The sequence below is a fragment of the Bacteroides sp. D20 genome (assembly GCF_003436255.1).
GTDB lineage: Bacteria > Bacteroidota > Bacteroidia > Bacteroidales > Bacteroidaceae > Bacteroides > Bacteroides uniformis.
In genome coordinates this window covers 57,672-115,342 of the sequence record NZ_QSOO01000010.1, presented here as the reverse complement: position 1 = coordinate 115,342, position 57,671 = coordinate 57,672, and the positions used below count along the sequence as shown (strand labels likewise).

At 47.0% G+C, this 57,671-nt stretch carries 41 protein-coding genes (2 of these 41 cut by a window edge); 16 read left to right on the top strand and 25 right to left on the bottom strand.

The window, feature by feature from the left end; genetic code table 11:
• From DXD78_RS12045 to DXD78_RS12035, 3 genes are all read left to right on the top strand, one after another.
• On the top strand, window positions 1-478 hold the 3' portion of the coding sequence (locus DXD78_RS12045; RefSeq protein ID WP_005828855.1) for a C40 family peptidase. 35 nt of this gene lie to the left of the window's left edge; only the last 478 of its 513 coding nucleotides appear in the window; its start codon lies off the left edge, out of view; it ends in the stop codon at window positions 476-478.
• 77 nt (window positions 479-555) lie between these two features.
• Window positions 556-1,440 carry a TraB/GumN family protein gene (locus DXD78_RS12040; RefSeq protein ID WP_009037042.1) on the top strand — a complete coding sequence of 295 codons (885 nt, stop codon included), beginning with the start codon at window positions 556-558 and terminating at the stop codon, window positions 1,438-1,440.
• A gap of 440 nt (window positions 1,441-1,880) precedes the next feature.
• Window positions 1,881-3,407, top strand: a complete 1,527-nt coding sequence (locus DXD78_RS12035; RefSeq protein ID WP_009037043.1) for an ATP-binding protein — start codon at window positions 1,881-1,883, stop codon at window positions 3,405-3,407.
• A 78-nt stretch (window positions 3,408-3,485) separates the two neighbouring features.
• Here the strand turns inward: DXD78_RS12035 and DXD78_RS12030 are convergent, their stop codons facing one another.
• The 13 genes from DXD78_RS12030 to DXD78_RS11970 all read right to left on the bottom strand — a co-directional run bounded on the left by DXD78_RS12030 (window position 3,486) and on the right by DXD78_RS11970 (window position 26,480).
• Window positions 3,486-5,729, bottom strand: coding sequence for a GH92 family glycosyl hydrolase (locus tag DXD78_RS12030; protein ID WP_009037044.1), 2,244 nt, complete (start codon window positions 5,727-5,729; stop codon window positions 3,486-3,488).
• Between the two features lie 295 nt (window positions 5,730-6,024).
• Window positions 6,025-6,996 (bottom strand): glycoside hydrolase family 130 protein, encoded by a 972-nt coding sequence (locus DXD78_RS12025; RefSeq protein WP_009037046.1) that lies wholly within the window; start codon window positions 6,994-6,996, stop codon window positions 6,025-6,027.
• Window positions 6,997-7,019: 23 nt separating this feature from the next.
• Window positions 7,020-8,330 carry an MFS transporter gene (locus tag DXD78_RS12020; RefSeq protein ID WP_005835491.1) on the bottom strand — a complete coding sequence of 437 codons (1,311 nt, stop codon included), beginning with the start codon at window positions 8,328-8,330 and terminating at the stop codon, window positions 7,020-7,022.
• A 21-nt stretch (window positions 8,331-8,351) separates the two neighbouring features.
• Entirely contained in the window at window positions 8,352-10,622 is a 2,271-nt protein-coding gene (locus DXD78_RS12015) for a GH92 family glycosyl hydrolase (protein WP_005828868.1), read from the bottom strand.
• 166 nt (window positions 10,623-10,788) lie between these two features.
• Window positions 10,789-12,771: a BT_3987 domain-containing protein gene (locus DXD78_RS12010; RefSeq protein WP_009037048.1), complete on the bottom strand. Its 1,983-nt coding sequence runs from the start codon at window positions 12,769-12,771 to the stop codon at window positions 10,789-10,791.
• A 38-nt stretch (window positions 12,772-12,809) separates the two neighbouring features.
• Entirely contained in the window at window positions 12,810-13,964 is a 1,155-nt protein-coding gene (locus tag DXD78_RS12005; RefSeq protein ID WP_005828870.1) for a DUF1735 and LamG domain-containing protein, read from the bottom strand.
• 9 nt (window positions 13,965-13,973) lie between these two features.
• Window positions 13,974-14,987, bottom strand: a complete 1,014-nt coding sequence (locus DXD78_RS12000) for a glycoside hydrolase family 18 (RefSeq protein ID WP_005835485.1) — start codon at window positions 14,985-14,987, stop codon at window positions 13,974-13,976.
• A gap of 22 nt (window positions 14,988-15,009) precedes the next feature.
• The gene (locus DXD78_RS11995; protein ID WP_005828876.1) at window positions 15,010-16,599 is read right to left on the bottom strand and encodes a RagB/SusD family nutrient uptake outer membrane protein; all 1,590 of its coding nucleotides are present in this window, start codon (window positions 16,597-16,599) and stop codon (window positions 15,010-15,012) included.
• Between the two features lie 11 nt (window positions 16,600-16,610).
• Window positions 16,611-19,997 carry a TonB-dependent receptor gene (locus DXD78_RS11990; RefSeq protein ID WP_009037049.1) on the bottom strand — a complete coding sequence of 1,129 codons (3,387 nt, stop codon included), beginning with the start codon at window positions 19,995-19,997 and terminating at the stop codon, window positions 16,611-16,613.
• A 303-nt stretch (window positions 19,998-20,300) separates the two neighbouring features.
• Window positions 20,301-22,577: a GH92 family glycosyl hydrolase gene (locus DXD78_RS11985; protein WP_009037050.1), complete on the bottom strand. Its 2,277-nt coding sequence runs from the start codon at window positions 22,575-22,577 to the stop codon at window positions 20,301-20,303.
• Between the two features lie 65 nt (window positions 22,578-22,642).
• On the bottom strand, window positions 22,643-23,632 hold the full coding sequence (locus DXD78_RS11980; RefSeq protein ID WP_034528992.1) for a FecR family protein: 990 nt from the start codon (window positions 23,630-23,632) through the stop codon (window positions 22,643-22,645).
• 11 nt (window positions 23,633-23,643) lie between these two features.
• Window positions 23,644-24,237, bottom strand: coding sequence for an RNA polymerase sigma-70 factor (locus DXD78_RS11975; RefSeq protein WP_005828885.1), 594 nt, complete (start codon window positions 24,235-24,237; stop codon window positions 23,644-23,646).
• 11 nt (window positions 24,238-24,248) lie between these two features.
• Complete coding sequence (locus DXD78_RS11970; protein WP_034528791.1) at window positions 24,249-26,480, bottom strand: GH92 family glycosyl hydrolase; 2,232 nt, start codon at window positions 26,478-26,480, stop codon at window positions 24,249-24,251.
• Window positions 26,481-26,653: 173 nt separating this feature from the next.
• Between DXD78_RS11970 and DXD78_RS11965 the strand changes: the two genes are divergently transcribed.
• From DXD78_RS11965 to serS, 4 genes are all read left to right on the top strand, one after another.
• Window positions 26,654-28,666: an HAD-IA family hydrolase gene (locus DXD78_RS11965; protein WP_009037053.1), complete on the top strand. Its 2,013-nt coding sequence runs from the start codon at window positions 26,654-26,656 to the stop codon at window positions 28,664-28,666.
• Between the two features lie 226 nt (window positions 28,667-28,892).
• Window positions 28,893-29,210, top strand: coding sequence for a 50S ribosomal protein L21 (gene rplU / locus DXD78_RS11955; RefSeq protein WP_005828892.1), 318 nt, complete (start codon window positions 28,893-28,895; stop codon window positions 29,208-29,210).
• Window positions 29,211-29,232: 22 nt separating this feature from the next.
• Window positions 29,233-29,502: a 50S ribosomal protein L27 gene (gene rpmA, locus DXD78_RS11950; RefSeq protein WP_005828893.1), complete on the top strand. Its 270-nt coding sequence runs from the start codon at window positions 29,233-29,235 to the stop codon at window positions 29,500-29,502.
• Window positions 29,503-29,643: 141 nt separating this feature from the next.
• On the top strand, window positions 29,644-30,918 hold the full coding sequence (gene serS / locus DXD78_RS11945) for a serine--tRNA ligase (RefSeq protein WP_005828896.1): 1,275 nt from the start codon (window positions 29,644-29,646) through the stop codon (window positions 30,916-30,918).
• Window positions 30,919-31,065: 147 nt separating this feature from the next.
• On the opposite strand, the gene DXD78_RS11940 is transcribed toward serS, so the two are convergent.
• Genes DXD78_RS11940 through DXD78_RS11930 form a run of 3 tightly spaced genes read right to left on the bottom strand, consistent with a single transcriptional unit; the run spans window position 31,066 to window position 34,923 of the window.
• Window positions 31,066-31,767 (bottom strand): LytTR family DNA-binding domain-containing protein, encoded by a 702-nt coding sequence (locus tag DXD78_RS11940; RefSeq protein WP_005828898.1) that lies wholly within the window; start codon window positions 31,765-31,767, stop codon window positions 31,066-31,068.
• 1 nt (window position 31,768) lies between these two features.
• A complete protein-coding gene (locus tag DXD78_RS11935; RefSeq protein WP_009037054.1) occupies window positions 31,769-32,782 on the bottom strand; it encodes a sensor histidine kinase in 1,014 nt (337 codons plus the stop codon).
• A gap of 5 nt (window positions 32,783-32,787) precedes the next feature.
• Window positions 32,788-34,923 carry a TonB-dependent receptor domain-containing protein gene (locus DXD78_RS11930; RefSeq protein WP_034528795.1) on the bottom strand — a complete coding sequence of 712 codons (2,136 nt, stop codon included), beginning with the start codon at window positions 34,921-34,923 and terminating at the stop codon, window positions 32,788-32,790.
• A gap of 196 nt (window positions 34,924-35,119) precedes the next feature.
• Here DXD78_RS11930 and DXD78_RS11925 point away from each other — a divergent pair, with 196 nt between their 5' ends.
• Window positions 35,120-37,420 (top strand): bifunctional dihydroorotate dehydrogenase B NAD binding subunit/NADPH-dependent glutamate synthase, encoded by a 2,301-nt coding sequence (locus DXD78_RS11925; RefSeq protein ID WP_009037056.1) that lies wholly within the window; start codon window positions 35,120-35,122, stop codon window positions 37,418-37,420.
• 107 nt (window positions 37,421-37,527) lie between these two features.
• Window positions 37,528-39,174: a S41 family peptidase gene (locus DXD78_RS11920; protein ID WP_009037057.1), complete on the top strand. Its 1,647-nt coding sequence runs from the start codon at window positions 37,528-37,530 to the stop codon at window positions 39,172-39,174.
• 63 nt (window positions 39,175-39,237) lie between these two features.
• Here the strand turns inward: DXD78_RS11920 and panD are convergent, their stop codons facing one another.
• Together panD and panC are read right to left on the bottom strand one after the other, a co-directional pair.
• On the bottom strand, window positions 39,238-39,591 hold the full coding sequence (gene panD, locus DXD78_RS11915) for an aspartate 1-decarboxylase (RefSeq protein ID WP_005823568.1): 354 nt from the start codon (window positions 39,589-39,591) through the stop codon (window positions 39,238-39,240).
• Between the two features lie 32 nt (window positions 39,592-39,623).
• Window positions 39,624-40,481, bottom strand: a complete 858-nt coding sequence (gene panC / locus DXD78_RS11910; RefSeq protein ID WP_009037058.1) for a pantoate--beta-alanine ligase — start codon at window positions 40,479-40,481, stop codon at window positions 39,624-39,626.
• A 246-nt stretch (window positions 40,482-40,727) separates the two neighbouring features.
• Here panC and DXD78_RS11905 point away from each other — a divergent pair, with 246 nt between their 5' ends.
• Window positions 40,728-41,552 carry a glycogen/starch synthase gene (locus DXD78_RS11905; RefSeq protein WP_009037059.1) on the top strand — a complete coding sequence of 275 codons (825 nt, stop codon included), beginning with the start codon at window positions 40,728-40,730 and terminating at the stop codon, window positions 41,550-41,552.
• Window positions 41,553-41,575: 23 nt separating this feature from the next.
• A complete protein-coding gene (locus DXD78_RS11900; protein ID WP_005835469.1) occupies window positions 41,576-43,159 on the top strand; it encodes a DUF4270 domain-containing protein in 1,584 nt (527 codons plus the stop codon).
• A gap of 80 nt (window positions 43,160-43,239) precedes the next feature.
• Here the strand turns inward: DXD78_RS11900 and DXD78_RS11895 are convergent, their stop codons facing one another.
• From DXD78_RS11895 to DXD78_RS11885, 3 genes are read right to left on the bottom strand one after another with little or no spacing between them, the layout of a single operon-like run.
• On the bottom strand, window positions 43,240-44,655 hold the full coding sequence (locus DXD78_RS11895) for a glycoside hydrolase family 57 protein (RefSeq protein ID WP_005823576.1): 1,416 nt from the start codon (window positions 44,653-44,655) through the stop codon (window positions 43,240-43,242).
• 17 nt (window positions 44,656-44,672) lie between these two features.
• Window positions 44,673-45,941 carry a glycosyltransferase family 4 protein gene (locus DXD78_RS11890; RefSeq protein WP_005823578.1) on the bottom strand — a complete coding sequence of 423 codons (1,269 nt, stop codon included), beginning with the start codon at window positions 45,939-45,941 and terminating at the stop codon, window positions 44,673-44,675.
• Window positions 45,942-45,955: 14 nt separating this feature from the next.
• Window positions 45,956-47,896 carry a glycogen debranching enzyme N-terminal domain-containing protein gene (locus DXD78_RS11885; RefSeq protein WP_005823580.1) on the bottom strand — a complete coding sequence of 647 codons (1,941 nt, stop codon included), beginning with the start codon at window positions 47,894-47,896 and terminating at the stop codon, window positions 45,956-45,958.
• A gap of 170 nt (window positions 47,897-48,066) precedes the next feature.
• On the opposite strand from DXD78_RS11885, the gene DXD78_RS11880 reads away from it, so the two are divergent.
• Together DXD78_RS11880 and DXD78_RS11875 are read left to right on the top strand one after the other, a co-directional pair.
• Window positions 48,067-48,768, top strand: a complete 702-nt coding sequence (locus DXD78_RS11880; protein ID WP_009037060.1) for a rhomboid family intramembrane serine protease — start codon at window positions 48,067-48,069, stop codon at window positions 48,766-48,768.
• Between the two features lie 101 nt (window positions 48,769-48,869).
• A complete protein-coding gene (locus tag DXD78_RS11875; RefSeq protein ID WP_005823588.1) occupies window positions 48,870-49,532 on the top strand; it encodes a Crp/Fnr family transcriptional regulator in 663 nt (220 codons plus the stop codon).
• A gap of 20 nt (window positions 49,533-49,552) precedes the next feature.
• Here the strand turns inward: DXD78_RS11875 and DXD78_RS11870 are convergent, their stop codons facing one another.
• The 4 genes from DXD78_RS11870 to mscL all read right to left on the bottom strand — a co-directional run bounded on the left by DXD78_RS11870 (window position 49,553) and on the right by mscL (window position 54,118).
• The gene (locus DXD78_RS11870; protein WP_005823589.1) at window positions 49,553-50,239 is read right to left on the bottom strand and encodes an SGNH/GDSL hydrolase family protein; all 687 of its coding nucleotides are present in this window, start codon (window positions 50,237-50,239) and stop codon (window positions 49,553-49,555) included.
• 81 nt (window positions 50,240-50,320) lie between these two features.
• A complete protein-coding gene (guaA, locus tag DXD78_RS11865) occupies window positions 50,321-51,628 on the bottom strand; it encodes a glutamine-hydrolyzing GMP synthase (protein WP_005823591.1) in 1,308 nt (435 codons plus the stop codon).
• A 39-nt stretch (window positions 51,629-51,667) separates the two neighbouring features.
• Window positions 51,668-53,221 carry a glutamine-hydrolyzing GMP synthase gene (gene guaA / locus DXD78_RS11860; protein ID WP_005823593.1) on the bottom strand — a complete coding sequence of 518 codons (1,554 nt, stop codon included), beginning with the start codon at window positions 53,219-53,221 and terminating at the stop codon, window positions 51,668-51,670.
• A 462-nt stretch (window positions 53,222-53,683) separates the two neighbouring features.
• On the bottom strand, window positions 53,684-54,118 hold the full coding sequence (mscL, locus tag DXD78_RS11850; protein ID WP_005835461.1) for a large-conductance mechanosensitive channel protein MscL: 435 nt from the start codon (window positions 54,116-54,118) through the stop codon (window positions 53,684-53,686).
• Between the two features lie 140 nt (window positions 54,119-54,258).
• Between mscL and gap the strand changes: the two genes are divergently transcribed.
• The 3 genes from gap to DXD78_RS11835 all read left to right on the top strand — a co-directional run.
• Entirely contained in the window at window positions 54,259-55,269 is a 1,011-nt protein-coding gene (gene gap / locus DXD78_RS11845; protein WP_005835458.1) for a type I glyceraldehyde-3-phosphate dehydrogenase, read from the top strand.
• Window positions 55,270-55,409: 140 nt separating this feature from the next.
• A complete protein-coding gene (locus tag DXD78_RS11840; protein WP_034528799.1) occupies window positions 55,410-57,467 on the top strand; it encodes a M3 family metallopeptidase in 2,058 nt (685 codons plus the stop codon).
• Window positions 57,464-57,671: the 5' portion of a DUF4847 family protein gene (locus tag DXD78_RS11835; RefSeq protein ID WP_009037063.1), read on the top strand. The gene runs 317 nt beyond the window's last position; only the first 208 of its 525 coding nucleotides appear in the window; its start codon is at window positions 57,464-57,466; its stop codon lies off the right edge, out of view. The genes DXD78_RS11840 and DXD78_RS11835 overlap by 4 nt, the downstream gene beginning before the upstream one ends.

Genomic DNA, 57,671 nt, shown 5'->3' with positions numbered 1-57,671 from the left:
CATCATATTGATAGGCTTAAGTTCCTGCCATACTTCCGCGCCACGCCTGGACTACAAAGCCCTGGCGCAGGCATCCGTCCGTTTGGGAGTGGATATTGAACTGCAGGACAACCACAAGCTATACATCCATGCCTCCGAATGGATAGGCACCCCCTATCGCGCAGGTGGCGACAGCAAACGTGGAACGGACTGCTCCGGACTGGTATCGCAACTGTATAAGAAAGTTTACCACACCCGTCTGTCGAGAAGCACAGACGGGCAACTGAAAGAGAGCAGTAAAATCTCCCGCCGCAACTTGCGTGAGGGAGATTTGGTGTTCTTCACCAGCCGTGCTTCCCGCAAAAAAGTGGCACACGTAGGCATCTACCTCAAGGACGGCAAGTTTATACATGCCAGCACCAGCCAGGGAGTCATAGTCAGCAACCTCCGGGAAAAATATTACACCCAACACTGGCTCTGCGGAGGAAGAATAAAATAATACTAATTTTTCCCTTCTTGTGATTTTCTTTACTCTGTCCCGACTGATAGTCCAGAAACTATTAAAAGAAGAAAACAATGAAGAAACTTTTAGGCATCCTCTTATTCATCAGCATTGCGCTGAGCGCCAATGCACAACTTTTATGGAAAGTATCCGGTAAAGGATTAGAGAAACCATCCTATATTTTCGGTACTTATCACCTCTCTCCACTCAGTATAAAGGACAGCATTGCCGCCATGCCGCAGGCCATGAGCGAAACCGCCCAAGTCTACGGGGAAGTTGTGATGAGCGAAATGGCGACTCCCGCCTTCATGCAAAGCATGCAACAGCAGATGATGATGCCCAAAGACACCACGCTGCAAAGCCTCTTTACTCCCGAACAATACGAAGAAGTAGGCAAAGCCATCAAGGAAAACATGATGGTGGACATTGCCATGCTGGCACAACTGAAACCGGCTGCCATCAACCAGCAGCTTGTCGTCCTGCTCTACATGAAACACACTCCGGGCTTCAACCCGCAAGAACAGCTTGACACTTACTTCCAGCAGCAGGCCGCACAGCAAGGCAAGAAAATTGGCGGTCTGGAAACAGCCCAGTCACAAATAGACATTCTGTTCAACAGCCAGACGCTGCAACGCCAGGCAAGCCTCCTCTACTGCGCCATCAGCGACATTGAGAAAGGTATCGACCAAAGCAAACGCCTGATTACCGCTTATGAAAAGCAAGACCTGGACGCCATGTTGCAACTGATGGAAGAGCGCGACGGCAATTCATGCGACCCGCTGCCCGGTGAGATGGAAGCCATGCTGGATAACCGCAACAAGGCATGGGTTGAAAAGATGCCTGCCATCATGACGGAAGCCCCCACCCTTTTCGTAGTCGGTGCCGGACACCTGCCCGGAGACAATGGAGTGTTGAACCTTCTGAAACAACAAGGATATACCATAGAAGCCATGAAATAAATCCTCTAACAATTCTCTCTAACAACAACTTTTAATGGCAGACTATACAAAGCGTGACGGTCAAATACCATCACGCTTTGTTTGCATATACACTTTATTGTCCTCATCATACCGTACATCCCGAAAAATATACTACTTTTGCACCAAAGTCTTGGCTGTTATAGTGATAACGTCACTTTTGACTCGATTCGATAAGAACGCAAGAAGCGAAAGTTATTATCCCTGCTATTCGGAATCTGGAAAATTCTCTTAAACACCGCAGGATAATAGCAACAGTTTCTTCACGTCTATGTTATTATATACTTAGGCGTGGGGGCTGTTGTCTATTAACGGTGTGGGCATTTTCCAGAGCCTCGAATGCAGATAGACAATAACAGTCCTCGCGCTTTTTATATAATAACCTTCGTCAATGGGGACAGACGAAATGAAAGACACCGCGTATGCATCTTACATTATTTGGAGAAGTACAGTTATTTCTGTTAATTGCCGTTACATCTGCAAGCTTTCTATACTGGATAAATCATAAATACAAAAGTCTGAACAGACAGATTATCCGGGCAATAGACATTCCAGTATATCTGCTGAACAGACAAGGTATTGTCGTAAAACTACTTAATACACCTACCGAAAAGGCAAACAGACTTCCGTTCCTGAATCCGGGAGTTCTAAATATCAATAATTTAGTGACAGACGCCGATGAATGCCGGAAATACATGACGTCGCTGTTACGCGTACTGAATACCCGCACTTCGGACAGCCTGACCCTAAAGATAAGAATAGAAAGTGGTGAGAAACTATATATCGCAGTGCGCATGGTCTACCTCAACAGAAATTATGTCATAGCCTTCATACGCGACATTACGGAAGATGAAGTCCAACGCCGGGAAAACGAAAAATACCGTTTCTTCCTTGAAAGTATTCTGGAGAACCTCCCCATCGCCACTACAGTAAAAGATAAAAACGATGAAGGACGTTACCTGATATGGAACAAAAAAGCGGCAGAGATGATGGAAGTCCCCGCTGAGGATATTGTGGGACACTATGAAGAGGAGTTCAAACCCCTAATGCAAGATAATTTCATCCAAGAGACAGACAAAGAAGTTGAAGAGTCGGAAATTCCCCAGTCCTACATCAAACACTTTGTCAATCCCAAAGGCAGAGAGTATATTCTGTCGTTTCACAAAACGCTGGTGTCCTACAACAAAGGAAAAGAGAGGTGGATTGTCAGTTCTGCACTGGACATCACCGAACTGCTGGCAGCCAAAGAGAAAGCAGAAGAAGCCAACCGCCTGAAATCGGCTTTTCTCGCCAACATGAGCCACGAGATACGTACTCCGCTAAACGCCATCGTCGGATTCTCCTCCATACTTTCCGATTATATACAAGACGAAGATACAAAGGAATACATACATATCATCGAAGAAAACACCCAACTGCTGCTGCAACTGATTAATGATATTCTCGACCTGTCACGCATCGAAGCTGGCATTCTCGAATTCACAGAAGGAGATATGGATGTAAACAAGACGCTTGATGAAATGCAGACGATGGCAAAACTGAAACTTCCGTCCGAAGTCAGTATACGTCTCCTGCCCGGTGCGGATTACTGTATTATTCACACAGTCCCCAAACGGGTAAGACAAGTACTGAACAACTATCTGTCAAACGCCCTCAAGCATACGGAAGAAGGTTTCATCGACATTGGTTATCACCTGCCGCAAGAAGACAGGATTCGCTTCTTTGTCCGTGATACCGGTTGCGGCATTCCTCCTGAAAAGCAAAAGGATGTATTCGAACGCTTTGTCAAGCTAAACAGTTTTAAACAAGGCACGGGTCTCGGACTCTCCATCTGCACCATGATTGCCGAGAAAATGAACGGAAAAGTGGGCGTCAGCTCTATTCCGGGGAAAGGTTCCGAATTCTGGTTCGAAATACCCTATCAACCTGCCGGAAGCCAACCTGCATAGAAAAGCCCGCCACTGACATGAACTCTGTCAACGACGGGCAACCTAAACCATCACCGATGCTATCCTGACTCACAATACCTATCGAAGACTAAATCGCAGTTTTCCACTCTGCACCAGTTCTTCATGAGTGATACGATATCGGGACAGTTTTTTTCCTCCTAGTTCCATTTCACGGATATAAAGCGACTCTGCCGACGGGCGTTCCGTCTCTATCACCAGTTGGTCGCGTCCCCAATACTTAGGGTCGAGCTTTATGGTCACCTTATCAAATACCGGAGTAGACAGCGTATAAGCCGGTTCTCCGGGACAATCCGGATAAAAGCCCATCATATTGAAGATAGCCCAAGCAGACATCGTTCCGGTATCATCATTGCCGGGAATTCCGTCGGGGGCATTCTTGAAATACTTCTGCAAAAGGCGGTGCAGCTCTTTCTGCGTGCGCCACTCCTCACCCTTGAAATAAGAAAAAAGATGGGCGTATGCAATGTCCGGTTCGTTGGCAGGGTCGTACAGTCCTTCGTCGAACACACGCTGAAGCTTGTCTACGAACGGCTTCTTTCCACCCATGAGCCGGGCAAGCCCTTTCACATCGTGGGGAACATAGAAAGTATAGTTCCAGGCACAACCTTCGTGAAATCCGGGGTTCGGCTCAAAGTTCTCTCCCTGCCTCGGGTCGAAAGGAGCATAGAATTCACCGTTAGGCAGGATAGGACGGAAAGTACCGTACTCCTTACAGTAATAATGCTTGTAGCCCAGCGAACGTTCGTGGAACAGACGGGCATCCTCCTTCTTGCCAAGCGCAGCGGCTATGCGCGACAAGGCATTGTCGGCAATATAGTATTCCAGGGCATGTGAAACGGAATTGTCATACTGCTCCCGCAGGGGCACATATCCCAATGACACGTAGTCGTCATTGTCCGGTCGGAGCAGATTCTCCGCTCCCGGCAGGGTGGCTCCCTTGCGCATGGCTTCGTAGGCCAGTTCTATATCAAAGTCGCGCAGACCTTTCAGCCAGGTGTCGACGATGACGGGAATGGAAGGGTCACCTTCCATGGTCAGCGTCTCACGTCCGTAGAGTTCCCATTTGGGAAGCCAGCCGTGTTCGCGGTACATGTCGAGCATGGAGCGCACCATCTGCAATTGCCGTTCGGGATATACCAGCGTAAGAAGCTGGTGCACATTGCGGTAAGTGTCCCACAAAGAAAAGACGGTATAACGGTCGCCTTGGGTAGTCAAAATCTTATCACTCTCCATAGCGGGGTATTCCCCGTTCACATCTTGCAGGATATTGGGATGTATCAGCGTATGATAGAGTGCCGTATAAAAAACGGTTTTCTGCTCTTCCGTACCTCCTTCCACAAGGATGCGCGAGAGGTCATCGTTCCAGCGGCGACGGGCTTCTTCCAGCACTTGACCGAAGTTCTTTCCCTGCTGCTCGGTATCCAGATTGAGGCGGGCATTCTCCATGCTCACAAAAGAGACTCCCATCTGTACTTCCACCTGCTCGCCTTCTTCGGTATCGAATGTAAGATAGGCGCCGATATCATCTCCCGCCAGTTCCTTCTGGTAGCGGGTGTAAAGTTTGTAGCGTCCGTTATCGGGGTCCCATTCGGCCTCTACACCGGTCATGGGGCGCTGCTTCTTCCAGTAGCCCGAAGCGGCGGGCTGCTTGTTGACACGCATCACAAAGTAGATGGGAAAAACGGCTTGTGGGTTGTAGCAGAAAGTACCCAGCAGCTTCATACCTTCAAACTCGCATTTACCCGTCTGGCGCAGAAAAGCTCCCGATTCATTGGTCAGGCCTTCGCCCAGGTTCAGCAGCACATGGCTCTGCCCGGCAGGAAAGGTGAAACGCGCCACACCCGTGCGAGGAGTTGCCGTCACTTCCGTCTTCACATTGTAGCGGGTCAGGAAGTTGCTGTAATATCCGGGGGATGCCTGCTCGTCCTTATAGCGGCTTCCATATTCCTTATAATCTACGGACAGCTCTCCCGTAGTGGGCATCAGCAGCAGAGAACCCAATTCCGGACAGCCCACACCGCTCAAATTGACATGCGAGTATCCGGTAAAGAAACAATTGTGATACTCATAGGGAGTAGACCACCAGCGGGCATCTTTATCGTATTTGTTGTCCTCCGAACCCATCACGTTGAAGGGCACTACGGACATCATTCCATTGGGACAGACGGCTCCCGGATTCGTGGTACCGAAGTTGGTGGTACCGACAAAAGGATTCACATAGTCCGCAGGATGCTTCTCCGCAGCCATAGATGCCGTGAGCATTCCAAAGGAGATGATACAGAAAGTAATCAGTCGTTTCATAATATAGTAAGGATTTGTTCTTTATTAGTTAGTGAGCACGCTACCCATGCCGGTGTCATTGCATGCACTCTGCAAAGTTATTGCAAACGGTCTGCAGTGACACTGCAAACTACTTTGCAGTAGCGCTGCAACAGTTTTGCAGTGACGCTGCATCAGCTTTGCAGTGGCGCTGCAACGGCTTTGCAGTAGCACTGCAAAAAGCATGCAGTATCTTTGCAGTGACATTACACTAAGTATAAGACAGTTACGGCAGACGCTTTTCAGCAATACCAAGCACCCGCCAACTGCTTGGTGCTTACAAAATACTTGTGCGCTTCGTGAACTCCAGAATCTCGCGGATATAGCCAAAAGCAAGCCCCACTACCGTATCGGCTGCACCGTAGTATACAGCTACACGTTCTCCATCCTGCAATGCTGCGCAAGGGAACACCACATTGGGTACATCGCCTGCCAGTTCGTATGGAGCAGCCGGCGCAAGCAGATACTCACGGGTGCGGTAGAGCAACTTGGCAGGATTGTCCTTATCCAGAATAGCTGCTCCCATGGAGTAACGGAAACCGTTACAAGTGGTTATCACGCCATGATAGAACATCAGCCAACCCTCGTCCGTGAGGAACGGTACCGAACCTGCCCCTATCTTGGTACACTGCCAGGCACTTTCGGGGAAAGGCGTAGGAGCCATCACATGGCGGTGTTCGCCCCAGAATTTCATGTCAGGGCTGAAGCTAATGTAGATGTCGCCAAAAGGAGTATGTCCGCTATCGCTGGGACGGCTCAAGAGCGCATATTTGCCATCGAACTTCTGAGGCAACAACACACCGTTGCGGTTGAAAGGCAAGAAAGCATTCTCGCACTGGAAGAACTCCTTGAAATCGAAAGTATAGCCGATGCCGATGGTGGGGCCGTAGTAGCCGTTGCACCACGTAATCCAGTAGCGGTCCTCAATCCATGTCACGCGCGGATCGTATTTATATTCGGACTCTATCATGTCCGTATTCCCGGCCTTGAACTTGATTGGCTCATGCTCTATTTCCCAGTGGATGCCGTCCTTGCTGAAACCGGCAAAGATATTCATCTGCACCGCCCGGTTGTCACAACGGAACACACCGGCATAACCATCCTTAAACGGAACCACCGCACTGTTGAAAATGCTGTTCGACGACGGAATATGGTAGCGGTCTATTACGGGATTCTCCGAATAACGCCACATTACATCCTTACAGCCTGCCGGCCGTTCTTCCCAAGGCATTGTGATTTTGTTGCTCATAATTGCTCTATATTATTAATTGGTTATTGTTGTTTCTTCTCATCGGCATACGTAAATGGTATGAAGTACGTAATGAGGAACGCCGGAATGGTGGCAAACAGCGTGAAGGTAAAGAACGCCTCGTACCCCAACCAGTCGCTGACAAAACCGCTGATTGTGCCCGGCAACATCACACCCAGATTCATGATGCCCGAAGCAAAGGCATAATGTGCCATCTGGTGCTTTCCCGGCGCCACCTGCTGCATCATGAACAAAGTCAGTCCCACAAAACCAAAACCATAACCGAAGTACTCGAGCACGATGGCACTACCTATCAGCAACCCGCTTTCCGGCTGGTACATGGCAAGCAGGGTATACGCTACAAAAGGCAGATTGAAGATGCAGCACAGAGAGAACAGCGTCCGCCGCAATCCCCGGTGCGAAATGTAATAGCCTGCCAACAGTGACCCCAGCACAAAGGCTGCCGCCCCATAAGTGCCGTAGTACAAACCTATCTGCTGCTCATTCAGTCCCAAGCCACCTGCCGAACGCTCCGCCTTCAAGAAAAGAGGGACAATCTTCATGACAAAACCCTCGGCAAGGCGATAAAGGATAATGAACGCTATATAGTACCAGATGTGCTTCTTCAAGAAGAAATCCTTGATTACCGCCACCAACTGCTCCCACGTCTCTCTTGCCGACTTGGCGCCGGATGCGGCCGCACCGCCCGATGGCAGCATGCGCATGTGGTAGAAGCCAAGCAGCAGCATCACCGCCGCCAATATCAGCATCACCGTCATCCATGCATGCCGGGTAGCCTCGTGGCGGACTGCCTCTGTGGCACCCTCCACCCCACCGAAACCTACCAGCAAGGCACCTGCCAGCCAGACCAACCCGCCGGACGCCACAATCTTCGCTATATTGTAGAAGGCTCCCTGCCAACCGATATACTTGGCCTGGTCCTGCTTGTTCAGTTCCGACATGTAGACACCATCCGTAGCCACATCGTGCGTGGCTCCGCTGAAAGCAATCACTGCCAGCAGCGCAATGCATATCGCAAAAAAGAACGGTAACTGCAACGCCAAAGCCACCAGAGCAAAACCTGCTCCGGTAACCATCTGCGTCAGTACCACGAAAAACTTCTTCGTCTTGAACATTTCAAGGAACGGACTCCAAAGGAACTTCAGCGTCCAGGGCATCATGATGAGCGACGTCCACAGAGCAATCTGCGCGTCACCGATACCCATCCCCTTGAACATCAGCACAGAAACCATGTTCAGCACCACGAACGGCAATCCCATGGCGAAATATACGGTGGGGACCCACGATATAGGATTATGATTTTTTCGGCTCATCCCTTCTGTATATTATCTGTGTCACTTCAACGGTTCACTGCCCATAGTCAGCTCCAGCGTACCGCCGTCCACTATATCCTGATGCGTGAAGAATGGAGTCTCCAACTTATTGCCGTTCAGCACAATGCTCCGCACATACTTGTTGTCGCGGCTGTTGTTGTGGGCTATCACCTTGAACGACTTGCCGTCTTTCAGATGAACGGTCGCCTCGTTGAACAGCGGGCGTCCGATGGAATATACCGGCTTGCCGGGGCATACCTGATAGAAGCCCATCGCATTCAGAATGTACCATGCAGACATCTGTCCGCAGTCTTCATTGCCCGAAAGTCCGTCGGGGTTGTTGAAGTAAAGCGTATGCAGCACCTCATCCACAATCTCCTGCGTACGCCAGGGCTGGCCTACGTAGTTGTAGAGATGGGCAATGTGATGGCTTGGCTCATTGCCGTGGGCATACTGACCTATCAGACCGGAAATATCCACCGAGGTCGATTCACCTTCCAGCTTGGAATCGGCCGTGAACAGAGAATCCAACTTGCCGATGAAGGCGTCGCGTCCTCCCATCAGTTCTACCAATCCGTCCACATCGTGGGGAACGAACCAAGTCCACTGCCATGCCGTACCTTCGCAATAGTCATCGTTACGGTGATTGGAAGCGCGGGGGTTGAAAGGCGTACGCCAGTTGCCCTCACTGTCCAGTCCGCGCATGAAGCGGGTACTCGGATCGAAATAAACTTTATATCCCTCGGCAAAGGCCGCATACTTATCGCGGTTGGCTTCGTCGTCCAAGGCACCTGCCAGTACGGAGATGCACCAGTCATCGTAAGCATATTCCAGTGCTTTTGCCACGGACTCATTGTCCTTATCGCAAGGCACGTAGCCAATCTTGTTCTTCCAGTACTTGGCCTGCGGCATCAGATGCGGCACAACCAAAGGATGGGTGATAATACCCGTCGTATCGTATTCTGCCGTACGGAGGCAAGCCTTGTAAGCCTCCTGCACGTCGAAGTTACGGTATCCCTTTACATAAGAATCCGCTATGAGGGAGGCTGCATGATAACCAATCATGGTACCCGTATAGTTTCCGGCCAGTTCCCACATAGGCAGGACGCCGCCCTCGCGGGACTTCTGGATGAGCGAACGGATGAAAGCCTCGTTCAGTTCAGGATCAATAATCGTCATCAGCGGATGATAGGCACGGAAAGTGTCCCATAAAGAGAAAATGGTGTAGATAGGCTCGTCCACCCTGCCTTGATGGGGCTTCAAGTCCATACCAAAGTAACGTCCGTCAGCATCGGTAAACAAGTTGGGCTGCATACCCGTGTGGTAAAGTGCCGTGTAGAACATGGTACGCTGGTCGTTGTCCTTCGTATCGATGTCAATCTTGGAAAGATAAGTGTTCCACTGCTGGCGGGCAGCACGGCGCACACCGTCAAAATCCCATCCGGAGATTTCGGCTTCCACATTCTTGCGGGCACCGTCCATATCCACGGCAGACACACCTACCTTTACCAATACCTCCTCATTGGGCTCCGTCTGGAATTGCAGTAAAGCTTTAGCTGTAGGCAGAAGCGGACCGCCTTCGTCCAATGCCATGGAGTCCGTGACCAGCGTATAGGTAAATGGTTTGGAGAATTTAGCGTAGAAGTTGATATACTGGTCGAAAGCCCAATATACAGTCTTCTTGCGTCCACGGATTTCAGTATCGCTGATTACTTCCAGCTCCATCTGTTCATTCTTCTGGCGCTGGATACTGTAATCCAGGTCGAGGATAAAACCTGCATCTTCCGCTTTCGGGAAGGTATAGCGATGAATCGCCGCACGTTTGGTAGAGGTCAGTTCGGCTTTCACCCCGTAGCGGTCCAAAAATACGGAATAATATCCCGGTTCGGCTGTTTCATTCTCGTGGGAAAAGGCAGAGGCGTACGCCATCTGCTGGCTCTTCGAGCCCATGGAGTGGTAATCCTGCCGACCTACAGTGGGCATCAGCAGCACATCCCCGTAATCGGCACAACCCGTACCGCTGACGTGGGTATGTGAAAATCCGTTGATAGTAGTATCTGCATAGTAATATCCGGAGCAGGCATCCCACTCGTAGATACGCGTGTCGGGGCTGGGCTGAATCATCCCGTTGGGAACTACCGCTCCGGGATAGGTATGCCCATGTCCACCCGTACCGATGAACGGATTGACGTAAGACGCATAGTCCGGTGCCGTCTGGGTACAGCTGCAAACCGCCCCCAGCAGAAAAAGTCCACCCAACAGTATGGAACTAGATTTCATGTTTTTCTTCATATTGTTTATTGTATAAGTAGGTGTATAGCTTCATAATAGAATCTTGTTATATGAGAATGCTTGAGGAGGGCCGCCCTATTACTTTGAGCAAAGCCCTCCTTTGTTTCATGTATGAAAAGGTTCAAGCATCCGTTTTCCGAAACCTCAGTTTACGGAAAACACGGCATCAGCGTACCTTCTTCATCGTATAGTTCTCACTCACGAAGTAAGGAACATCGGGGAAGATGTCGGTCTCAATCTCACCGCCTACATACTTATAGGGATTGATAGCCCATCTGTTGCCCAAGCCATAGATATGCATATCACCGTTAGGAGCAATAGCACCATCCATATAGTAATCATCATAGTTAGGATATGCTTTCCACTGGAAATTCTTGCTGTAAGTACCGAAATGCATCTTGTAGGTAGCAGGGTCTTCAGCATCGCCCTCATGAATGGTTTGCGGATAGATGAGCAGTGCACCGTTATAGTAATCGCAATGCATCGGATACTTACCGGTGATTTCGGGGAAAGTACCCCAGTTGTAAACCACATATCCGGTACCTTCTTCATCCTTCTCTATAATTACATTCTTCTCAAACTCCTGACTGCCTTTCCAATCCCACCAGCGAGGATTGCCTTCTTCATCCACATAGGTAAAGAGAGAGTTACTGGAAGTTACTTTCCACTCGCCGACCAAATCTTCATAACCCAACATTTTGCCCTGATAAGCTTCACCGATACGGCTCCAGTACTTGCCGCTCCACTCCACTTCATCATCAAAAAGTACTTTACTTATTTCCGAAAGCAACGTATAATACTGATACACCAGCGGTTTGGGATTGTAGAACATCTGAATGCCATAACCTTCATCTTTCACTTTCTGGAATTTGCTCTTGTCAAATCCACTCCAACCTCCGTTCAACTCATCATTAATCTTCCAAGGCAGCGGAGCATACTTGGATTTGGGCAGGTTCTCAAAATGAGACTCTTCACGGCCAAAGGCTCCCTCGGGATTCTGATTCTGGTAGTAACCGTAGGTCATATAGTCCACAATGTCACCTACCTTCATACCCTCTACCTCACCGTCTGGAGAGTCGAGCGAACCATATTCATACACACCAATCAACTTGTTGCCAAATACCTGGCGGCACTCATAAACCAAACGCGCGAAGTTGGCACGTGAGCGTGTTTCGAAGCCGGGACCGGGATTGGAGTTGTTGTAGTTGGTGTACTCATCATCAAAGTCGATGCCATCCAAACCATAAATATCCAAGTAGGCTTTCAGTTCCTTGGCAAAGTCTTTGGCAGCAGCTTCCGAAAGGTTACCCATACCAGCCTCGTCATGGTTGCCAAGAATAGTCATAGCCACCTTAATGCCCTTAGCCTGCAAAGGACGGATGAACTTATCCGCATTTCTCAGCAAGAAGGAAACCTGGTCATTGCAGAAAACATGTACGCGACCGGTCTTGCTATCCACATTGATGTTGGCAGCAAAAATGCTGACTACATCAAAGAAAGGCTTTCCGTTGCTCTTCATGGTATATTCACCCATATTCAAGATGTTCTCGTCATTTACTTCCACAAAGCAATGTGTAAGTATATCACCCTTACTGATACTCTCAGGAATAGCAGCCAAAGGCTTTACCAAGTAAATATATTCCTGATTGTTTGTAGAAACTTCCACACCGTTATTGGCAGATGCAGAAACGGCAACAGCATAAGTCTGTCCGATTGTGCCTCCGGCATTGATATTCAGTTCCACAGAAGCCGACTTCTGTTCGCCCGCCTTGATAGTGGCAGTTCCACCGTTCGCCAGGCTCAGCTTATCGGCGGGATACATTTTATAGCTTGTTCCATTCTTCTTATTGTAAGCCTCCAAAACGTCTTCGTCCACTTTGAAGGTCACCGTAACATCCTGCTCTGCAGCTTTGCTCAGTTCAAAATAGAGATGTCCGGTAGCAACCTTGTCGCCAAAAACAGAAATCGGAGTAAGTTCACGTGCACCGGCGGCAGACTTTACATAGCCATACACGCCATCCACAGTATCCAGCTTGTCACTGTTGCCGGTGTTGATGACAACATCATCTTCACAACCGGTGAAGCATATTCCTGCACATGCAAAAGCCATTGCCAGCAAGCCTGATTTTACATGATTCATATATTTCATAATCAATATCTTTTTATTTGAATTAAGGTATAACTAAATTATTTAGCGGGCAGTTCCACAGCAGTCCAAGTCAATGATTCCACTGCAGTAGCATTGTTCTCATTTCCGCTATAATCGTGAATGGCAGTACCGGCGCCCTCATCGAACTTCCAGTAAGAAACCAGTCCGTCAGCATCCGGCTCTACCTGGTAGAAGTGGTCCTTTGCATTGATTTCTGCTGATGTCAACACCTTGTTCCAGATACGCACCTCTGAGATATTACCTTCCAACCAACGGTCACGATTGTATGAATGGCCAATCCAGAATCCGTTACCTTCATCGGTCATGGTCTGGCCCCAGTTCACGACTCCGCAGTCCAAAGTAGTCTCCAGCATATTCTTACCATTGATGTAGATTATAACTGTTTTTGCATCCGCATCGTAGGTCACAGCGATATGTGTCCATTCGTTTGTCGGAATAACCAGACTCTCATCGGTCACATTGCCGCTACTTGTAGCCACCTGCAACTGGTTTTGAGGAATTCCGGCATCACCGATGCGGAGCAGGAACTTACCTTCGATACCCATAATGGAAGTCAGCATCTTGTCAAACTTGCTTACACGAATCAACGCTTCTGCCGTCAGCTTATTCATATTATTGGCTACATCTGGATTGGTCCAAGTTACGTAAACCAGATTCTTGGTAATATCAGGAACCGTATTAATCAATGCGGCACCCTTCAGCACGTAGTACATGGTACCGGAGCTCTTCAAGACTCCGATGCTTGCCTGGTCTACCGTAACCGGCAATACATATACCTTCTCACGGTCCAGCTCCGTCAAGTTCTTGAAGCTGACAGTGATGTCGTCTGAAATGACAGCACCGGCCAAAATGGTAGCCTGCGGAGTTTCTACCGTATAATAGTTTTCCGGCAGAGCCTCGGCTGTGTCATAATAGGTAGCGTTATAAGTAGCTACCAGTGAAGGGTCCGCCTTCAAGGCAATAGTTATATCCTGCGATTCAGGACGAGCCATTGAAATCCGGAATGAACCTTCCGTATCGGAAACAGTGTTTTTCAACAACACAGTACTGGTCATCGCCGAGCCGTTGATATACACCTGATTATCGAAATTCTCAACGTCATTATCATTACAAGCAGCAAATACACCTGCCAATAATGCCATCGATACTAAATATATACTTTTCAGTTTCATGATATTCTTTTATTTTTTAGGAGCAGGATTCATAATATTGATAGCTTCTCTCACGTATTGATAGGTATTGGTAGCATTGTAATAATCATTCTGCATGTTCTCAATAGCCAGACCAGCTTTTGTAAACTCTGCAGACGGTTCTGTCACCCAATAAGCAGCTTCCGACAGAGCTCTCAAAGCATTGTAATATCCGGTAGTCTTATCTGTTGTATCCAGAGAGACGGTAGATGCCGATACAATGAAGCGGTCAGCCGGAACACCGTCTGCCATCAAGGCCTGAAGCGCTTCTATCCCCAGTTGGGCAACATCCGTGACATCATTTGTAATCAAGATGATATGGTCACAAGAAGAGAGCACAGACTGGCCTATCAGGTTGGCAGGATACCCCTGGAACACCAGTTGCTTACCTGAATTGGCACTCTTCCAGTTGGATATCACACCGAAGAAAGTATCCTGATTTGCCTTTGCTTCAGCCTTGTCGGCTTCGGACATGTAGATAGGATTGCTACCACGATACTCGGCTACAATACCGTCGAAAGGTGCTTCAAGAGCTATCAGTCTGTTCAGCTCAGCCGACAGATAAGCCGAGAATGCAGATGTTTCTGTTCCTTCTTTCACCTTGTCGGTATGTTCCTTCAAGATATTGTCATAGCTGATGGAATAGAATACTTTCGTTCCCTTCTCATGTACATTTGCAATATCTTCCAATTCGAATTCCGCCAAATCGGGAGTAGTTGCGATAATTACGTCCAGGCTGTCGGGAACATCCGACATGTGCTGCCCGCGGCTGAAAGGAACTTTCTCACTATTATCAAACCAGCCGTATACAATCTTATGGTCAGAATTCTTGTATTCCTGCAAGTTCTTCAGATACTTGGCATACAGTTCGGGAGACTGTTCGTCGATTCCGGGTTCTTTCAGTTTAATACTCTCTGAATCCGTCCAGTCGGAGCAGGCAGACAATGCCAATACGGAAAAAGCTGCCAGCGCGATTCCTTTGAATGATTTCTTATATAATTTCATAATTATTCAGCATTTATTGTTATTATTTGCGTGCCCACCATACGTCAGTAGCCATGTTGTCCGGTCCACCCAGATAGCTGTTTACTGCCTCTTGCACGTTTTCAGTATTACTTGTATATTCTTCAGAAGGATAAGGCATACGGCGTGCACCTTTCTCGCTATCAACAATTCCACCACTCAAGTTACCTTCACTGGTTGCAGGCAACAGTTTGGGATAGCCTGTACGGCGATAGTCAGCCCAAGCTTCGTTACCTAACGGCCAATTCGCAATCCACTTCTGGGTAATGATACGTTCCTGTTTTTCTTCCTTGGATGCCCCTTCATTCCACTTGACAGTAATGGCTGAAAGGTTCTTTTCATAAGTATTAAGACCGGCGGGATCTTTGTAAAGAGCAGGTACACTGCTTTCATCAGCCAGATAGCTGTCTACACCGGTAGCTCCCCACTGTTCGAAAGAGAGACGGACACCTTGTTCATAAAAATCAGCAGCGGTTCCTTTCATGTTGAAACCATAGATTGCAGTGGCTTCAGCACGCAAAAAAGCAACTTCTGCCGCATTCATCCAAAGCACGGGATCAGAAGAGGAAATCTTCACACGTGAATAATTGATGAAATACTCCTTCATCTTACTGAGGTTGATACCGCGACGTAATCCTACATAAGTCTCTCCAGGCCATTTTGATTCCTCAAAATAGCTGGCACGACGATTGTCGTTGTAACCGTTCATGTAGCAGATGATGTCGGCAGCAGGATGGGTATCACCACCTGAAGCTTCTTCATTGTAACGTACTGCCACAAACAACGGATTGCTAATTGTACCGAAATACTTCCATGTAGCATTGTCTGCATTTGTTTCAATCAGACCCAACTCGTGATTCACTGCACTTTCAGCCATTTCTTTAGCCTTAGCAGGGCTTACATTGGCAATACGGATAGCCAAACGCAGTTTCAATGAATTGGCAAACTTCACCCACTTCTGTACATTACCACTGTACACGAAATCTGCAGAAGCAACCAACGCCGCATTTCTGTTTTCAGTCAGCACCTCGATGGATTCGTCCAGTTCCTTGAAGAATGCGTTATATACTTCTTCCTGCGTATCATAAGGAATGGTAATCTTGCCATCCTGACCGATTTTAGAATAAGGAATAGGACCATACGCATCAGTCACGCGACTCATGGCAGCAACCTTTATGATTTGAGCAATGGCATAAGGAACCGGATTATTGGTATTCTCCGATACTTGTTTCACTGTGCTCAAGTTACCGTAAAGTGTTGAAATGATACGGTCACTTATCAAGAACACACGCGTCCAGTCATTTGTAGCATTAAAATTGGATATTGTATTGGACCAGCCGGCATTTGAATCGGCAAAATAACCTCCCAACGGTCCACCCAACAAACAATCAGTAAACTGTGCCGTATTGACATCTGATGAGATAACCGTACTTGCCAAGTTACTCATGGCAGAACCCAGTGCATAATCATCCGGAGTCAAATCACCCGGTTGATAAGGATTGGAGTTGATATCCATATAATTGCCGGTACAGGACATAAAGCCCATAACCAACGGAGCAACAATCAATTTATTTATAATATTTTTCTTTTTCATATCGTTTGGTATTAAAATTTAAAGCTCAAGCTAAAGCCGATGTTACGCAAAGCCGGCATCATGAAATAGTCTATTCCCTGATAAAAGTTATCGGTAGAAGCTACACTTTCGGGATCGAAAGGAGCCTTGCTGTAAATCATCCACAAGTTGCGGCCTACCAACGAAACCTTGATATCGCACACATCATTCAACAACTTTCTGGGGATGGTGTAACCCAAAGATACTTCCTGCAGACGAACATTGGTAGCAGAATAAGTGTAGTATTGGGGAACAGACGTGCCGCTACCTACTACACCGTACCATGTTTCGGGGTTTACCTTATCTCTACCATTCACCAACACGTAACCTAAATCACGTGCATCGGCAGAAGCCTCGGACACACCGTAATAGTCCAACATAGCTTGTGTACGTGAGTAAACCACACCACCCAAACGGGCTGAAATCAAGAAACCTGCTGTGAAATTCTTCCAAATGAAGTTATTACGCCAAGCCAAATTACCTTTAGGAAGTACGCTTCCCAACTTGATGTATTTATCCGGGGCCGTTATGGCTTCCGTAGCAACCGTTCCATTTTGGTCCACAAAAATCTGTCCATTGGCATCACGTTTCATATCTCGCAGTGAGTAAAGGTCACCCATGCTCCCACCTTCTTTCAGCAAGAAGCGGGCATCACCTAAGCCACCCATATTCAACGTGCTCAAAGAGAACAGCTCACCGGTAACGGGATTGATGGCATTGTCTGCCAAAGTCAGGATTTTATTCTTGTTACTGGAGAAGGTTATACCGGTATCCCATGTAAAATCTTTCCAGGTATTCTTGTAATTCAGCGACAACTCAATACCGGAGTTACGTACGGCACCAGTCTGGATATACATAGCCGACCAACCGCTGACAGGCAACTGCGGGTTGAATGTCTGGTTCATAGTCTTGGCATTGTAATATGTCACGTCCAATTCAAAGTTCTTGAGGAAACGCATGTTCAAACCGATTTCCCAAGAATTGGTACGTTCAGGTTTCAAATTGTACAACGGATATTGGGTCGTGATACTCCACTGGCCGGAACTTGAATTCCATTCATAGTGGGGATTAGCCAAATATCTGGAGAAAGCACTACCAACAGATGCCCATGAACCACGAACCTTTATAAAAGAAAGATAATCTTTGTTCAAGTTAGGCATTAGCTCAGACAGTACAACAGAACCACCGACTGAAGGATAGAAGAATGATTTGCTGTTGGAGTTGGGACCTGCCAGCTGTGAAGGCCAGTCGTTACGTCCGGTCAGCGTCAAGAAGTAAGTGTTCTTGTAACCAAGCTCAGCCGAAGCGAAGAGAGACTGGGTCTGTTCACGCCATCCTTCCTGCAAACGCTGTGTCTTGCTGGCACTCAGGTTCTGGATGGCAAAGTAGTTGGTCAAACCTACCGGTTCGCCGCTGAAGGCATCGCCACCATCAGCAATCGGACCACGTGTTTTCATTGCATCCGAACGTATATCGGAGAATGAACCACCGACGTTGGCCTGGAGTGACCAATCTTCACCGAAATATTTGTTGATACTCACCAGGAAGTCTGCATACAACTGTTTGTCCTGCGTCTTGGTAATACCATAAAGACCTCGTGAAGAGCTCTCGGTGAGCTGTGTATTGGTAGAAGCATAGAACTTTTCTGTATAATCATTGTTGGAGTTATCCAAACGTACACGTCCTGAAACAGTCAGCCAGTCCAGAATCTTATAGCTCAAACCGGCATTCAGCATATAGCGGTCCTTCTTGTTCTGGCGCAGATTGCGGTAGTTAATCCAATAAGGATTCTGCATTACCATACCTTCGTCACCTACCGGCCAGTATTGCGTATAAATTTTACGGGCAGCGTCATAGCGCTCATACATGCTGATATCAGACCAGTCGTTGCTGCGCGGGAACAAATAAGCACCCACCAACGGGTTGTTGTAAGTACCCTGGTTCGTCATGTTCTGGTCATTCTGCAGAATATAGCTTGCACCGAAATCCAGAGTCATCTTGTCGTCCAGGAAAGTAGTGGTGTTACGTACCGTAAAGTTGTAACGGTTGTATTTGTTGTTGGGAACAATACCCTTGGAGTTTACAGCAGCAGCCGATGCATACGTCTGGTTTTTCTCTGTACCGGTTGACAAAGAAATGCTCTCTGTTCCTACAATACCCGTCTGGAAATAATCATCTCTCGGGCTGTAATTGTAGTTATTGGCTGCAGACAAAGGCGCTCCCCAGCTCATGGCTCCTGAAGTGCTCATCACACCACCGGTTCCCGTACCGTAACGGTTTTGGAAGCTCGGCATCACAAACGGATTGGTGAATTCAGTATTACTGCTGACAGTAAGGCTCACCTTACCTTCTTTACCTTTCTTTGTAGTAATGACAATGGCACCGTTGGCAGCTTCCGAACCATACAAGGCAGCAGCGGCGGCACCAGTCAGGACTGACATTGACTCGATGTCTTCCGGGTTGATATCGGCAATCGGTTCTGAAGATCCCTGGGAGTCGAACTCCTTACCTCCGGCAGTACCACGGCCAGAGAAAATAGGCACACCGTCAATTACATAAAGTGCATTGGAAGACTGCATGATAGATTTCGTACCACGCATCACTACCTTTGATACACCACCTACACCGGATGAAGAAGCATTGATGTTCACACCCGCTACCTTACCACTCAATGAGTTCACAAAGTTGGCATCTTTATTGGAAGTAATGGCATCTGTATTCACCTGCTGTACATTGTAGGACAATGCCTTTTCCGAACGCTTGATACCGAGTGCAGTAACCACAACTTCTTCAAGCTGTTGGGTATCTCCGGCCATCATTACATTAATCGGCGCATTACCTTTCACGGGGATTTCCTGCGTAGTATAACCGATATAAGAGAATACAATCACCGGATTCGCCTCCGTAGTGGTCAGCGTAAAGTTACCGTCGAGGTCGGTAATACACCCGTTGCTGGTACCTTTTATCAATACATTCACACCAATCAGAGGTCCCATGTCATCTGACACGACTCCGGTAATCGTCCGTTCTTTCCCTTGTTGGTTGCCCTCTTGAGGAGCAGCAGACTTTTCAGAAAGATAAACGATGTTATCCTCCACTTTATAGGAAATGTCTTTCCCTTTGAGAATAACATTCAAAGCATCTTCTATAGACGCATTGTTCACTTTGACGTTTTCTACCGGCAACGCAGCCAGTTTGTCGTCATAAAAAAATTGATACTTGGATTGAGACTTGATTTGTTCAATGACTGTCCCCAATGTGCCGCGAGACACATTCAGGTTTAACTGGGCAAAGCCCCACTGGATAGAAACTGCCATGAACAACAAAACTAATAAAGCCCGCATGAACGTCGAACTCCGAAAAGCATAATTGTCTTTCATAAACACAATTTATAGGTTATACAATAAATTACTTCGAGAGATTCATTCTCTCGCATTCCTATATAAAACAACAGACAATGAAAATACACTTACTGAAAAAGTATCTTTTTTATCATTAATCCTAAAAAAAAGAGTTACCCCGAAAACAAGTTGATATATCATTTTGCTCAATATTACTAACGAAGCAAATAATTATTTCCACCTGATTCAAGAAAAACACCTATAATACAGATAGTAAATAACAAAATGATATATCAACTTATTTTCGAGGCAACCCTTTTCTTACTATATTATTACTATTCTTTACTTCTTCAGTTCATTCGAGAAAGAATAAGGATAATCTTCCGGCTGCGTACCTCTCTTCATATTAGGCTGGCTGCCCATATCAAACCTCAAGGTACCGCCATTCAGCAAATCGCCATGCGTCAGATAATTCCTGGAATAATCCACGCCGTTCACCTTGAGAGACTCGATATACATGTTCTCCGGTGAGTTATCCGGAGCGTCAATTGTCAGGGACTTACCGTTCTCGAAATGGAGGGTAGCCTTACGGAACAGAGGGGCGCCCAATACATACTCGTCCGTACCAGGGCAAACCGGATAGAAACCAAGTGCAGAGAAGACATACCACGCGGAAGTCTGACCGTTGTCCTCGTCACCGCAATAACCGTCGGGACCGGCAGTATACATGCGGTTCATTACCTGACGAAGCCAATATTGGGCCTTCCAAGGTTCCCCGGCGTAGTTATAAAGGTAAATCATGTGCTGGATGGGCTGGTTGCCATGGGCATAGTTACCCATATTCATCACTGTCATCTCACGGATTTCATGGATTACCTGGCCGTAGTAGCTGTCATCGAACAAGGGCGGGACAATAAATACAGAGTCAAGCATCTCTACGAAAGACTCTTTTCCACCCATCAGGTCTATCAGACCTTGAGGGTCGTGGAATACAGACCAGGAATAGTGCCAGCTGTTACCTTCAGTAAAGGCGTCACCCCACTTCAAAGGAGAGAAAGGAGACTGGAACTGGCCGTCTTGATTACGACCACGCATCAGCTTGCTTTCCTTATCAAATACATTCCTATAGTTCATGGCACGTTCCGCAAAGAGTTTCTGCTCCTTCTTCGGACGGTTCAGTTCTTTTGCCATGCGGTAGATGCACCAGTCATTATAAGCATACTCCAAAGTACGGGCAGTGTTCTCGTTGATTTTCACATCGTAGGGAACATAACCAAGCTTGTTGTAATACTCATAGCCGAGGCGACCCGTAGAAGAGACCTCGGGATGGACATTCTTTGTACCGTTGATGAGACCTTCGTACAACGTCTGCACATCCTCCACCTTCACACCTTTCAGATAGGCATCTGCCAGTACGGAAGCAGAGTTGTTGCCAATCATACAGCCACGGTGACCCGGACTTGCCCATTCGGGGAAGAAACCGCTTTCCTTATAGGTGTTGACAAGACCTTCCTGAATCTGCCTGTTCACCGACGGATACATCAGGTTGAGGAATGGGAAAAGACAGCGGAAAGTGTCCCAGAAACCGGTATCCGTATACATATAGCCGGGCAACACTTGCCCATTGTAGGGACTGTAATGAATCGGATTTCCCGCCTCATCCAGTTCATAGAATGCACGCGGGAACAACAAGGAACGATACAAACATGAGTAGAAAGTACGGTACTGGTCAAGGGTTCCGCCTTCCACATCAATACGGCCCAGCACCTTGTTCCAGGCATCCTGGCCTTTCTGAACCAATGTTTCCAAATTGTCATTGCCAAGCTCCTTCAAGTTACGGTCAGCCTGCTCAAAACCGATGAAAGAGGAGGCTACACGGGCATGTACCACTTCACCCTTGCGGGTTTTGAAACCGATAACAGCACCGGCATGTCCGGCTTCCTGCTCAACCTTATTCTCGCTCAAGACGCCATCGGCTACAGAAGCCTTATAAGTAAAAGGCTTGTCGAACTCTATCACGAAATAGTTCTTGAAGTTCTCGGGAACACCGCCGCTGTTACGGGTAGTATAACCGATAATACGATTCTGTTCCGGAAGTATCTTCACATAAGAGCCCTTGTCAAAGGCATCGACAACAATGTATGAATGATCATTTTCAGGGAAAGTGAAACGAAACAATACGGCACGGTCGGTAGGGGTGAACTCGGTAACCACATCGTGTTCGGCAAGATACACCTTATAATAATGAGGAAGTGCCACTTCGCCCTTGTGGGAGAACCAGCTTGCACGCTTCTCCTCATCAAACTCGGGCGTGCCAACCACCGGCATGATGGAGAACTGCCCGTAGTCGTTAATCCAAGGACTGGGCTGGTGTGTCTGCTTGAAACCACGGATCTTGTTCGCGGTATAGACGTATTGCCAGCCGTCACCCATCTTACCTGTCTGAGGAGTCCAGAAGTTCATACCCCAGGGACGTGCGATCGCAGGATAGGTATTACCGGTGGAAAGCTCGAAAGTAGACTGCGTGCCGACAAGAGGACTGACATACCGGGTAAAGTCCTTGGCATGCAACCACAAGGAAGTGCTCACAAAAAGAAACAATAGGATTAATTTTCGCATAATATTAGAAAGTTGTTAGTATTAAATAAATTCTTCTCGTCATATCTCGAATTTGTGCGGCCTTCCTACTTCATTGAGGAGAGGAAAACACTGTTCCCCACAATTTTATACTCCAATGGAATGGTATTCTTTATCAGATTCAGCACAGCCCCCACACTCTCTTTTTTCTTCAGTGTACCCGAGTAGGTCTTGCTTACATCTATGTTCGGTGCCAGAATTACCCTCACCCCATACGAATTCTCCAATGTACGCGCAATGGTGTATAGGTCAGCCTTCTCAAAGACAAACTCATTATTGTGCCAGTTTTCGATTCCCGTATCCACCTGCTTCACCACCAGACGCCTAGTCATTCCGTTCAGCTCGGCTTTCTGTCCGGGGGCAAGGATAATCATACCCTCGCCATGATTACCTTTCACCTCTACTTCGCCTTTCAAAAGGGTAGCTACTGCAGACATCTTAGCCTTGTCAGACTTGAGGTTGAAAACAGTTCCCAATACTCTGACCTGCATGACCTCACTCTGTACGACAAACGGTTTTTCCGGATTCCTCATCACCTCAAAATATCCTTCTCCTTCCAGATAAACCTTTCTTCCCTTCCCTGCAAACTCATGTGGATATTTCAGGGTAGTGTTTTTATTCAGCCAGACTTTGGTTCCATCCGGCAGTTTCAGTTCCTTAATCTTATCATGAGTGGTGACAGCCAGTAATGTTTCCGGCTGGCTATAAGTCTGATAAAAAAGATAGCCGAAAGTACCCAAAAGGAAGAAGCCCACAAATACGGCCGCATACCGTATCCACCCAACCATCCTCCGTACCTTGTATTGTTTCGTCTTCTCTTGTTCCAGCCTTTTAAACAATCGCTTTTCGGCCTTTTCTATGTCTTGTGTATTCGAAGTATCCCCCAGTCTCCCCAAGTGGTAAATCTCCTCCAGCCTGAACAATTCGCGTGCATTCTCACCCGACTCTTCCAGCCAGGCGTTCACCTCACGAAGTTCATCTTCCGTACATTCACCCATAAGGAACTTGGCCAATATCTCCTCATTCAACTTATTCATTCTTTCCTTCATTATGATAATAAAACAACGCTGCTCGCAAAAACACTTACTTTCCCGATGAAAAACAGAGCCAACATCAGGTTCAGATACCCCAGTTTATCACGCAGCAACTTCAAAGCTTTGTACATGTGGGCCTCCACCGTACGCAATGACACTCCCATTGTATCAGCTATCTCCTTATTCTTCATATCATGCAGATAGCTGAGTTTGAATACCATCCGGCACTTGTCCGGCAATTCATTGATGGCATCGGACAGCTTCCTCCTGAGTTCGGCATCCTCTATCCGTTTCACCACATCATTGCTGTCAGGTTGATAGAACTCAACCCTCTTTTTATGGATTTCGAGCATGACAGCCTCATAGCCACTCACAATGTCCCGATGCTTCAGAACGTTCAAGGCACGGGTATACACCGCCCTATACAGAAAAGCCTGAATCTGCTCTCCCACCTTCATGGTATCTTTCCGCTTCCACAGCTCCACGAAAACATCCTGTACCACATCTTCCGCATCTTCTTCCCCCACAATGCGTGTGGCATAGAACAGCAGGTTGGTATAATACCTGCGGAAAAGGGATTTATATGTCAAGTCGAAATGTTCATTCATATGTTAGCCGGTTATCGGGGACTGTACCATGCCTGACCTGGCTTATCCCCCATTTCAAATTCGAAAACACTTCCATCCATTATCTGTTCATGCGTAATATAACTTTTGTCATAGTTCTTACCGTTGAGTTTGACAGATTGAATGTAGCAATTTTCCTTGCTCACCGCCGGCGCCAGTACCGTAAAGGTCTTTCCACCGGGCAGGTGCATCTTCATTTCCGGATATAGGGGGGTACCGATTTCATATTTTCCACCAACCGGGTCTACCGGATAAAAGCCCATCGCACTGAACACATACCAGGCGGACATCTGTCCGCAATCCTCGTTGCCGCACAAACCGGCAGGAGTGTTCAGGTAGAGTTCACGCATCACCCGGGCTGCATATTTCTGGGTTTTCCAAGGTTGATCCACAGCATTGAACAGATAGATGACGTGATGGCTAGGCTCATTTCCATGCGCATACTGGCCAATCATCCCGGTGCTGAAAATAGGCAACTCATCATCTGCAGAAGGATTGTAAGTAAACATACTGTCCAGCTTCTGGGCAAACCGTTCCTTACCTCCGGTCAAAACTATCAAACCGTCAATATCCTGCTGCACAGACCAGAAGTATTGCCAGCCGTTGCTCTCGCAGATGTGCGGAGTATAGTCGTCCGGCGAGAAGTTCCGGATAAACTCTCCCTTGTCATCACGGGGCTGCATGAAAGAACTTACCGGATTGTAGACATTCCGGTAATTACGGGAACGCTTATAAAACTCGTCCGCAACCTCCTTATCGCCCAGCTTCTCTGCCATACGGGCTATACAATAGTCATCATATGCATATTCCAGTGTTTTAGAAAGTGACCAGTTTTCCGAATTATACTGATCTGTCACATTATAAGGAACATAGCCATATTTCTTATATAACCCAATGCCACGATAGGAATCGATATTGGCAGTAGCTACACAAGCCTCCAAGGCCTTTTTCGCATCGAAGTCCCCAATACCTTTCAGATAGGCATCTACAATAACCGGCACAGAGTGGTAACCTATCATCATATCTGTCTCGCCCCCCTGAAAATTCCATACGGGAAGGCGGCCGTTCTGTTCGAAGAAGGCGAGGAAGGACTTCACCATATCATTCACCCGTTCCGGCTCAATAAAAGTATAGAGAGGATGAGCCGCACGGTAAGTGTCCCACAAGGAGAAAGTACTGTAATTTGTCCAGCTCTCTACCCGGTGCACTTGCTTGTCGGGACCGTAATAGGCGCCGTCCACATCACTGTAAATGGTAGGAGCAATCATCGAATGATATAAAGCTGTATAGAACTTGACTTTCTCATCGCGGTCATCGCATTTTATTTCTATCCGGGACAATTGTTCGTTCCAATCATCCTGCACAGCAGCCAGGTATTTGTCGAAATCATCATCAGGTACTTCTGCTGCTAGATTACGTGCCGCCCCTTCCATACTTACACCGGAGATGGCAGTACTGACAAGAATCTGTTCTCCTTCCTTAGTCTGAAAGTCGAATCGTGCAATGACAGATGTCCCTATCCGCTTGCCTTCTTTCTCTATGGCAGCTGTATCGAGCTGCATCGCAGCAAACGGTTTGGAGAAACGTGTACGGAAGTAGAGGCGCTGGTCGCGTGCCCAACCGTCAGAGTAACGGTAACCTTGCACCGTTACCGAATCGACGGCTTCTATGTGAGAATCATTGGTAAAATCCCAATTCATGGCTTTCCGCAAATTCAGGAAAACGGCAGCATCGGCTTTTGGGAAAGTATACCGCTGAATGCCACAACGCTCGGTGGCCGTCAACTCTACATTTATATTATAATCTTTCAGACGCACCTGATAATATCCAGCGCTTGCCGACTCTTCCGAATGAGAGAACAAAGAGTGAATGCCGAGCGGAGCTTCCGCCTCCTTATAAGGCAATGTCACCGGCATAAAAGAGATGTCATACAAGTCACCAGCGCCGGTTCCGGAGAGATGGGTATGGCTGAAGCCTGCAATGGTACTGTCCGGATAAAAATATCCGGAAATACGGTCCCAGCCCGGCAGTCCGTTGTCAGGACTGAGCTGCACCATGCCAAACGGCGCCTGGGCACCCGGATAGGTGTTTCCAGTAAAATCTGTACCGATAAAGGGATTCACAAACTCTGTATAAGACACACTCTTCACATCCGACACCTGCGAGGTGCATGCCAGAAAGGATGAAAAGACCACAAACAAACAACAAGATTTTATCAAATTCATAACATTATAGGGTTAACGTGTATAGTATAACAACCTAACCGGATAAAACACTTACACATCTTGTCACTTTTCTACAGAATTCATGCAAACAAAAGTAATACAAAATTCCGATTAATCCTCTTTTTTATTTTGTAAAAATATACTTTACACTATCTTTGTCACAAAAAGTCACAATGAATTACACGACCTATCTTTTCGACTTTGATTATACGCTTGCTGATTCTTCCCGCGGAATCGTCACTTGTTTCCGCAACGTACTGACCCGTCACGGATATACAGAGGTGACGGATGACGACATCAAACGTACTATCGGCAAGACTCTGGAAGACTCTTTTTCCATCCTCACCGGCGTGACAGATGCCGGACAACTGGCAGGATTCAAGGCAGAATACCGAAAAGAGGCCGATACGCATATGACTGTCAACACGGTGCTTTTCCTGGAAACCAAGTCCGTACTGACTGCACTGAAGGACTCCGGCGCCCGCATCGGAATCATCTCGACCAAATATCGATTCCGCATCAAGGAACTCCTCGACCAGCATTTTCCTGAAGATTTTATGGACATCATCGTGGGTGGTGAAGACGTGAAAGCCGCCAAGCCATCTCCCGAAGGGCTACTCCTTGCCATTAAGCGGCTACATGTCAGCAAAGCCGAGACCCTCTATATAGGCGACAGCACGGTAGATGCGGAAACAGCCCAAGCGGCCGGAGTAGACTTTGCTGGAGTCACCCACGGAGTAACCACTGCCAAAGAATTGGAGAAGTACCCACACCGGAAAATAATGAACACCTTGGAAGAACTGCTGGCAGTTCAGGAGGAGCATCCTTCCATATTCAAGATTGAAAATCCCATCCGGCCGGAAAACGCGCATGCCACTTCTCCCCGGAAACAGAAAAGGATAAGCGTCTGGCAAATCCTCCTTCTAGTGACACTCTTCTGGCTGGCTATTGAAGAGCTGGACATGACCGACGACAGCAACTTCTTCCCGGTTGTTTTCATACTGACATTGTGGGGTATCCTCCAAAAAAGAAGGATACTACCCAACAAAGCAAGAACTTTCATCGACTCATGGTGGCACCCCTGCGCAGTACGCTTACGCGCATTTCACATCAAGCTGATACAAGGGAGAAAAACTCCTCCCGCTGGCAACGAAACCTGCACCTGCCTGAATTGTGGCACCACCTATACCGGCAACTACTGTAACCGTTGCGGACAAAGCCGTAACACTCCACGCTATCGGTTGAGCAACGCGCTTAAAAACATTGCCGGAGGCTTCTTCAATATAGATAATGGCTTTGGACGTACCCTTCTGGAACTCCTCTACCGTCCGGGATACATGATTAGAGACTTCATCGGCGGTAAGCGTGTAGAGTATTTTCGCCCGTTCCAGACACTCTTCATTCTTGCAGCCCTTTATATCATGGCTGTACAACTGGTAGACCCGGAAGCTCTGAGCAAAAAAGAAAAGACGGAAAAGACAGAGCAGACAGACAAAGAAGAAATCATTGCCGCTAAAGAGAAGCTTACCAAAAAGATGGAGAAAACCTATAGCAAAGAGGAAAAGCGAGCCCTCGCCATCACTATAAAAAGCCTGGAGAAAAGCTTGAACAAACTGGAAAAGAAGAACGACTCCACTTCTGCCACACAGGTATCCGAACAGAACAGCGATGATGGCGACCTCATCGATGAATTTGTAAACGACACCTCGGAAGTGGGAGACAGACTGGAAAAAGTCTTCCAGAACTCTCCTTTCCTAATGAAAGTATGGAATCTGATGAAGAGCTGGGGACACGGAAACAAGGCATTCCGCATCATTGCCACACTGCCTTTGTTTGCACTTGCCACCCAACTTGCCTTCCGACGCCGGAAATATAAGTTAAACTACAATACCACGGAGCATGTGTTCATACAAGCCTACATAGCTTGCCAGATACTCCTACTGAGCATCATCGTGCTGCCTTTCAACGGGTACGCAAAGGTAGACGATTTGTATGAGCTGCCTTTATGGCTTATTTTCGTCCTATTCTGTTGGAATTACAAACAATTGTACCGCTGCACCTGGTGGAGAAGCTTTTGGCGCACTATCCTCATGCTGACTTACAGTCTTGTGCTACTCGTCATATTCGCGTGTCTTGTAATGGCGCTGATGCTGGCCGGTATCTATGTTCTGAAATTCATTTTGTAACAGAAACCATCCCTACACGGACTGTTTCTCTTTGATGAAACAGTTTTTCTCCAATAGGCTAAAAGTACAATCTGCATTAAAAGAACAAAAAAGCAAAAGAACATTTGTCCATTTAGAATAAAAAGAGTACTTTTGTGCCCGATTATTCCGCACCGGGTTCGACCAAGTGCTTTCTAAGTGATTAGAGACCACCCGACGGAGCTAACTTATACATTATATATAAGAAATGTACGCAATTGTAGAAATCAACGGTCAGCAATTCAAAGCAGAAGCTGGCAAAAAGCTGTTTGTACACCACATCCAGAATGCAGAAAACGGTGCAACAGTAGAGTTTGACAAGGTTCTTTTGGTAGACAAAGACGGCAACATCACTGTAGGCGCTCCCACAGTAGAGGGTGCAAAGGTTGTTTGTCAGGTCGTATCAAACATGGTAAAAGGCGATAAAGTTCTTGTTTTCCACAAGAAAAGAAGAAAAGGTTATCGTAAGTTGAACGGTCACCGTCAACAATTCACAGAGTTAACAATTACAGAAGTAGTAGCTTAATCAATTAAAACAGTAAGAAGAAATGGCACATAAAAAAGGTGTCGGTAGTTCTAAGAACGGCCGCGAATCACAGAGCAAGAGATTAGGCGTTAAGATATTTGGTGGCGAAGCTTGCAAAGCAGGTAACATCATCGTTCGTCAAAGAGGTACTGAATTCCACCCGGGTAATAACATCGGTATGGGAAAAGACCACACTCTTTTCGCTTTAGTAGACGGAACTGTACAGTTCAAAGTGGGCAAGGAAGACAGACGTTCAGTTTCTGTTATCCCTGCAGAAAATGCAGAAGCATAAGTTTCCGAACAAGAAATAAGGAAAAGGGATGCAATCCGAATAGGTTGCATCCCTTTCTTTTATGTCAAAAGCAACACTTTATTTGTTTTTTCCATATCTTTGCACTCACAAAACCGAATAACATAAAAACAAGTATAAGATATGCTTACCATCAAACAAATTACAGAAAACACCGACGCGGTTCTCCGCGGACTGGAAAAGAAGCACTTCAAGAATGCAAAAGAAACCATTGCACAAGTGCTGGACTTCAATGACAAAAGAAAAGCCAATCAAACCATCCTAGATAAAAACCTGGCAGAAGCCAACTCACTCTCCAAATCCATCGGACAACTGATGAAGGAGGGCAAGAAAGAAGAAGCAGAAGCCGCCAAAAGCCGCGTGGCCGAGCTGAAAGAAGTCAACAAGGACTTGCAAGCCAATATGGACCAGGCTGCCAACGATTTGCAGACTTTGCTTTATACCATCCCCAACGTTCCCTACGACAGCGTGCCTGAAGGCGTAGGTGCCGACGACAATGTAGTAGAGAAAATAGGTGGTATGGAAACCGAGCTGCCCAAAGACGCCCTGCCCCACTGGGAACTGGCCAAGAAATATGACTTGATAGACTTTGACCTGGGTGTCAAGATTACCGGTGCCGGCTTCCCCGTATACAAAGGCAAAGGCGCACAACTGCAACGCGCACTCATCAACTTCTTCCTGGACGAAGCACGCAAATCCGGCTATACGGAAATAATGCCGCCCACAGTGGTGAACGCCGCTTCCGGCTACGGCACGGGACAGCTGCCTGACAAGGAAGGGCAAATGTATCATTGCGAAGTGGACGACCTCTACTTGATTCCTACCGCCGAAGTCCCCGTAACCAACATCTACCGTGATGTGATTCTGGACGAAAAGCAGTTGCCCATCAAGAACTGTGCATACACACAATGTTTCCGCCGTGAAGCCGGTTCATACGGGAAAGACGTACGTGGCTTGAACCGCCTGCACGAATTCTCCAAAGTGGAACTGGTACGCATCGACAAACCGGAACACAGCAAACAATCCCACCAGGAGATGTTGGACCACGTGGAAGGTTTGCTTCAAAAGCTGGAACTCCCCTACCGCATCCTGCGCCTTTGCGGTGGCGATATGAGCTTCACGGCTGCCCTCTGTTTTGACTTTGAGGTGTATTCCGAAGCACAGAAACGCTGGCTGGAAGTAAGTTCCGTCTCTAATTTTGACACTTATCAAGCCAACCGTCTGAAATGCCGCTACCGTACGGCAGAAAAGAAAACAGAGCTTTGCCATACGCTGAACGGTTCCGCACTCGCTCTGCCACGCATTGTTGCCGCCTTGCTGGAAAACAACCAGACTCCAGAAGGAATCCGCATACCAAAGGCATTGGTTCCGTATACGGGATTTGAAATAATAGACTAAGGCCATAATAGTCACGTGCAGCAATACGCCTTTGACACTTTCTTTCGGGCACGAATTACATGAATTTCACAGTTGCGGTTAGCAAAAAACGTGAAATCCATGTAATTCGTGCCCGGAGTTTTATCATGACAAGCTTCTCCTGCGCAACTACAAAGTATTCTTCAAAATACGTGCAAACACCTCCTCGCGGAAATTACGTGCCACCGGAACAGTATGCCTCCCAACTATAATCCGATTGCCATCTATCATCTCAATCTTTTCCAAATTTATCAGATATGATTTATGGACTTGCTGAAATACTCCACCAGGAAGAGCCTCTATCATACGCTTCATGGTAGAACGTACAAGCAGCTTTGTGCTTTCCGTATAAATACAGACGTAATTTTCCAGCCCCTCCACCACCAGAATATCCTTAAACAACACCTTATGCATCTGACGGTCTGAACGGACAAATATAAAATTATTAGCTTCATCCGGCCATTTCTCCTGCTGCAAAAGACCATGTACTTTATTCACCGCTTTCAGGAACCGGTCAAACGAAATCGGTTTCAACAGATAGTCCGTAACATCAAGTTCATAACCTTTCAATGCATACTGCTCATAAGCGGAAGTGATAATCACATGAGGCGGATGGGCAAGAGATGCCAAGAGTTCAAGCCCCGAAAGATAAGGCATTTCAATATCCAGAAACAACAAGTCCGGCTGCTCAGTCTGCAAAAGAGTGTTCAACTGCATAGTATCTTCACATACACCCATTAAAGAAAGGAAATCCACCTTTTCCACATAGCGTTGCAATCCTTCACATGCAGTAGGCTCGTCATCGGTTATTACACATTTTACCTGTTTCATCCTATAATTCTATCACAAGTTTTACTCTAAACAAAGTATCTCCTCTATTTATGTCCAGCGTATGACGCTCCGGATATAGCAGCTCCAGCCTGCGCCTCAGATTTTCTATGCCGATTCCATGTTTTCCTTTCTGGTGCACTAATGGTTCCGGTATAGAATTTTCAATACTAAAACACAACTTGCCTTCTTTCAGACACATATCCATAGCTATAAAATAGTTCCCTCCCACATATTTGAAAGCATTCTCCACCAACGGTACAAACAACAATGGATAAATCTCAACCTGCGCCTCCATTTCATCGAAATGCACCTGCAACTGCAGCCGCTTCGTAGCACGAAGTTTACATAGGCTGATGTATTGTTTCAGATATTCCACTTCCACACGAACTTGCACTTTCTCCCCGTCATTGTATAATTGGTAACGAAGCAAATCGGACAATTGCTCAAGAGTATGCCGTGGAGCCTCATTATTCTCATCTATCTGAAAATAAACCGTATTGAGTACATTAAAAAGAAAGTGTGGATGATATTGTGCTTTAAGGAATTTCAGCTCTGTCTGGAGCTGGTCATTTTTTATCTTCTCCAATTGCAGGCGTTGAGCTTCGTTTTCCTTCTGTATCATCTGATTACGCAAGAATATATAGAAGAAGCCGCCAAGCAACATACTGACTATGGCGGGAATAGGCACATCGTATAAATCAAGACTTACCCCCATCAAAAAGCGGATAACCCACATCGTCAGAAGACACCAGACGGGAGCTGTCAGGACAACCACCCCGTATTCCTGCCACCACACCAACTTCCGCTTCCGGCACAAACAAAGCCAATACTTCAATAGAAAAAAGATAGGGTAAGACATGAAGAGTACCACAAGCATATCCTTCAACATGAAATTCCACTCATTACTTTCCCAATAGTATTCATGTTTCGGAATATCATTCGCCACACGAATACATAGAAAAAGAATCACGGCAAATAATGCCGGCATCAGCCATTTGTTCCACAGTCTGCCCATAGTAGTTACAAATTTACTCTTTTTGTTTCATCTATTTCTTTTTTCCTTCTGCTTTCTTTTGTATCGCTGCCTTTTTGAAAACGCCAAGAGAAAGCAATACCCAGCACACGTTTGTTGTGCCGTTCGTCAACAAACGCCTGCACACCGGGAGATTGAATATCTACTTTTTGATAATTGGTGTTGAATACATCCTTGGCAAACAAGGTAACGGTGCATCTGTTACGGAACATCTTCTTTTGGATGCCGACATTCACTTCCAGCGCCGGATGTACTGTGGCTTGTCCGTAGGCCATTCGTCCATTATAATTTGCCGAAAGTTCGGCCGACCATACGGAAGTGAAAGCAAACTGGTTCATGCAGCCGAATATCGGGGTAAACATACGGTTTTTCATTTTCTGCCCTTGCTCCGTCCAACCATAATTATTATAAATACCGATAGCGGTCAGATTCACCTTCCAAAAAGAAACAGGTGAGAGGTTGGCGGCATGTACACGCATACCCGTCTGTACATAGGAAGACAGATTCTGGGGCATTACATAGATACGCCGCCCCTCCTGTTCGCGATAGCTCTTCATGATAGCATCATCTGTATGCGAGAAAAAGAGCACTGTCTGAAACCAGTCACGATACACATACCCCAACTCTATATTATCAGAGAAAGAAGGATGCAGCTTCGTATTTCCCCCTTCATGGGTATAGTCATCAAATATATAGGTAAAAGGATTCAAATCACCATAATTGGGGCGGGTAATACGCCTGCCATACGAAAGCTGAAACAGATGTTCCGAAGTCAAACCGTATTGCAAAGCAATAGTAGGAAACAAATGGAAGTAATTCGTTGTAAACGAAGAGTCTTTCTGTTGTGTATTTCCTCCAAAATCCCCGTGTACATGGGTATGTTCCAACCTTAGACCCGCTGAGATTTTCAAGCGGTCTTTCTCATAGCCGACTTGTAGATAAGAGGCATTGATATTCTCATCATATACGAATCGGGAACCAAGTGCCCCGTCCGGCAGCCAGCCGGAAACCGACGGACGCATATAACCTGCCGTATTGTCTATCGTAACAAATGAGGTTTTGACTCCGGCCTGTAACTTCCAAACCTCACTCAATGGATAAACCGCATCTATCTGTCCGACATATAAGTCGGTATTTCCCTTCATATCCCCTTTCAATGTATCGGGCTTAAAACTATCCATCAACTGGTTTCCAACACGGTAGTAATGGAAATAATCAAAAGAAGCGCTGAGTTCTCCCCCTTCTCTTTTCAGCTTGTGCACCATACTGGTTCCGGCAGAAACATTATTCCGGTTTTGCTCCGCATGGCTGTAAGTATTTCCCGCAACTCCGGTTTCTCGGATTTCCGTAAACATGCCTGCATTTTCCCTTTGCCGGGAAAAGTTTCCACCCAATGAGACTCCCCAAACTGTCCGCTCATTGAGATAATAATCACATCCGGTACGAAAATAGTGCGAATAATTCCTACGCTTCCGGTAAGAGTCCTGCATCATCCTTCCTCCATCCCGTTCGAACGCACGGTCGATAAACAAGTCTATGACATCCTTCCCCTGATAATACGAATAGTTCAAATAAAGATTGAACTTATTCTCCCGGATATTCATGGAGGCACCTCCATAACCGCTACCCGTCCGTCCAAGACTGCCATTGCCGTTCAAGGCCAGATTCACACCGCGCAGTCTGATTTTTCTTGTACGGATATCAATCAACCCGGAGCTTCCCGCCGCATCGTGGCGTGCGGAAGGCTGGGTTATCAAGTCTATCTTATCAGCATTAGTTGCAGGAGTAGATTTCAACAGACTCATCAATTCATCTCCCGAAAGATAAGTAGGCTTGCCATCCATCAGAATCGTCGCACCGCTTTGTCCGTTCAGCAAGATATTACCATTGGAATCTATCACGACTCCCGGCAGGGAAGCAAGAACATCATAAAGACTTCCCGTACTTTGAGTGACTGACGCATCCATCCGGTAACTTGTTTTACCGGCAGATATTTCTACCAACGGGAGTTTAGCAGTTACCATAATTTCTTCCAAACGCTGGTCGGCAATCGTATCCTGCTGCGACCAAACCACCAAAGGCATACTCAATAAAATTGCCCCTAAAAAAACATTTCGATACATACTCTTCCTCATTTTTTATTTCAAAAGTAGGCAGGCTGTAGAAAGTGAACAAATTATAGTGACAAAGGAATGTTATCCAGTGACAACATGCAGTTTTACCCTATTCTTCTTTTGATATTACCAAATAACCCCTATCTTTGCAAAATCTATCAATCTGACAGTAATTGCGTAATTACACCAACAAAATTATTAGATAATGAATAAAATCATTAGCAAAGAACACTTTTCTGAAAAGGTCTTTAAGTTAGTCATTGAAGCACCATTGATTGCCAAATCACGTAAGGCAGGGCACTTTGTCATTGTACGTGTGGGCGAAAAAGGCGAACGTATGCCGCTTACCATTGCGGAAGCCGACCCGGTAAAGGGAACCATCACACTGGTGGTTCAGGAAGTCGGGCTCTCCTCTACCCGTCTTTGCGAACTGAACGAAGGCGATTATATTACGGATGTTGTCGGCCCGTTGGGACAAGCTACGCACATTGACAACTTCGGTACTGTGGTCTGTGCCGGAGGTGGTGTAGGCGTAGCTCCCATGCTCCCTATCGTGCAAGCGCTGAAAGCTGCCGGCAACCGCGTCATCACCGTACTGGCAGGACGTACCAAAGAACTGATCATCCTTGAAAAGGAGATGCGCGAAAGCTCCGACGAAGTCATTATCATGACCGACGACGGTTCCTACGGACGAAAAGGTCTGGTGACGGAAGGCGTAGAAGAAGTCATCAAGCGCGAGAAGGTGAACAAGTGTTTCGCCATCGGCCCCGCCATCATGATGAAATTTGTTTGTTTGCTGACAAAGAAATACGAAATCCCCACGGATGTATCCCTGAATACGATTATGGTTGACGGTACCGGCATGTGTGGCGCCTGCCGAATCACCATCGGAGGAAAGACCAAATTTGTATGTGTGGACGGCCCTGAGTTCGACGGACATCAAGTGGACTTCGACGAGATGCTGAAGCGTATGGGCGCTTTTAAAAACATCGAACGCGAGGAGATGCACAAGCTGGAAGAACCTCAGACCTGCCAAGCTACCGGTGAAAACATGGAAGATGAGAAAAGCCGTAATGCTGCATGGCGCCAGGAGTTACGCAAATCCATGAAAGCCAAAGAACGGACTGCCATTCCACGCGTGGAGATGAACGAGCTCGATGCAGAATACCGCTCGCACAGCCGCAAGGAGGAAGTCAACCAAGGGTTAACGAAAGAACAAGCGCTGACAGAGGCCAAACGTTGCTTGGACTGCGCCAACCCCGGATGTACGGAAGGTTGTCCGGTAGGTATCGACATCCCCCGCTTCATCAAGAACATTGAGCGCGGTGAATTCCTCGAAGCAGCCAAGACACTGAAAGAAACCAGTGCACTGCCTGCCGTCTGCGGTCGCGTCTGCCCGCAGGAGAAACAGTGCGAATCCAAATGTATCCATCTGAAAATGAACGAAAAGCCGGTAGCCATCGGCTATCTGGAACGTTTTGCCGCTGACTACGAACGGGAGAGCGGACAAATCTCCATACCTGAAATCAAGGAAAAGAACGGTATCAAAGTAGCTGTCATCGGTTCGGGTCCCGCCGGTCTGTCATTTGCCGGAGATATGGCGAAGTATGGCTATGACGTGACTGTTTTCGAAGCACTGCACGAGATTGGTGGTGTATTGAAATATGGCATTCCTGAGTTCCGCCTGCCCAACAAAGTGGTGGATGTGGAAATTGACAACCTTGCCAAAATGGGAGTAGAATTCGTCAAGGACTGTATCATCGGCAAGACGCTCAGCGTGGAACAACTGGAAGAGGAAGGCTTCAAAGGCATATTCGTAGCTTCCGGTGCAGGACTGCCCAACTTTATGAACATCCCCGGCGAGAACTCCATCAATATCCTCTCGTCCAATGAATACCTGACCCGTGTCAATCTGATGGATGCCGCCAGTGAAGACTCCGATACTCCGGTTCCTTTCGGCAAATGCGTAGCCGTGATAGGTGGTGGAAATACAGCTATGGACTCCGTACGTACCGCACGCCGTCTCGGTGCAGAGCGTGCCATGATTATCTACCGTCGTTCGGAAGAAGAAATGCCGGCACGTATCGAGGAGGTGAAACATGCCAAGGAAGAAGGTGTAGAATTCCTGACCCTCCACAACCCAATCGAATACATTGCCGACGAACAAGGAAAAGTGAAACAAGTGGTGCTTCAGAAAATGGAACTGGGTGAACCGGATGCCAGCGGACGCCGCAGTCCCGTACCCATCCCCGGAGCCACGGGAACCATCGACATCGACCTTGCCATCGTCAGCGTAGGTGTATCTCCCAACCCGATTGTCCCAAGCTCCATCAAGGGATTGGAATTGGGCCGGAAGGGAACGATTGCCGTCAATGATAACATGCAGTCGTCCATCCCGACCATCTTTGCCGGAGGCGACATTGTCCGCGGAGGTGCCACCGTAATCCTTGCCATGGGAGACGGACGAAAGGCAGCAGCAGCGATGAATGAGCAGCTAAAAAAATAAGAATCTGTCATGAAAGGTGGAGACATACGAACTCCACCTTTTTTATTCTACTACAACCTCTCCCTCTACTTTCCCCTTCTAGCATACAATTTAAATATTTCAAGAATATGAAACGTATTTATCTATCCCTCCTTCCCTGTCTGGCTTCCCTATTGGCAAGCGCCCAAGAGCCCCTAAACGGGGATTCCCTTGCCTCAGACTTTCGGTATCTGGTAAAAGAACTGGCAGCAACCCATCCCGACCCTTACAGCGGCTTCGGAGGAAAAGTATTCTTCTACGAACAAGCTTTCCATCTGGAGAACGAGTTACGCCGGACTCCCGGTACGAAACAGACCTTTTTTGACAAGGTAAGCATTTTCCTATCCAATCTGCAAGACGGACATACCTACCTTTTACCTCCCACAGCCAATCAACAAGCAAATCAGCGTTACCTGGCACTGGAAGTACGCACCATCCCCGACGGCATTATACTTCAAGGAATCCCTGAAACGTACAAAGACTTGTTAGGTAGCCGTATCACAACCATCAACGGAGATTCTTTAGAAGAGGTACTGGCCCGCACTGCCGCTATCCAAGCCAGTGAAAACCTATATGACCGTTATGCCAATCTATGCAGGTCCATGCCTACGGAACATTTCTTGAGACAGCTTTTCCCTGAAATGAAAGACAACCTTCACCTCTCACTTCTTACTCCCGACGGCAAATCAAGAGGATTAACCCTTCCCTTATTGTCAAGGCAGGAAGTGCAAAACACACCCATGCAACACAATAACAGTTGGAAAGCTTATACAGACAAACAACTGGCCTATCAGTTCATAGACAACGACAAGCAAATAATGCTCATCAATATCAACAGTATCATGGCACGGGATAATTTTGAGTATATGCAAAAACAAGGGCTGAAAGATTTATACCGGCAAATAGGATTCTATTATCGGGATATCCTGAAACAAGAGATGCCCGCCGATACCCTGCTAGCCATTCGGCAACTCCCGTCCCTTTCCGAAGTTTTCGCCCATATGCTGAAAGAGATGAAGAAGGAAGCCTCCTCCACCCTCATCATAGATTTGCGCAACAATAGCGGTGGCTGGACTCCAATTGTCCTACCCACACTTTACCAACTGTTCGGCGACCACTTCCTGCAAACGGATATGGATATAGAATTCTATCGTATCATCTCTCCCCTCTACATGCAAAAACTACAGACAAACTTACAGGATTTCAACCAAGCATACGGAACAGACTATGCCTACGGTGACTACACTTTTAGTACGGACGAAGCAGACACCACAAACATAGAACAGCGACGGACCGACTTCATCAAGAACTGTATATCCAGTGTGCCGGAAGAACTGAGAAAGCAACAAGGAAAGGCGCTCTATACTCCGGAACACATTTACGTCATTACCAACGAACGTACCTTCAGTGCAGCTTTCCACTACACTTTCTATCTGTGGAAAATGGGTGCTACCCTTGTAGGAATACCCAGCGGACAAGCCCCCAATACCTACATGGAACAAACCTTATTCCGGCTACCCTATACCGGTATGCAAGGCTCTATCTCCAACTCCATACAAATATGCTTTCCGGGCAAAGACCGGTGTGCCCACACACTTTATCCAGACTTGATGCCCACCTATCAGGATTACCAAAGATATAATTTCGATGTCCAAACTGAGATTCTGTATTTACTCGACAAGATTAAATCGGCTCCTCATTCTCATACGAACCCTGCGGAGAAGAATCAGAAGTAAAACAAAGCCCCGTTTACAAATAAATTGCAAACAGGGCTTTATTTCCATATTTCAATATGGAGACTACTTCACCACCTTGTTCGTTGCCGGGTCGGGGAAAATCACCGTCGGCTTGAACGACTTGGCTTCTTCAAAGTCCATCAGCGCGTAGGACATGATAATAACGATGTCATCAGGTTGCACCTTGCGGGCTGCCGCACCGTTCAGGCAAATTTTGCCAGAGCCACGCTCGCCTTTAATAATGTAGGTTTCAAAACGTTCACCGTTATTATTGTCGGCTATATACACCTTCTCGCCGGCAATCATGTTGGCGGCATCCATCAAATCTTCATCAATCGTAATGCTTCCCATATAGTTCAGGTTCGCTTCCGTGACGCGGGCACAATGGATTTTCGACTTCAACACTTCAATCATCATATCTTTATAAATTACGAATTACTAATTATAAATTACAAGGCAGCAGGCTCTTTGTACTTGATATTATCAATCAGACGAACTTCCCCACAGAATACTGTGATGCAACCCACAGCATAAGAAGTTTCCTCCCAATCGGTAATCTTCTGTAAGGTATTGCCATCCACCAGCTCAAAGTATTCCAAACGCAATCCGGGGGCGGCTGCGATGGTGTCTTCCACAAACTTCTGTGTCTCAGCTACCGTATGTGAAGCTCCAAAGGTACGACTTTCAAATAAAGTCTGCGAAATTTTCAGTGCATTTTTACGTTCTTCGGCAGATAAACGGGCATTGCGACTGCTCAGAGCCAACCCGTCTTCCTCACGCACAATCGGACACCCTACAATTTCCAAAGGATACTTCATCTGGCAGACCATCTCGCGAATAATTGCCAGCTGCTGGAAATCTTTCTCGCCGAAGTAGGCACGATCCGGCTGCACAGCATCAAACAGTTTGCTCACAATCTGGCAGACACCGTTAAAATGTTCCGGACGGAATGCCCCTTCCATCACTGTGTCCAGCGGCGCATAGCTGAAACGGCGGGTATCCGGTTCCGGATACATCTCTTCCACTGAAGGTGCAAAGACAAATGCCGCTCCACACTCCTCCAGCAAACGGCAATCAGCCTCCGGCGTACGGGGATATTTCACTAAATCATTCTTGTCATTAAACTGGGTCGGATTTACAAAAACGCTTACTACGGCAGCGTCGTTTTCTGCCACACAACGTTTCACCAATGAGGCATGACCGGCATGCAAGGCACCCATCGTTGGCACCAGACCTACCTTCTTTCCTTGGGCTCTCAAAGCCGAAAGTCCGGCCTGCAAGTCCTTGATAGTATGTACTATTTCCATTTTAATTGGTTATATAATAACTTGGTTGTTCGCAAAAGCGGTGCAAAATAAACCATTATTTAGCATATAAAGAAGAAATATCGCAAATTAATGCAAAACTCAGTACACTTTCCGGCAATTCCAGAAGCAGCTGTCTCACTGAATAACAAGCAGTTAACAATTCATAAGGAATTATAGACGGGCTCCGTTTGCTTTATTGCCCGATTTTTTTTATATCTTTGCAGAATAATTGAGAACATTGTTATTATGACAAAGGCGAACAAGGTTTTATTTATAACCCAAGAAATTACCCCTTACGTTTCAGAATCCGAAATGTCCCTCGTAGGCAGAAACCTACCTCAGGCTATTCAAGAAAAAGGCAGAGAAATCAGAACGTTTATGCCCAAATGGGGAAATATCAACGAACGCAGAAACCAGCTGCATGAGGTGATACGACTCTCCGGCATGAACCTCATCATTGACGATACCGATCACCCGCTCATCATCAAGGTTGCCTCTATCCAGTCTGCACGTATGCAAGTATACTTCATCGACAACGATGACTACTTCCAGAACCGCTTGCAGGTAACAGACGAAAATGGTGAAGAGTATGAAGACAATGATGCCCGTGCCATCTTCTATGCCCGCGGCGTACTGGAAACGGTGAAGAAACTGCGTTGGTGTCCCGACATCATCCACTGCCACGGCTGGATGACCGCTTTAGCGCCTCTGTACATCAAAAAAGTCTATAAAGACGAACCTTCCTTCAGAGATGCCAAGGTCATATTTTCCCTTTATGAAGATGACTTCAAACAACCTTTCCACGCAGACTTCTCTAACAAGCTATTGTTGAAAGGCATCGCCAAGAAAGATATTGCAGGATTGAAGGAACCCATTGACTACACAGCACTTTGCAAACTGGCTGCTGACTTCTCCGACGGCATTATCCAGCAAAGCGAACACGTCAATGAGGAAGTACTGAACTATGCCCGCGAATCCGGAAAACCGGTATTGGAATATCAATCTCCCGAGAACTTTGCTGAAGCCTGCAATGACTTCTACGACAAGGTATGGGAAACAGAACAAAAATAAAATCGATTTAGACAGTTAAAACTATGAAAGTAAGATACCTGGGAACATTGCTTTTGGCAGTCCTGACTTTCTTTGGATGCGATGACAACACCGGAACATTAGGTCTGGGTATGTTGCCCGATTCTGACGGCATGTCAGCGCATACTACTACTTTTAATGTAACAACACGTTCATTTGCCGTTGATTCTGTATTTGCCAAAACGAGTACCGGCTATATAGGCAAGTTTTCCGACCCGGAATTCGGTTATTACGAAACAAGTTTCCTTACGGAGCTGAACTGTACGGAAAACTTCTCCCTTCCGGAAGTGTATAAAGTGACCGAACGGGACAGTGAAGGAAATCCAATCAAGGCAACTGGTACAATGACTGCCGACTCGGTAGTTTCAGTGCAACTTGCAGTCTATTATTCCAGTTGGTTCGGCGACTCCCTGAATGCATGCCGGATGAGTATCTATGAATTGGACAAGAAGCTGGACAAAAATCGCTATACCAATATCAATCCGGAAGAGTACTACAACAAGTACGACCCCAAGTCCCTGCTCGGACGTAAGGCTTATTCAGCTTTCGATACGTCTGTTCCGGACTCTGTGAGATTTGAAAAAGACAATAACGGTTATTACACTTTCTATCCCAATGTGACGTTCCCATTGGACAAGAAAACTTTCGGCGAAGACAGAATATTGAAGGTTTATCGCGAGCATCCCGAATACTTTAAAGACGCCGCAACTTTCATAGACAAGATTTTCAAAGGAGTATATGTAAAGAGCGATTACGGAGATGGAACCATCCTCTATGTGGATTATGTGGCTTTAAATATGCAATTCCGTTTCCACCACGTAAATGATACTACCGGTGTAGCACTGAAGAAAAAAGATGGTACAGACTCTTTGTTCTATAGCATGCAGACTGTATTTGCCTCTACCAAAGAGGTTATCCAGGCAAACCAGTTCATGAATTCTGATTTGATAAAGGAAAAGGCTGCCGAACCCCAACACACTTATATCAAATCTCCTGCCGGTATCTTCACCGAAGCTATCATGCCATACGATTCAATATACAACAAACTGACCAATGACACCCTGAATGCCGTGAAGCTGACTTTCACGAATTACAATATAAACAGTGACTACGAATATAGCATGAGTGCTCCCAATGACGTGCTGTTGATACGTAAACAGGACTTGAAGAGCTTCTTTGAAGAGAACAAAGTCAGGGATAATATTACCTCATTTACAACCACCCACAATGCATTTGCTACTAATCAATATGTATTCAGCAACATAGCCCGTTTGGTTACCACTTGCATCAACGAAAAACAAGCTGCCAAGAAAGCCGCCAAAGACAAAGCCGGCAGTTCTTGGAATGAGACAGAGTGGGAGAAAACTTGGAACAAAGAAAATGAAGACTGGGATAAGGTATTGCTGATTCCGGTTTCCATTACCTATGACAACAGTACAAGTAGTAGCGGTAACAAAACCATGACCGGTATCCAAAACGACCTTAAGCCGGGATATGCCAAACTAAAAGGCGGCCCGAAAGAGAATGCAAAAGGTGAAGTGGAATCTCCGCTGAAAATAGAAGTTACATACACCAGTTTCAACAAGTAACTGACAGATATTCCATAAAAAAGCCTTCCACTCATTGTTGAGCGGAAGGCTTTTTTGATTGATGGGACAAGCTGCCGATATTATTCAGCAGCCTTTTTAGTTGTTTTCTTTGCGGCAGGCTTTTTGGCAGGAGCCTTGGTCTTTGCCGGTTTTTCTGCGGCAGATTTAGCTGTAGCCTTGCTCTCTTTCTTTTCTGCAGCCTTTATCTTCTCTAACTTGGCCTGTGCTTTCTCCAATTCCTTATGCAGTTCCTCTATCTCGGCACCTTGGTTCTGGATAGTGGTCAGCAATGCATTCAGCTCTTCATTATCTATATCCACCGGATAGAGAGAATCGACACGTTTGATAAAGTCACCAAGAATATTCATATAATTGGTAAAAGCATCAAAAGGAGATTCATAAATGCCACGGTTCAAACCGACACCGCTTTGCTTGGTAGTCATGAAACGGAAGTTGTTACTTGCCTGCAGATAATCCCAGTCTTGCTTGATACGGCGGTCATCACAGAGATGGACACGTTCGGCAACACTATACAGCTTGTTGAATGCTTCACGCTGCATCACATTACCCAGCCAACAGCTGGTATCTCTTTCTTCGTCCACCCAAGACATCGGGTATGGAACATCCAACTGGGAAACAGATTTCAGTTTGGTAACGATTTCCGTCGGTGTGGAGAAAGTAATCCCCTTTTCCTTGGCACAGTATGGAAGAGCCTTCAGGAATTCCAGAATATTGGAAGACAACGGCTGTGCCATACCCAGAGCAGAGAGTTCCATAAAGACATTGATGACCTGCTCTTCCTGCGGCAGAGCGTCAATCCAGTTGATGTACTTGTCGGCAAACAAAGGATACTCGTTCCACTCGGAGTTGGAGAAGCGCAGGCTGATGTCGTCAGACAGCTTAAAATCACGCAACAGTAACTTCAAGTTAGGATTCATAGAGCAATGGTATACATAGTGCGGACTCTTCCAACCCAGAACATGCTTGGCTCCTTCCGTCAGCATACCCTTGAATCCCAAAGCTGCCACCATCGCACCAATCTCATCATTATAAATCAGGCTGGAATTACGGAACACCTTCGGCGCCTTACCGAACATTTGCTTCATCTTAGCGCTCTGACGCATCACCTCTTCCTTGAAGCAATCCTCGTTGGCCAGAGAAGAAAGGCCATGGGAATAAGGCTCGGCAAGGAACTCACAGCAACCGGTATCATTCAGCTGGTGCAACAAGTCGATGACAGCCGGTGCATATATTTCCAACTGCTCCAGCGCAACCCCCGAGATGGAGAAAGCCACTTTAAACGCACCTCCGGAATTCTTCACCATTTCAATCAAGGTGTTCAATGCCGGGATATAAGAGCGTTCGGCTACATCATTGATACTGGTTTCATTGGCATAATCATCGTAGTAATAATGATCGGTACCTATATCAAAGAAACGGTAACGTTTCAGATGAATGATTTGATGTATTTCAAAATAAAGACAGATAGTTCTCATTTCTATTATTGTTTTTGTTATTTACCATAGTTTCTTAACACATCCTCGTAGAGGGCGCGGATTCTCAAGCCTACTTTTTCCCACGTGATTCCATCCACTTCTTTCCTGCCTTCCTCCTGCAGATATTGGAAGAGAGCGGGATTAGTGCAGAGGGAATAAATGGCATCGGCCATTGCATGAATGTCCCAATAATCGGTCTTAATGACCTTATCAAGAATTTCACCGCATCCCGACTGCTTGGAAATGATGGAAGGAGTCCCACACTGCATGGCTTCCAGCGGAGCGATACCGAAAGGCTCGGAAACGGAAGGCATAACGAATACATCACTGTTCTTGTAAACCTCATATACCTGCTTTCCCTTCATGAAGCCCGGGAAGTGGAACCGGTCGGCGATGCCCCGCTCGGCTGCCAGATTAATCATGGCATCCATCATATCTCCCGAACCGGCCATAACAAAGCGGATGTTGCGGGCACGCTGCAATACCAGCGAAGCTGCTTCCACAAAGTATTCCGGTCCCTTCTGCATGGTGATACGGCCCAGGAATGTCACAATCTTCTCTTTGGAATGGTCGGGACGTGGAATGTCCTGGTATTCCTGCGAGAGAGGATAGACGGCATTGTGCATGGCAAACACCTTCTTGGGGTTCTGATGGTACTGCTCAATAACCGTGCGGCGGGTCAGTTCGGACACGCACATGATGCAGTCGGCATAATCCATACCGTTCTTCTCCATAGAATAGACGGTAGGATTGACTTTTCCACGTGAACGGTCAAAGTCAGTAGCATGGACATGGATGCAGAGCGGCTTTCCGCTCACCATCTTGGCATGCACTCCGGCGGGATACGTCAGCCAGTCGTGGGCATGAATAATATCAAATTCCTGCTGGCGAGCCACTACTCCGGCAATCACCGAGAAGTTGTTTATCTCTTCGTGCAGGTTGCCGGGATAACCGCCGGCAAAGTCCATGCAGCCTATGTCATTGACGTGCATATAAGAGAAATCCGAATAGATATGGTCACGAAAAGAATAATAATCTTCCGGCGTCATGTTGCGCGTCAGCCTCGACTTCAAATAATTGTAATCGACATCACGCCACACGATAGGCACCTGGTTCATGCCCACTATCTTCAAGAAGTCCTCTTCTTCGCCCGTCGGCTTGGGCATGCAGAAAGTAGTTTCCACATCACCCTGCAAACTTAATCCCTTAGTTATTCCATAAGAAGCAACCGCAAGACCACCATATATTTTGGGAGGAAATTCCCATCCAAACATTAAAACTTTCATCTTCGTTCCTCCTATTATAAATTATACTTAGACAATAACTTCAAGATACGCAGGATTTCCGCCGTATTCATGGCAAATGACACCGCCCCTCTTCCAACAAACGGAGGATTACCATCGAAGAGTTCGGGCAATGCGCCAATACAGTGGGAAGTCATTTCATCTTCCATACCGATGAGGTATCTCTCTACAAACGACACGCCACTCACTTTATAGATACGCAGATATGCTTCCATGTAGAAACCCATCAGCCACGGCCATGCCGTACCCTGATGATAGGCATAATCTCTTTGAATCTGAGGACCTACATAATTCGGATTGTATCCGCCACTCTTGGGGCTCAGTGTACGCAAGCCCTTCGGAGTCAACAGTTCTTTCGTCACAATATCAAGCACCTGTTTCTTCTGGGCCCTATCCAACGGAGAATAGTCAAAGGCAACGGTAAATATCATGTTGGGACGTACGCTCCAGTCCATCATATAACCATCCACATAGTCGAACAGATAGCCATACTCATTGCGGAAGACGTCTACGAAAGACTTTCCGGTGATTTCTGCCTGAGCGTCCAGTGTATCGGCAAGAATTTCATTGCCCCCCTCCCGAACCATATCGGCTACAAAACGCAGGGCATTGTACCACAGTGCATTCACTTCTACAATGTAGCCCGTACGTGGAATAACCGGGCGGCCATTGGCGGTAGAGTTCATCCAGGTAACCGCTTTCTCGGTGCCATTGGTATACAACAGTCCGTTTTCGTGCAGGAAGAGATTGTCATGCCTGCGTTCATGGATATAGTCAACAATCTCCTCGAGAAGATTACCGTACATCTGCCGGCAATTTTCACGCGAAGTCTCCTTGGCATACTGCTGTAAAGCCCAGACAGCCCACAGCAGCACATCCGGATGCTCCATCTCGTATATCTTATAGGAGGAAGGTTCTCCATTGATAAACTCACGGATAGCCTTTTCGGCTGTTTTCATCACGTCTTCAAATTCATCTTGCTCGCCTAAGGCCAAAGTAAGACCCGGCAGGGAGATGAACAAGTCACGGGCGCGACACTTGAACCAAGGATAGCCTGCAAGCACATAATGCTCCTCCCCCTGCTTGTTGTGAAACTGGTGCGCCGAGTTTTTCAGACAGTGGTAAAAACTGTCACGCGGAGTGCGGTCGGCCACCTCGGACTCAAAAGTCTGCTTCAGCTTGCGGGGAGAAATCTCGGAGATACCGGCGGAGAAGACAACGCTTTCCCCTTTCTTTATATCCACTTCAAAATATCCCGGCACATAAAGGTCTTCGTTGAAGTCATATCCGCGTTCCTGTTCTTTGGGATACTCGATACCACGATACCAGTCAGGCTGGAAGTGGAACTCATTCTTTTTGTTGAGCTGCATGAACAACTCCGGATAACCGGGATACATGCAGGTTTTAATGCCATTCTCTACCAACTGGTAGTCGCGGCTTGCCTGCGCATTTTCGTGCGTGTACTCGCGCACACTGCGGAATGCCAGGAAAGGGCGGAAACGAAGTGTGGTTGCCGAATGGGCATCGACCAAGGTATAACGAATCAGAATCCGATTTTCATGGTGTACGAAAATCTTTTCCTTACGAAGGATGACGCCTCCTACACGATAGGTAGTTGTGGGGATATTTTCACAGTCAAACTCTCGGATATACTTGTGCCCGTTAGGACTGAAGTGGTTTCCTTGATACTTATGCAACCCCAGGTTGAACTCCGCACCGTGCTGAATTACAGTTTCATCCAAAGAAGACAGCAGCACATGGTTTTCATCATCGAGGTTGGGGACCGGTATCACCAACAGACCGTGATATTTGCGTGTGTTACAATCTACAATTGTTGTACAATGATAGGCTCCCGACCTATTCGTCCGCAATATCTCCCTTGGCAAAGATTCTTGCAGATTAATCATCAGGGTCTTGTCAAATCGTAAATAACTCATAGTTGTGCATTATTTAAAGGTTAATTATTTCGGTATATGCGCTACAAGCCATGTAGCGATGCCCAAAAATACGAATTAAAGCTTATAGGCAAAATAAAAAGTCAGTTTTTTTTCGGTTTTCGTCAAATATTCCGTAGTATTGTACAAAAATAGCAATCACTGTACGAAATATGAAGCATGATATACGCAGAATGGCATTGGCGGCGGTTATACCCCTATTCCTGCTATTCATTTTATACATTTTAAAGTTTTTGGAGACAGGCATGGATTGGAACTTCACACGACTGGGAGTATATCCGATGGAACAGCGGGGCGTGTTCGGAATTTTCGCACATCCACTGGTACACAGCAGTTTCAAGCATCTGTTCGCCAATACGATTCCACTCTTTTTCCTGATGTGGTGTCTGTTCTATTTCTACCGGCATATAGCCCCCTACATCTTCTTTGCCATTTGGATAGGATGCGGTGCGCTTACCTTTCTTATAGGGAAACCGGGATGGCATATCGGAGCCAGCGGCATCATATACGGACTGGCTTTTTTTCTGTTCTTCAGCGGCATTCTGCGCAAACATGTACCGCTTATCGCCATTTCACTGTTGATAACGTTCCTATATGGCGGCCTGGTATGGAATATGTTCCCACAATTTGCCAAAGCCACCACTTCCTGGGAAGGACACCTTAGCGGAGCCATAGCAGGCACGCTATGCGCCATAGGCTTTATGGAATACGGTCCCCAACGGCCCGATCCGTTTGCCGGAGAGGAAGACGAAGAGGAAGACGAAGAGGAAGACGAAGATGAGGAAAACAATGAGGATGAGGACGATAAGAAGGAAGAGGAGAAGGATGAGGATTCGTCTACAAGGATTGAATAGCACGTTTAAGAAACAATAAAAAAAACAAAAAGAGGGGCAAAGAGTTTACAGTACACCTTGATAATATCTACTTTTGTTTCAAAACAAGAAGAAAAAGCATTATGAATACAATGTTTGATACATTACTGCAACTGCCACTCTTTCAAGGACTCGCACAAGAAGACTTTACCAATATCCTGGGGAAAGTCAAGCTGAGCTTTACAAAGCATAAAGCCGGCGAAGTTATCGTGAAAGCCGGTGACACATGCAGTCAACTGATATTCGTATTGAAAGGTGAAATCTCCTCATGTACTTCATCTGCGAATACATCATACAGCTCCACGGAATATTTTCAGGCACCTTATGTCATCGAGCCACAATCTCTGTTCGGGATGAGCACCTCCTACGTCTCGGCCTATACCGCCCAAACCGAGACCCACACAGTGAGCATCAGCAAGGCTTTCGTCATGAGCGAATTGTTCAAATATGACATATTCCGCCTGAATTACATGAATATCATCAGCAACCGCGCCCAAAGCCTAAACAGCCGTCTTTGGGCAGAAAGCACCGACAACCTTGAGAAACGTATCGGCAACTTTATCCTGACACATATCGAACGTCCGTCAGGCAGGAAAATACTGAAAATAAAAATGGAAGAATTGGCTCAGGTGGTCAATGATACCCGTATGGGAGTATCAAGAGCGTTGAACAGCATGCAGGAGAAAGGCCTGCTCGAACTGCACAGAGGCGAGATGATGATTCCCGACGCAGAAAAGCTCTTATAGGCCACCTGAACCGAGATTTCCTACAACACCTTGTCTATCGCTTTCTTTATCAAGGCTTCCATCACTTTATACCCTTCTAGAGTGGGGTGTACCCCATCCCGGGTATACGAGGAGTTCAGAGCCTTATTGTCGCCTTCCACCATCTCACTGTAATAGTCGACATAAGGAATCTTGTTTTCCTGGGCATACTTCCGGATTCTGGCATTCAGCTGCATTATCTTTTGCGGAGCATCCTTCACCGAAGGATTCCAGCCAAAGGCAGCGGCAGGCAACACAGACGTCAAAATCACCTTTATCTTATTGGCCCGTGCCAGCTCTACCATAGACACTATATTTCCAAAAGTGTATTCTTCATTATAAGCGCCTGCATTTTCCGCAATGTCATTGGTACCTGCATTTATCACGACCAGCGCCGGAGCAAGCTTGATGACATCTTCGCGAAAACGGAGCAGGAAATGGGAAGAAGTCTGCCCGCCTATACCACGGCCCACATAACCGTTGTCTTCAAAGAAAGCGGCATCGTTTGCCACCCATCCTTCCGTGATGGAGTTGCCCATAAAAACCACCCGGTCCTTCTGTTTTCCCTTCCGTACCAGTTCCTTGTTTGCCTCTGCATAGCGTTTCAAATTTCCCCAGTCCTGCTTCTGTGCGTCAGAGGCTACCCAGGGGATGCACAAAAAGACAGCAATCATACATAAAAGTTTCATTGTTCTATTCTTTGTTGTTTTGTTATAAAAAAAACAGCCCCACCGTTTTTAAGGTGAGGCTATCATTATCATTGGTCAATCTCACTCCCACTCGATAGTCGCATTGGGTTTCGGAGACATATCATAACAAACGCGATTGACGGTTTTCACTTCCTTGAGAATACGGTCGGTAATCTTCATTAGGATGGGCCAGTCCACCGGCTCAATGGTAGCGGTCATGGCATCCACTGTGTTGACGGCACGGATAATGACGGGCCAGTCGAACGAACGTGCATTGTCGCGTACACCCACAGATTTGAAATCGGGCACCACAGTGAAATACTGCCATACCTTCTTATCCAGGCCTGCCAGTTGGAATTCCTCACGCAGAATGGCATCCGACTCGCGTACAGCCTCCAAGCGGTCACGGGTAATGGCTCCCAGACAACGTACTCCCAATCCGGGACCGGGGAACGGCTGACGGTAAACCATCTCGTACGGCAATCCAAGCTCTACACCGCATGCACGTACTTCGTCCTTGAACAGCTGGCGCAACGGCTCCACCAATTCAAACTGCAAATCCTCGGGCAGACCGCCTACGTTGTGATGAGACTTCACCATCTTGGCTGTTTTTGTGCCACTCTCTACAATATCGGGATAGATGGTACCTTGTCCCAGGAAGTCGATACCGTCCAGCTTGCGGGCTTCTTCCTCAAAGACACGGATAAACTCTCCGCCGATAATCTTGCGCTTTTCTTCCGGGTCAGCCACGTTTTCCAGCTTGGAGAGGAAACGGTCTGTAGCATCCACGTATATCAAGTTAGCTTTCAGCTCCTTGCCAAAGATTTCCACCACGGCTTCCGATTCGCCCTTACGCATCAGTCCGTGGTTCACGTGTACGCAAACCAGCTTGTCTCCGATGGCTTTCAGCAGCAAAGCGGCCACCACGGAGCTATCCACACCACCGGACAGTGCCAGCAGCACCTTACGGTCGCCCACCTGACGACGTATCAACTCCACCTGGTCGTTGACGAAATTCGTCATGTTCCAGTTCGCCTCAGCCTTGCAAGTATCGAATACGAAAGATTTCACAGCCTCCTTGATGGCTTCCACATCATCCGTAAACTGCGGCAGCTTCACTTCGCACAGCGCCTTGTCGTGTCCGGCAGCCATTACGGGGAATCCCGCTTCGTAAATCTCGGGCAACACGTCGATGGACACCCCGTCAACCACATTGTTGGGGCCGCCGTTGATGATGATGCCTTTCACATTCGGCAAGGCCTTCAGTTCGGCGGCAGTAATGTCGTGCGGGTAGATTTCGCTATATACTCCCAACGCACGAATCGCCCGGGCAAGCACTGTGTTCTCATGGCTTCCCAAATCCAGAATCACAATCATATCCTGCTTCATTCTTCTATATTGTTTTTAAGTTAATAATTTCAGTAGGTCTTATTCCCATTCTATTGTGCTGGGTGGTTTTGAAGAGATGTCATAGGTCACGCGGTTCACACCTTTCACCTTATTTATAATGTCGTTGGACACCTTACCCAGGAATTCGTAGGGCAGATGCGCCCAGTCGGCTGTCATGGCATCGGTGGAAGTGACGGCACGCAAGGCCACTGCACGTTCATAGGTGCGTTCGTCGCCCATCACGCCCACACTCTGTACGGGCAGAAGAATGACGCCCGCCTGCCAGACCTGATGGTAGAGCGATGTCTCGTTGCCGTCGGCATCCTGCACTTTCCAGTCACGCAAGCCCTGAATGAAAATATCGTCGGCTTCCTGCAAAGTATGCACCTTCTCCGGTGTTATATCCCCCAGGATGCGGACAGCCAGTCCCGGACCGGGGAAAGGATGACGGGTAATCAAATGTTCGGGCATTCCCAATTCGCGTCCCACGCGGCGTACTTCGTCCTTGAACAGCCACTGCAACGGTTCGCACAGACGGAGGTTCATCTCCTCGGGCAGACCGCCCACGTTGTGATGGCTCTTGATGGTCTTGCCCGTAATGTTTAGGCTCTCGATGCGGTCGGGATAAATGGTGCCTTGTGCCAACCAACGGGCATCGGTTATCTTGTGCGCTTCGGCATCGAAGACCTCGATAAAATCGCGGCCGATGATTTTACGCTTTTGCTCAGGCTCGGTCACTCCCTCCAAATCCTTGAAGAACTTCTCGCTGGCATCCACGCCAATCACGTTCAGTCCCAGGCATTCGTAGTCGTGCATCACATTCTTGAACTCATTCTTGCGAAGCAGTCCGTGGTCCACAAAGATACAGGTCAAGTTCTTGCCAATGGCACGATGCAGCAACACAGCGGCTACCGAAGAATCCACACCGCCACTCAGTCCCAGGATAACTCGGTCGTTGCCAAGCTGCTCCTTCAGTTCGGCCACAGTAGTATCTACAAACGATGCGGCGCTCCAGCTCTGGCTGCAACCGCATACGTCCACCACGAAGTTGCGCAGCATCTGCGTACCGTCCTCGCTATGAAATACTTCCGGATGGAACTGCACTCCCCACATCTCCTCGCCGGACACCTGGTAAGCAGCAATCGCTACCTTGTCCGTAGAAGCTATAATCTTGAAGTTGTCGGGAATGGCTGTAATCGTGTCTCCATGGCTCATCCATACTTGGGTATTCTTCCTTACCCCTTTGAAAAGGACATTCTCCGAATCGAAAGAACCGAGATGGGCACGTCCGTACTCGCGGGTTCCTGCCGGCTCCACCCGTCCACCGTTGCTGTAGGAGATAAACTGCGCACCGTAGCAGATACCCAGAATGGGGTATTTCCCACGAATCCCGCTCAAATCTACCTTGAATGCACTCTTATCATAAACAGAAAAGGGGCTACCCGAAAGGATAACTCCTTTTACACTCTCATCTCCGTATGGAAATTTGTTGTAAGGTACAATCTCGCAATAGACATTCAATTCGCGCAGCCGGCGGCCGATGAGCTGCGTGGTTTGCGAACCGAAATCAAGAATAATAATCTTCTCTTGCATATAAATCCGTATAGACTTTAATAAATGATTTGCAAAAGTAGAAAAAGTAAAGGAATTATCAGGGATAATGTGACAGAAAAACGTTTTTTTACTAAAAACAGCTTTAATTTCAGGCTAGAACTATCCACAAGGATACTAAAAGCTATTCTTACTACAACCGTGCTGTTTTCTTACCACAGCTATGCAACTTGCTTACCACAGCAATGTTATTTTCTTACCACGGCTGTGGTAAGATTACTGCTTAGTATAAAAAGGGACAGTTTCCGGCGGTACCGGGGAGAGTTAAATGCATTAGGGAATGTATCAAAAGCCATGAACGCTTTCATCATGTTATAATATTAGGCGCGGAATTCTAAGACCTACGCAAGTTTCCTGTGCAAAAACTTGTGTAGGTCTTAGAATTCCGCGCCTAAAAAAAGCGTCAAGAGGGTTTTGACATCCCTATGAAGTTCCGCTTCGATATTACTTTTCTTTCAGCAAATCACGGATTTCGGTCAGCAGCACCTCTTCCTTGCTCGGGGCAGGGGGAGCCGGAGGAGCGGCAGGCGCCTCTTCTTTCTTCTTTTCAGTCAGCTTGGTCAACAACTTTATGAACATGAAGATAGAGAATGCTATAATCAGGAAGTCGAAGGTGACCTGCAAGAAATTACCGTAATTCAGGGTCACGGCAGCAATTTCTTTTCCGTCCACCATTTCGGCAGGTTTCAGCACCCACTTCAAGTCTGTAAAGTTGACACCGCCCACCAGCAGCCCGATAGGAGGCATAATCACATCTGCCACAATGGAGGAGACGATTTTTCCGAATGCCCCACCGATAATCACACCGACGGCCATGTCTATCACATTGCCCTTCATGGCAAAAGCCTTAAATTCCTGTAAAAATGAACTTTTTCCCATCTTTTCAATTATTTAATTATGATTTTGGTTACGAATATAAAAACATTTTCTTACTTTTGCACCGCAAATCAGAAAGAATTGCAATTAGTAAGCGAAAGTTTATTTTTAAACATTATAAAACCCTTAAAAGTTTAAACAAAATGATTAAAGTAGGTATTAATGGATTCGGACGTATCGGACGTTTCGTATTCCGCGCTGCAATGAAGAGAAACGATATTCAGATCGTAGGTATCAACGACCTTTGCCCGGTAGATTACTTGGCTTACATGCTGAAGTATGACACTATGCACGGCCAGTTCGACGGTACTATCGAAGCTGATGTTGAAAACAGCAAGCTGATCGTTAACGGTCAGGCTATCCGCATCACTGCAGAAAGAAACCCGGCTGACTTGAAATGGAACGAAGTAGAGGCAGAATACGTTGTTGAATCTACTGGCTTGTTCTTGAGCAAAGACAAAGCTCAAGCTCACATCGAAGCCGGCGCAAAATATGTTGTAATGTCTGCTCCTTCTAAGGACGACACTCCGATGTTCGTTTGCGGTGTTAACGAAAAGACTTACGTTAAGGGTACTCAATTCGTATCTAACGCTTCTTGTACTACCAACTGCTTGGCTCCTATCGCTAAGGTATTGAACGACAAATGGGGTATCACTGACGGTTTGATGACTACTGTTCACTCTACAACTGCTACTCAGAAGACAGTTGACGGTCCTTCTATGAAAGACTGGAGAGGTGGTCGTGCTGCTTCCGGCAACATTATCCCGTCTTCTACCGGTGCTGCTAAGGCTGTAGGTAAAGTTATCCCGGCATTGAACGGCAAACTGACTGGTATGTCTATGCGTGTTCCGACTTTGGACGTATCTGTAGTTGACTTGACAGTTAACTTGGCTAAGCCCGCTACTTACGCTGAAATCTGCGCTGCCATGAAGGAAGCTTCTGAAGGCGAATTGAAGGGTGTTCTGGGTTACACTGAAGATGCAGTTGTTTCTTCTGACTTCTTGGGTGACACTCGCACTTCTATCTTCGACGCTAAGGCTGGTATCGCTTTGACTGATACTTTCGTTAAGGTTGTATCTTGGTATGATAACGAAATCGGTTATTCTAACAAGGTTCTTGACTTGATTGCTCACATGGCATCAGTTAACTGCTAATATACAGTTAGAAAATAATAAAAAATAGGTGACTTCTGCAGAAGTCGCCTATTTTTTTTGCAATTTTGCAGCTAGTTCGTTTTTTATCAGACCCTTTAAACATGATGAAGATTATACTAACTCTAATATTGCTTTGCTTTATGAACACTATATCGTCTCAAAATCCTTTTTTTGAAACATACTCCACGCTGCACGGCACTGTCCCGTTCGACAAGATTAAGACCGGAGATTACGTACCCGCCATCCGCGAAGGCATCCGCCGCCAAAATGCGGAAATAGAGGCCATCATCCGCAATCCGGAAGTCCCGACATTTGCCAACACAGTGTTGGCCTACGAGAAGTCCGGTGAGATGCTCCACCGTGTCAGCACTGTATTCGGCAATCTGCTCAGTGCCGAAACGGACGATGACCTGCAGGAACTGGCCAAGGAAATCATGCCGATGATGAGCGAGCATGAAAACAACATCAGCCTGAACGAAGAGCTGTTTGCACGCATCAAAGCGGTTTACGAGCAGCAAGACAAAGAGACGCTGAACCCGGAACAGCACAAGCTGCTGGAAGATATTTACAATGGTTTTGTACGCAACGGCGCCAACCTCCAGGGAGAAGCCAAGGAGAAATACCGGGCTTTATGCAAAGAGCTCAGCCTGCTGACGCTGCAGTTCAGCGAAAACAACCTGAAAGAAACGAACGACTACAAGCTTGTCATCACCGACAAGTCACAACTGGCCGGGCTACCCGAGAGCGCGGTAGAAGCCGCTGCAGAGACAGCCGGGGAAAAAGGCGTCGAAGGCTGGGTATTCACCCTGCAGGCTCCCAGCTATGGCCCTTTTCTGACCTACGCAGACAGCCGTGACCTGCGCCGTGAGCTATATATGGCCTACAATACGAAGTGTACGCATGACAACGCCAGCAATAATCTGGAAATCGTAAAGAAACTGGCCAATGTCCGTATGGAGATTGCCCAACTCCTAGGCTATGACAACTTCGCCGAATACAACCTCCAGGAGCGCATGGCACAAAACAGTGAGTCCGTGTATAAGCTGCTGGACCAACTGCTGGAGGCTTACACGCCTACCGCCAAACAAGAATATGCAGAAGTGCAAGCCCTGGCACGCCAAGCGGAAGGAGAAGACTTCGTCCTGATGCCGTGGGACTGGGCGTACTATTCCCATAAACTGAAAGACCGGAAGTTCAATATCGACGATGAGCTGCTCCGCCCTTACTTTGAGCTGAACAACGTGAAGCAAGGCGTATTCGGCCTGGCAACCAGGCTGTATGGCATCACCTTCAAGAAGAATCCGGATATTCCCGTTTATCATAAGGATGTGGATGCCTACGAAGTCTTCGACAAAGACGGGAAATTCCTTGCCGTGTTCTATACCGACTTCCACCCCAGAGCAGGCAAGCGCTCGGGAGCCTGGATGACCAGCTACAAGGAACAGTGGATTGACGAAAAGACCGGTGAGAACAGCCGTCCCCACATATCCATTGTGATGAACTTCACCAAACCGACACAGGACAAACCTGCTTTGTTGACCTTCGGCGAGGTAGAAACCTTCCTGCACGAATTCGGACACAGCCTGCATGGTATGTTTGCCAATTCCACCTACGGAAGCCTAAGCGGGACCAATGTGTATTGGGACTTTGTGGAACTCCCCTCCCAATTCATGGAGAACTTTGCCATCGAAAAGGAATTCCTGCATACGTTTGCCCGCCATTACCAAACCGGAGAACTGATACCGGACGAACTGGTACAGCGCATTGTGGATTCCTCCAACTTCAACGCGGCATACGCCTGCCTCCGCCAGGTTAGCTTCGGCCTGCTCGATATGGCTTGGTACACACGTAACACCCCGTTTGAAGGTGACGTGAAAGCCTATGAAAAGAAGGCTTGGGAAAAAGCACAGATTCTGCCTTCTGTGGCAGAAACCTGCATGAGCACACAATTCTCCCATATCTTTGCCGGAGGATATTCTGCCGGATACTATAGTTATAAATGGGCAGAGGTGCTGGATGCAGATGCTTTCTCGCTATTCAAGCAGACGGGCATCTTCAACCCGGAGACTGCCGCCTCCTTCCGAGAGAATATCCTTTCCAAAGGCGGAACGGAACATCCGATGACGCTCTATAAACGCTTCCGCGGACAAGAGCCTACAATCGACGCATTATTAATCAGAAATGGAATAAAGAAATGAAGAGACTTATAAGGAACATCTTTTGCATGTTGCTCATGTTTTCGCTGCTCCCCCTGCTAAGCGGTTGCGACAACGAGGACGATGTTATCGGAATATTCACCGGGAAGACATGGAAGCTCAGCCGACTCACCAATAAAGGCAGCAATGCCCAATTCTATCCAAACCTTTGGAACAACAATGAGGAAGAGATGAAGAAGAGTCTGG

Excerpts from the sequence above, each read along its gene's own strand:
- DXD78_RS11935 (WP_009037054.1), bottom strand. The coding sequence starts at position 32,782 with ATGGGCAGACTGTGGAACAAATGGCTGATGCCGGCATTATTTGCCGTG.
- DXD78_RS11975 (WP_005828885.1), bottom strand. The coding sequence starts at position 24,237 with ATGAATGAACATTTCGACTTGACATATAAATCCCTTTTCCGCAGGTAT.
- serS (WP_005828896.1), top strand. The coding sequence starts at position 29,644 with ATGCTTACCATCAAACAAATTACAGAAAACACCGACGCGGTTCTCCGC.
- DXD78_RS12040 (WP_009037042.1), top strand. The coding sequence starts at position 556 with ATGAAGAAACTTTTAGGCATCCTCTTATTCATCAGCATTGCGCTGAGC.
- DXD78_RS12005 (WP_005828870.1), bottom strand. The coding sequence starts at position 13,964 with ATGAAACTGAAAAGTATATATTTAGTATCGATGGCATTATTGGCAGGT.
- DXD78_RS11900 (WP_005835469.1), top strand. The coding sequence starts at position 41,576 with ATGAAAGTAAGATACCTGGGAACATTGCTTTTGGCAGTCCTGACTTTC.
- DXD78_RS11970 (WP_034528791.1), bottom strand. The coding sequence starts at position 26,480 with ATGAATTTGATAAAATCTTGTTGTTTGTTTGTGGTCTTTTCATCCTTT.
- DXD78_RS12010 (WP_009037048.1), bottom strand. The coding sequence starts at position 12,771 with ATGAAATATATGAATCATGTAAAATCAGGCTTGCTGGCAATGGCTTTT.
- DXD78_RS11870 (WP_005823589.1), bottom strand. The coding sequence starts at position 50,239 with ATGAAACTTTTATGTATGATTGCTGTCTTTTTGTGCATCCCCTGGGTA.
- DXD78_RS12000 (WP_005835485.1), bottom strand. The coding sequence starts at position 14,987 with ATGAAATTATATAAGAAATCATTCAAAGGAATCGCGCTGGCAGCTTTT.
- guaA (WP_005823593.1), bottom strand. The coding sequence starts at position 53,221 with ATGCAAGAGAAGATTATTATTCTTGATTTCGGTTCGCAAACCACGCAG.
- panD (WP_005823568.1), bottom strand. The coding sequence starts at position 39,591 with ATGATGATTGAAGTGTTGAAGTCGAAAATCCATTGTGCCCGCGTCACG.
- gap (WP_005835458.1), top strand. The coding sequence starts at position 54,259 with ATGATTAAAGTAGGTATTAATGGATTCGGACGTATCGGACGTTTCGTA.
- DXD78_RS11990 (WP_009037049.1), bottom strand. The coding sequence starts at position 19,997 with ATGAAAGACAATTATGCTTTTCGGAGTTCGACGTTCATGCGGGCTTTA.
- DXD78_RS11925 (WP_009037056.1), top strand. The coding sequence starts at position 35,120 with ATGAATAAAATCATTAGCAAAGAACACTTTTCTGAAAAGGTCTTTAAG.
- DXD78_RS12020 (WP_005835491.1), bottom strand. The coding sequence starts at position 8,330 with ATGAGCCGAAAAAATCATAATCCTATATCGTGGGTCCCCACCGTATAT.
- rplU (WP_005828892.1), top strand. The coding sequence starts at position 28,893 with ATGTACGCAATTGTAGAAATCAACGGTCAGCAATTCAAAGCAGAAGCT.
- DXD78_RS12015 (WP_005828868.1), bottom strand. The coding sequence starts at position 10,622 with ATGAAGAAAAACATGAAATCTAGTTCCATACTGTTGGGTGGACTTTTT.
- DXD78_RS12025 (WP_009037046.1), bottom strand. The coding sequence starts at position 6,996 with ATGAGCAACAAAATCACAATGCCTTGGGAAGAACGGCCGGCAGGCTGT.
- DXD78_RS11930 (WP_034528795.1), bottom strand. The coding sequence starts at position 34,923 with ATGTATCGAAATGTTTTTTTAGGGGCAATTTTATTGAGTATGCCTTTG.
- rpmA (WP_005828893.1), top strand. The coding sequence starts at position 29,233 with ATGGCACATAAAAAAGGTGTCGGTAGTTCTAAGAACGGCCGCGAATCA.
- DXD78_RS11980 (WP_034528992.1), bottom strand. The coding sequence starts at position 23,632 with ATGAATAAGTTGAATGAGGAGATATTGGCCAAGTTCCTTATGGGTGAA.
- DXD78_RS11890 (WP_005823578.1), bottom strand. The coding sequence starts at position 45,941 with ATGAAAGTTTTAATGTTTGGATGGGAATTTCCTCCCAAAATATATGGT.
- DXD78_RS11985 (WP_009037050.1), bottom strand. The coding sequence starts at position 22,577 with ATGCGAAAATTAATCCTATTGTTTCTTTTTGTGAGCACTTCCTTGTGG.
- DXD78_RS11920 (WP_009037057.1), top strand. The coding sequence starts at position 37,528 with ATGAAACGTATTTATCTATCCCTCCTTCCCTGTCTGGCTTCCCTATTG.
- DXD78_RS11965 (WP_009037053.1), top strand. The coding sequence starts at position 26,654 with ATGAATTACACGACCTATCTTTTCGACTTTGATTATACGCTTGCTGAT.
- DXD78_RS11995 (WP_005828876.1), bottom strand. The coding sequence starts at position 16,599 with ATGAAAAAGAAAAATATTATAAATAAATTGATTGTTGCTCCGTTGGTT.
- DXD78_RS11840 (WP_034528799.1), top strand. The coding sequence starts at position 55,410 with ATGAACACTATATCGTCTCAAAATCCTTTTTTTGAAACATACTCCACG.
- mscL (WP_005835461.1), bottom strand. The coding sequence starts at position 54,118 with ATGGGAAAAAGTTCATTTTTACAGGAATTTAAGGCTTTTGCCATGAAG.
- DXD78_RS11885 (WP_005823580.1), bottom strand. The coding sequence starts at position 47,896 with ATGAGTTATTTACGATTTGACAAGACCCTGATGATTAATCTGCAAGAA.
- DXD78_RS11940 (WP_005828898.1), bottom strand. The coding sequence starts at position 31,767 with ATGAAACAGGTAAAATGTGTAATAACCGATGACGAGCCTACTGCATGT.
- guaA (WP_005823591.1), bottom strand. The coding sequence starts at position 51,628 with ATGAAGCAGGATATGATTGTGATTCTGGATTTGGGAAGCCATGAGAAC.
- DXD78_RS11875 (WP_005823588.1), top strand. The coding sequence starts at position 48,870 with ATGAATACAATGTTTGATACATTACTGCAACTGCCACTCTTTCAAGGA.
- DXD78_RS11895 (WP_005823576.1), bottom strand. The coding sequence starts at position 44,655 with ATGAGAACTATCTGTCTTTATTTTGAAATACATCAAATCATTCATCTG.
- DXD78_RS12030 (WP_009037044.1), bottom strand. The coding sequence starts at position 5,729 with ATGAAACGACTGATTACTTTCTGTATCATCTCCTTTGGAATGCTCACG.
- DXD78_RS12035 (WP_009037043.1), top strand. The coding sequence starts at position 1,881 with ATGCATCTTACATTATTTGGAGAAGTACAGTTATTTCTGTTAATTGCC.
- DXD78_RS11905 (WP_009037059.1), top strand. The coding sequence starts at position 40,728 with ATGACAAAGGCGAACAAGGTTTTATTTATAACCCAAGAAATTACCCCT.
- DXD78_RS11880 (WP_009037060.1), top strand. The coding sequence starts at position 48,067 with ATGAAGCATGATATACGCAGAATGGCATTGGCGGCGGTTATACCCCTA.
- panC (WP_009037058.1), bottom strand. The coding sequence starts at position 40,481 with ATGGAAATAGTACATACTATCAAGGACTTGCAGGCCGGACTTTCGGCT.